Annotated in this window: 54 protein-coding genes, 1 tRNA gene and 1 riboswitch (1 of these 56 running past the window's edge); of the genes, 27 read left to right on the forward strand and 28 right to left on the reverse strand. The window is 61.6% G+C overall.

Going from position 1 to position 56,102, the window contains the following annotated elements:
- Window positions 1-158: 158 nt before the first annotated feature.
- Window positions 159-1,106, reverse strand: a complete 948-nt coding sequence (locus PXK07_RS15505) for a helix-turn-helix transcriptional regulator (RefSeq protein WP_274849255.1) — start codon at window positions 1,104-1,106, stop codon at window positions 159-161.
- Between the two features lie 162 nt (window positions 1,107-1,268).
- Between PXK07_RS15505 and PXK07_RS15510 the strand changes: the two genes are divergently transcribed.
- Window positions 1,269-3,233 (forward strand): TonB-dependent receptor domain-containing protein, encoded by a 1,965-nt coding sequence (locus tag PXK07_RS15510; RefSeq protein ID WP_274849256.1) that lies wholly within the window; start codon window positions 1,269-1,271, stop codon window positions 3,231-3,233.
- 94 nt (window positions 3,234-3,327) lie between these two features.
- Window positions 3,328-3,633, forward strand: a complete 306-nt coding sequence (locus tag PXK07_RS15515; protein ID WP_274849258.1) for a DUF2218 domain-containing protein — start codon at window positions 3,328-3,330, stop codon at window positions 3,631-3,633.
- Window positions 3,634-3,734: 101 nt separating this feature from the next.
- Here PXK07_RS15515 and PXK07_RS15520 read toward each other — a convergent pair whose 3' ends face one another.
- The 13 genes from PXK07_RS15520 to PXK07_RS15580 form a co-directional block, all read right to left on the reverse strand.
- On the reverse strand, window positions 3,735-4,487 hold the full coding sequence (locus PXK07_RS15520; RefSeq protein ID WP_274849259.1) for an iron ABC transporter ATP-binding protein: 753 nt from the start codon (window positions 4,485-4,487) through the stop codon (window positions 3,735-3,737).
- A complete protein-coding gene (locus PXK07_RS15525; RefSeq protein WP_446728553.1) occupies window positions 4,484-5,446 on the reverse strand; it encodes an iron chelate uptake ABC transporter family permease subunit in 963 nt (320 codons plus the stop codon). The genes PXK07_RS15520 and PXK07_RS15525 overlap by 4 nt, the downstream gene beginning before the upstream one ends.
- Window positions 5,418-6,371, reverse strand: a complete 954-nt coding sequence (locus tag PXK07_RS15530) for an ABC transporter permease (protein WP_274849260.1) — start codon at window positions 6,369-6,371, stop codon at window positions 5,418-5,420. Before PXK07_RS15530 ends, PXK07_RS15525 begins: the two co-directional genes overlap by 29 nt.
- A 6-nt stretch (window positions 6,372-6,377) precedes the next feature.
- On the reverse strand, window positions 6,378-7,274 hold the full coding sequence (locus tag PXK07_RS15535; RefSeq protein ID WP_274849261.1) for a siderophore ABC transporter substrate-binding protein: 897 nt from the start codon (window positions 7,272-7,274) through the stop codon (window positions 6,378-6,380).
- A gap of 385 nt (window positions 7,275-7,659) precedes the next feature.
- Window positions 7,660-8,631 carry a class 1b ribonucleoside-diphosphate reductase subunit beta gene (nrdF, locus tag PXK07_RS15540; RefSeq protein ID WP_274849262.1) on the reverse strand — a complete coding sequence of 324 codons (972 nt, stop codon included), beginning with the start codon at window positions 8,629-8,631 and terminating at the stop codon, window positions 7,660-7,662.
- Window positions 8,632-8,647: 16 nt separating this feature from the next.
- Window positions 8,648-10,771, reverse strand: a complete 2,124-nt coding sequence (nrdE, locus tag PXK07_RS15545) for a class 1b ribonucleoside-diphosphate reductase subunit alpha (protein WP_274849263.1) — start codon at window positions 10,769-10,771, stop codon at window positions 8,648-8,650.
- Entirely contained in the window at window positions 10,753-11,178 is a 426-nt protein-coding gene (nrdI, locus tag PXK07_RS15550) for a class Ib ribonucleoside-diphosphate reductase assembly flavoprotein NrdI (protein ID WP_274849264.1), read from the reverse strand. Before nrdI ends, nrdE begins: the two co-directional genes overlap by 19 nt.
- Window positions 11,179-11,181: 3 nt before the next feature.
- A complete protein-coding gene (nrdH, locus tag PXK07_RS15555; protein WP_274849266.1) occupies window positions 11,182-11,403 on the reverse strand; it encodes a glutaredoxin-like protein NrdH in 222 nt (73 codons plus the stop codon).
- Between the two features lie 83 nt (window positions 11,404-11,486).
- A riboswitch (cobalamin riboswitch) is annotated at window positions 11,487-11,677 on the reverse strand.
- A 316-nt stretch (window positions 11,678-11,993) separates the two neighbouring features.
- On the reverse strand, window positions 11,994-13,280 hold the full coding sequence (locus tag PXK07_RS15560; protein ID WP_274849267.1) for a TRAP transporter large permease: 1,287 nt from the start codon (window positions 13,278-13,280) through the stop codon (window positions 11,994-11,996).
- Entirely contained in the window at window positions 13,277-13,804 is a 528-nt protein-coding gene (locus PXK07_RS15565) for a TRAP transporter small permease (RefSeq protein WP_274849268.1), read from the reverse strand. Before PXK07_RS15565 ends, PXK07_RS15560 begins: the two co-directional genes overlap by 4 nt.
- Window positions 13,805-13,809: 5 nt before the next feature.
- Window positions 13,810-14,808 (reverse strand): TRAP transporter substrate-binding protein DctP, encoded by a 999-nt coding sequence (gene dctP / locus PXK07_RS15570; protein ID WP_274849269.1) that lies wholly within the window; start codon window positions 14,806-14,808, stop codon window positions 13,810-13,812.
- 38 nt (window positions 14,809-14,846) lie between these two features.
- A complete protein-coding gene (locus PXK07_RS15575) occupies window positions 14,847-15,788 on the reverse strand; it encodes a hydroxymethylglutaryl-CoA lyase (RefSeq protein WP_274849271.1) in 942 nt (313 codons plus the stop codon).
- Window positions 15,785-16,978, reverse strand: coding sequence for a CaiB/BaiF CoA transferase family protein (locus PXK07_RS15580; RefSeq protein WP_274849272.1), 1,194 nt, complete (start codon window positions 16,976-16,978; stop codon window positions 15,785-15,787). The genes PXK07_RS15575 and PXK07_RS15580 overlap by 4 nt, the downstream gene beginning before the upstream one ends.
- Window positions 16,979-17,069: 91 nt before the next feature.
- On the opposite strand from PXK07_RS15580, the gene PXK07_RS15585 reads away from it, so the two are divergent.
- From PXK07_RS15585 to PXK07_RS15600, 4 genes are all read left to right on the forward strand, one after another.
- A complete protein-coding gene (locus PXK07_RS15585) occupies window positions 17,070-17,996 on the forward strand; it encodes a LysR family transcriptional regulator (protein WP_274849273.1) in 927 nt (308 codons plus the stop codon).
- A gap of 173 nt (window positions 17,997-18,169) precedes the next feature.
- Window positions 18,170-18,886, forward strand: coding sequence for a hypothetical protein (locus PXK07_RS15590; protein WP_274849274.1), 717 nt, complete (start codon window positions 18,170-18,172; stop codon window positions 18,884-18,886).
- Window positions 18,887-19,217: 331 nt separating this feature from the next.
- The gene (locus PXK07_RS15595; RefSeq protein WP_274849275.1) at window positions 19,218-19,646 is read left to right on the forward strand and encodes a hypothetical protein; all 429 of its coding nucleotides are present in this window, start codon (window positions 19,218-19,220) and stop codon (window positions 19,644-19,646) included.
- Between the two features lie 141 nt (window positions 19,647-19,787).
- Window positions 19,788-20,981, forward strand: a complete 1,194-nt coding sequence (locus PXK07_RS15600) for a glycosyl hydrolase family 18 protein (RefSeq protein ID WP_274849276.1) — start codon at window positions 19,788-19,790, stop codon at window positions 20,979-20,981.
- Window positions 20,982-21,226: 245 nt separating this feature from the next.
- Here the strand turns inward: PXK07_RS15600 and PXK07_RS15605 are convergent, their stop codons facing one another.
- Window positions 21,227-21,655 carry a response regulator gene (locus PXK07_RS15605; RefSeq protein ID WP_274849278.1) on the reverse strand — a complete coding sequence of 143 codons (429 nt, stop codon included), beginning with the start codon at window positions 21,653-21,655 and terminating at the stop codon, window positions 21,227-21,229.
- Between the two features lie 221 nt (window positions 21,656-21,876).
- On the opposite strand from PXK07_RS15605, the gene PXK07_RS15610 reads away from it, so the two are divergent.
- The gene (locus PXK07_RS15610) at window positions 21,877-23,967 is read left to right on the forward strand and encodes an ATP-binding protein (protein WP_274849280.1); all 2,091 of its coding nucleotides are present in this window, start codon (window positions 21,877-21,879) and stop codon (window positions 23,965-23,967) included.
- Between the two features lie 89 nt (window positions 23,968-24,056).
- Here PXK07_RS15610 and PXK07_RS15615 read toward each other — a convergent pair whose 3' ends face one another.
- Window positions 24,057-26,858 (reverse strand): PAS domain S-box protein, encoded by a 2,802-nt coding sequence (locus PXK07_RS15615; protein WP_274849282.1) that lies wholly within the window; start codon window positions 26,856-26,858, stop codon window positions 24,057-24,059.
- 548 nt (window positions 26,859-27,406) lie between these two features.
- A tRNA-Pro gene (locus PXK07_RS15620) sits at window positions 27,407-27,483 on the reverse strand.
- Window positions 27,484-27,618: 135 nt separating this feature from the next.
- On the opposite strand from PXK07_RS15620, the gene PXK07_RS15625 reads away from it, so the two are divergent.
- Window positions 27,619-29,232, forward strand: a complete 1,614-nt coding sequence (locus PXK07_RS15625) for a Na/Pi cotransporter family protein (RefSeq protein ID WP_274849284.1) — start codon at window positions 27,619-27,621, stop codon at window positions 29,230-29,232.
- Here PXK07_RS15625 and leuB read toward each other — a convergent pair.
- Entirely contained in the window at window positions 29,229-30,332 is a 1,104-nt protein-coding gene (gene leuB, locus PXK07_RS15630; protein ID WP_274849285.1) for a 3-isopropylmalate dehydrogenase, read from the reverse strand. The two genes, PXK07_RS15625 and leuB, sit on opposite strands and share 4 nt — an antisense overlap.
- Before the next feature lie 73 nt (window positions 30,333-30,405).
- A complete protein-coding gene (locus PXK07_RS15635; protein ID WP_274849286.1) occupies window positions 30,406-31,314 on the reverse strand; it encodes a LysR family transcriptional regulator in 909 nt (302 codons plus the stop codon).
- A gap of 93 nt (window positions 31,315-31,407) precedes the next feature.
- On the opposite strand from PXK07_RS15635, the gene PXK07_RS15640 reads away from it, so the two are divergent.
- Window positions 31,408-32,277 (forward strand): epimerase, encoded by an 870-nt coding sequence (locus PXK07_RS15640; protein ID WP_274849287.1) that lies wholly within the window; start codon window positions 31,408-31,410, stop codon window positions 32,275-32,277.
- A 161-nt stretch (window positions 32,278-32,438) separates the two neighbouring features.
- Here the strand turns inward: PXK07_RS15640 and PXK07_RS15645 are convergent, their stop codons facing one another.
- From PXK07_RS15645 to PXK07_RS15665, 5 genes are all read right to left on the reverse strand, one after another.
- Window positions 32,439-33,527: an endonuclease/exonuclease/phosphatase family protein gene (locus PXK07_RS15645; protein ID WP_274849288.1), complete on the reverse strand. Its 1,089-nt coding sequence runs from the start codon at window positions 33,525-33,527 to the stop codon at window positions 32,439-32,441.
- Window positions 33,524-34,357, reverse strand: coding sequence for a hypothetical protein (locus PXK07_RS15650; protein ID WP_274849289.1), 834 nt, complete (start codon window positions 34,355-34,357; stop codon window positions 33,524-33,526). Before PXK07_RS15650 ends, PXK07_RS15645 begins: the two co-directional genes overlap by 4 nt.
- A gap of 428 nt (window positions 34,358-34,785) precedes the next feature.
- The gene (gene leuD, locus PXK07_RS15655; RefSeq protein ID WP_274849290.1) at window positions 34,786-35,391 is read right to left on the reverse strand and encodes a 3-isopropylmalate dehydratase small subunit; all 606 of its coding nucleotides are present in this window, start codon (window positions 35,389-35,391) and stop codon (window positions 34,786-34,788) included.
- A gap of 12 nt (window positions 35,392-35,403) precedes the next feature.
- A complete protein-coding gene (gene leuC / locus PXK07_RS15660) occupies window positions 35,404-36,810 on the reverse strand; it encodes a 3-isopropylmalate dehydratase large subunit (protein ID WP_274849292.1) in 1,407 nt (468 codons plus the stop codon).
- Window positions 36,811-36,864: 54 nt separating this feature from the next.
- A complete protein-coding gene (locus PXK07_RS15665) occupies window positions 36,865-36,963 on the reverse strand; it encodes an isopropylmalate isomerase (protein ID WP_226892586.1) in 99 nt (32 codons plus the stop codon).
- A gap of 102 nt (window positions 36,964-37,065) precedes the next feature.
- Here PXK07_RS15665 and PXK07_RS15670 point away from each other — a divergent pair, with 102 nt between their 5' ends.
- The 3 genes from PXK07_RS15670 to rlmH all read left to right on the forward strand — a co-directional run bounded on the left by PXK07_RS15670 (window position 37,066) and on the right by rlmH (window position 39,587).
- Window positions 37,066-38,496, forward strand: a complete 1,431-nt coding sequence (locus tag PXK07_RS15670; RefSeq protein ID WP_446728386.1) for a mechanosensitive ion channel family protein — start codon at window positions 37,066-37,068, stop codon at window positions 38,494-38,496.
- A gap of 188 nt (window positions 38,497-38,684) precedes the next feature.
- A complete protein-coding gene (rsfS, locus tag PXK07_RS15675; RefSeq protein ID WP_274849293.1) occupies window positions 38,685-39,041 on the forward strand; it encodes a ribosome silencing factor in 357 nt (118 codons plus the stop codon).
- Window positions 39,042-39,116: 75 nt separating this feature from the next.
- Window positions 39,117-39,587: a 23S rRNA (pseudouridine(1915)-N(3))-methyltransferase RlmH gene (gene rlmH, locus PXK07_RS15680; protein WP_274849294.1), complete on the forward strand. Its 471-nt coding sequence runs from the start codon at window positions 39,117-39,119 to the stop codon at window positions 39,585-39,587.
- Between the two features lie 10 nt (window positions 39,588-39,597).
- Here rlmH and PXK07_RS15685 read toward each other — a convergent pair whose 3' ends face one another.
- Window positions 39,598-39,957 carry a hypothetical protein gene (locus PXK07_RS15685; RefSeq protein ID WP_274849295.1) on the reverse strand — a complete coding sequence of 120 codons (360 nt, stop codon included), beginning with the start codon at window positions 39,955-39,957 and terminating at the stop codon, window positions 39,598-39,600.
- A 36-nt stretch (window positions 39,958-39,993) separates the two neighbouring features.
- Entirely contained in the window at window positions 39,994-40,728 is a 735-nt protein-coding gene (locus tag PXK07_RS15690; RefSeq protein ID WP_274849296.1) for a DUF599 domain-containing protein, read from the reverse strand.
- Window positions 40,729-40,810: 82 nt separating this feature from the next.
- On the opposite strand from PXK07_RS15690, the gene PXK07_RS15695 reads away from it, so the two are divergent.
- From PXK07_RS15695 to PXK07_RS15720, 6 genes are all read left to right on the forward strand, one after another.
- Complete coding sequence (locus tag PXK07_RS15695) at window positions 40,811-42,259, forward strand: FAD-linked oxidase C-terminal domain-containing protein (protein ID WP_274849297.1); 1,449 nt, start codon at window positions 40,811-40,813, stop codon at window positions 42,257-42,259.
- Window positions 42,260-42,305: 46 nt separating this feature from the next.
- Window positions 42,306-43,427 carry an FAD-binding protein gene (locus PXK07_RS15700; protein WP_274849320.1) on the forward strand — a complete coding sequence of 374 codons (1,122 nt, stop codon included), beginning with the start codon at window positions 42,306-42,308 and terminating at the stop codon, window positions 43,425-43,427.
- Between the two features lie 3 nt (window positions 43,428-43,430).
- Window positions 43,431-44,765, forward strand: coding sequence for a glycolate oxidase subunit GlcF (gene glcF, locus PXK07_RS15705; protein ID WP_274849299.1), 1,335 nt, complete (start codon window positions 43,431-43,433; stop codon window positions 44,763-44,765).
- Between the two features lie 102 nt (window positions 44,766-44,867).
- Complete coding sequence (locus PXK07_RS15710; RefSeq protein WP_274849301.1) at window positions 44,868-45,683, forward strand: trypsin-like serine peptidase; 816 nt, start codon at window positions 44,868-44,870, stop codon at window positions 45,681-45,683.
- A 158-nt stretch (window positions 45,684-45,841) separates the two neighbouring features.
- Window positions 45,842-46,306: an Hsp20 family protein gene (locus tag PXK07_RS15715; protein WP_274849302.1), complete on the forward strand. Its 465-nt coding sequence runs from the start codon at window positions 45,842-45,844 to the stop codon at window positions 46,304-46,306.
- Window positions 46,307-46,475: 169 nt separating this feature from the next.
- Window positions 46,476-47,087, forward strand: coding sequence for a TetR/AcrR family transcriptional regulator (locus PXK07_RS15720; RefSeq protein WP_274849303.1), 612 nt, complete (start codon window positions 46,476-46,478; stop codon window positions 47,085-47,087).
- 15 nt (window positions 47,088-47,102) lie between these two features.
- Here the strand turns inward: PXK07_RS15720 and PXK07_RS15725 are convergent, their stop codons facing one another.
- A complete protein-coding gene (locus PXK07_RS15725) occupies window positions 47,103-48,578 on the reverse strand; it encodes an NAD-dependent succinate-semialdehyde dehydrogenase (protein ID WP_274849304.1) in 1,476 nt (491 codons plus the stop codon).
- 192 nt (window positions 48,579-48,770) lie between these two features.
- Here PXK07_RS15725 and PXK07_RS15730 point away from each other — a divergent pair, with 192 nt between their 5' ends.
- From PXK07_RS15730 to PXK07_RS15770, 9 genes are all read left to right on the forward strand, one after another.
- Window positions 48,771-49,556 carry an alpha/beta hydrolase gene (locus PXK07_RS15730; RefSeq protein WP_274849305.1) on the forward strand — a complete coding sequence of 262 codons (786 nt, stop codon included), beginning with the start codon at window positions 48,771-48,773 and terminating at the stop codon, window positions 49,554-49,556.
- Between the two features lie 196 nt (window positions 49,557-49,752).
- On the forward strand, window positions 49,753-50,961 hold the full coding sequence (locus tag PXK07_RS15735) for an aminopeptidase P family protein (protein ID WP_274849307.1): 1,209 nt from the start codon (window positions 49,753-49,755) through the stop codon (window positions 50,959-50,961).
- 309 nt (window positions 50,962-51,270) lie between these two features.
- On the forward strand, window positions 51,271-51,762 hold the full coding sequence (locus tag PXK07_RS15740) for a hypothetical protein (protein WP_274849308.1): 492 nt from the start codon (window positions 51,271-51,273) through the stop codon (window positions 51,760-51,762).
- Complete coding sequence (locus tag PXK07_RS15745) at window positions 51,740-52,120, forward strand: helix-turn-helix domain-containing protein (RefSeq protein WP_274849310.1); 381 nt, start codon at window positions 51,740-51,742, stop codon at window positions 52,118-52,120. Before PXK07_RS15740 ends, PXK07_RS15745 begins: the two co-directional genes overlap by 23 nt.
- A complete protein-coding gene (locus PXK07_RS15750) occupies window positions 52,117-52,587 on the forward strand; it encodes a hypothetical protein (protein WP_274849311.1) in 471 nt (156 codons plus the stop codon). The genes PXK07_RS15745 and PXK07_RS15750 overlap by 4 nt, the downstream gene beginning before the upstream one ends.
- Before the next feature lie 190 nt (window positions 52,588-52,777).
- Window positions 52,778-53,551, forward strand: a complete 774-nt coding sequence (gene pssA, locus PXK07_RS15755; protein ID WP_446728387.1) for a CDP-diacylglycerol--serine O-phosphatidyltransferase — start codon at window positions 52,778-52,780, stop codon at window positions 53,549-53,551.
- A 28-nt stretch (window positions 53,552-53,579) separates the two neighbouring features.
- Window positions 53,580-54,248, forward strand: a complete 669-nt coding sequence (locus tag PXK07_RS15760; RefSeq protein WP_274849313.1) for a class I SAM-dependent methyltransferase — start codon at window positions 53,580-53,582, stop codon at window positions 54,246-54,248.
- Between the two features lie 55 nt (window positions 54,249-54,303).
- Window positions 54,304-54,573 (forward strand): hypothetical protein, encoded by a 270-nt coding sequence (locus tag PXK07_RS15765; RefSeq protein ID WP_446728388.1) that lies wholly within the window; start codon window positions 54,304-54,306, stop codon window positions 54,571-54,573.
- Between the two features lie 9 nt (window positions 54,574-54,582).
- Complete coding sequence (locus PXK07_RS15770; protein WP_274849314.1) at window positions 54,583-55,224, forward strand: DUF1523 family protein; 642 nt, start codon at window positions 54,583-54,585, stop codon at window positions 55,222-55,224.
- Window positions 55,225-55,226: 2 nt separating this feature from the next.
- On the opposite strand, the gene PXK07_RS15775 is transcribed toward PXK07_RS15770, so the two are convergent.
- On the reverse strand, window positions 55,227-56,102 hold the 3' portion of the coding sequence (locus PXK07_RS15775; protein WP_274849315.1) for a DUF5928 domain-containing protein. The gene runs 702 nt beyond the window's last position; the window shows 876 of its 1,578 coding nt (coding positions 703-1,578); the start codon falls outside the window, past its right edge; its stop codon occupies window positions 55,227-55,229.

A 56,102-nucleotide genomic window follows, 5' to 3' on the forward strand; every position in this document is an offset into this window, starting at 1 on the left:
GGGATGGAGCAGCCAGGTAGCTCGTCAGGCTCATAACCTGAAGGTCGCAGGTTCAAATCCTGCTCCCGCAACCAATAAATCCAACAAGAAAATCAAAACACCAAGTGGCCGAACAGGCCTCCTTCGAATACCTTACCGTTACATGATCGACAGCAAGGTCAATGCGACCGCCCCGGTCGCCGGACCTGTGACGGCACCACGCCAAAAGTCCGGCGGAAGGCGGTGGCAAAGTTGGCGGATGACCCGTAACCGGCCAGCTCGGCTGCTTCCTCCACGCTGAGCTGATCCCTTTCCAAAGCGGCGCGGGCCAGGTTCAGGCGAATATGGCGGGCATGCGACAGCGGTGCCCGACCATGGGCTTTTTGGATGAGACGGCGCAGACCGGACAGGCTCACCCCCCCTTCAGTGGCCATGTCCTGCAACGTTGGCAGCGGCCCCGGCTGCCGGGCGAAGTCCTCGATCCGGCGCAATTGCGAAAGCTCCCGCTGAGTCAGATCGGAGCCCACCCGCTGCCCCGGTAGATCGTCAAAACAGCCCGCCACAAGCTGCAGCGACATCGCCTCGGCCTGCAGCCGGACGATCGGTGCGGCAAAGCTCGAGGTTTGCGCCAGCTTTTCCAAAATACGGGTTTGCTGCAGATCCGCATCCCATTCGAGACGGAGCAGAGGCTCACCGGCACCTGTGGGCGGCAGCATGAGACCGTTCTGATCCAACCACTCCTGCGACATTTGAATGCTGATCTTCCGCACATATTCATTGGGCTGCGAGCGGCGAATGAAGCGCTGGGTTTCATCAATCGACGTCAGCACCAGCTTGAGCGGAGCCCCGGGTCTGCGTCCCAGGTTCATCGGCTGCCCGGCAAGCGAGGCTTCGGTGCTGCCCTCCAGGAAACAATGCAAAACCGCCCCTGGATGGCGCTGGCTGTTGATTTCGAAACTCTGTCGGGCCGTGGCATTCAATGTGTGCAGGCCAAAGCCATTCTGCAGTTCCTGCGCCGTCAACAGCCCCTCAAAGACATGCGGCTTCGGGCTGTCTGTCTTGCTGAACCAATCCAGCTGCCGCGCGTCGGTGGGGGCCTCGGGGATATGGGTGCCATGTCCGGCCATAGTCGGGTCCAGTCTCTGAAATCAAAACCCGGTGGCGAAGGGACAGCGGTTTTGCGCGTTTTGCAAAGCAATTTGAACAGCGCGCAAAGGTCGTCGGCTGGCGGGACACATCTCGATAACTTACTAATCCAACGGAAATAGTCAACTAATGGGAATGATACCATGCTGCGGATGCCGTTGCGCTTCTTCATGCTGGCCGGGACCGCATTGTCCACGCCTTTTCTTGCCACCACAGCCCTGGCCCAGGAGGGTGAGGCTGTAGACCTGGGAGAAATTCGGATCGAGGCGCCAGAGGCCCAGGCCTTGCTCGGCAATGAAGAGATCACCGAAGAGATGATCGAGGCCCGCAATCCTTCGACCACCAAGGATATCTTCGCCGGGGAAAGCGCGGTGAACGCAGGCGGCGGCGCGGCCATTGCGCAGAAGGTCTTTGTGAACGGGATCGAGGAAAGCCTGCTCTCTGTCACCATCGACGGCGCCCGGCAGAACAAATCGGCCTTTCACCACACCGGCAACGTGCTGCTGGATCCCGAACTGCTGAAATCGGTCGAGATCAGCAAAGGCCTGGCACCGGCCGATGCAGGTGCGGGGGCTCTGGCGGGCTCCATCGCCTATCAAACCAAGGACGCCGCCGATCTGCTGGAAGACGGAGACAATTTTGGCGGTCAGGCCCGGCTTGGAACCAGCGACAACGGGATCGATTTGGAAACTTCGCTGGCGCTGTTCGGCCGCCAGGGTGGCTTTGAATTCCTGTTGAGCGGAACCCGTCGCACGGGCGATGATTATGAGGATGGCGACGGCAATACGGTCCTGGGCACCCAGGCCGATCTGACCGACTATGTCGGCAAGCTAGCCTATGAAAGCCAGTCGGGCCACCGGTTTGAATTTGCGGCCTCGCGGACCGAAGACACCGGGCTGCGCGCAGCACAGGCCGGTCCTGGCGGGATCCTGTTCATCCGACCCGATCTTGCCGGCATCACCTCCGGGCCCAGCGTGCTGGCCGAAGGTCTGTCGCGCCGGACCTCCTACACGTTGACCTATTCCAACACCCAATCGCAGGGGATCTGGGATCCGGTCGTTCAGCTGAGCCACAACGAGCAGGAAATCGATGCCATCGGTGTTTATGGCACCAACAAGAGCCTGAGCGGCACCATCAAGAACCGCTTTGCGATCACTGGCGGCACATTGACCGCCGGTCTGGATTTCTTCAATGAAAGCGCCGAAGGCGCGGGTCGGGGGCCTGGTCCCTTTGGCTCGTCAGGTCGGGAGGAGCTGGATAATATCGGCCTCTTTGCGCAGGCGCGCCAGGATCTGGGGGACCGGTTTTCGGTCAGCTATGGCGCCCGTTATGACAGCCAGGATTTTACCGCTGCCGATGGCTCCCGGTTCTCAGGCGACGGCTTCAGCGCCAATGGTTCGCTTGACGTGATCCTCTCCGACACCTGGACCTTGAACGCCGGTCTGGCGTCTAGCTGGGGTGGCTATGAACTTGGCGAGGCGGGGTTGGTGAACTTTGGCGGCGCCTGGGATTACACCGGCTTTACCACCTCGCGCGCCAATGCCGGCCGGATCGGCCTGCGGTTTGACAATGGCACCTGGAAGGCCAGCGCCGCTCTGTTCCGGACAGATGTGGACGACATTTCCGCAGTCCTTCCCACCGGCGGTGCCCGTGGCGCCACGGCGGACCTGAAGAGCCAGGGCATCGATACAACGCTGGAATATGCCTGGGCGAGCGGGTTTGCGCGGGCCAGCTGGACCTATGCGGATGTCGAGCTGAACGGCGCCGCAGTCGGGTCAACAGCCTATTACCTGGGGCGTCCCATGGGGCACCTGATCGCGCTGGAAGCGGGCTGGACGCTGGACGACCAATGGCGTTTCGGCGGCACCGCCGAAATTGCGCTGAAGAACAGCGACACGGCTGTTGAGCTGCCCGGCTATGAAGTGGTGAACGTCTATGCGGCCTATACCCCGCGCAGCCTGAGCAACCTCGAGGTCCGGCTCGACCTGCGCAATCTCCTGAACGAGACCTATGCAAGCCGCAGCGCCGATGGCATCGACTCCACCCGGGTGATCCCCCTGAACGAGCCCGGCCGTACGATCGGACTGACCGCGCGCCTCAAGTTCTGAGGCGGAAGGCACTCAGGACCCTTGTCCAAGACCACACACAGAGGGGTGTCATGCGCCCCTCTGCCCCATCTCCAGCAACGGATGCCAGATCAAGATGCTCAGACAAACCGGCCGGTTCGAAACCCGGCACGCCAGCAAATACCTGCAGCAGCTCTGCAAACATTTTGCCCATAAGGTCGAGGTCAACCACGACAGCAGTGCGGGCCAGGTCGCCTTTCCTTTTGGCCCGGCTCATCTCAGGGCAACCGAGCAGGCGCTTGTGGCGGAAATCTCCGGTGCGGACGACGCCGCCCTGTCCCGTGGCCGCGGGGTGATTGACAGCCACCTGAAGACATTCGCCTTCCGGGAAGACTTCGAAACCATGACCTGGTCGGACCGCGACAACGGTCAGGGGTCCTGAGGCGGGCTTGCCCTGAGTAGGTTTTGAGCAGTTCTTAGGTTGCTCAGCCCTGTCATGCAGGTACAGGCTCAGGGGCCGCACAAGCCAAACGTGATCGGAGGTCAGACCAGCACCACCGGGCGCCCTGCGGCGATTTCCACCCGCGCCTCGGTTTCAAAGACCGAACGAAGCATCGCCTCGGTCACCACCTCCCGCGGGGCGCCATCGGCGACGACCGCGCCACCCTTCATCACCACGATGCGATCCGCATAGGCGGTGGCGTAGTTGATATCGTGCAGCACGATCACCACGGTCCGCCCCTTGCTGTCGGCCAGATCCCGCAGCTGGGCCATCAAGGCCCGCGAGGCGGCCAGGTCCAGATTGTTCAGCGGCTCATCCAGCAGCAGGAAATCGGTGTCCTGCACATAGGCCATCGCGACAAAGGCCCGCTGCCGCTGACCACCCGACAGGGTCTCAAGGTGCCGCTGCGCAAAGGGCATCAGATCGAACAGTTGCAGCGCCTCCTCCACCCGGGCGCGGTCCTGGGCATCGGGTCGGCCGCGATGATGCGGGTAGCGGCCAAAACCCACCAGATCGCGCACGGTCAACCGGCTGGAGGCGTTCACATGCTGCGGCAGGATCGCCAGTTTGCGGGCCAGCGCGCGATCATCGCATGCGCCGATCTCCAGATCGTCCACGGCAATCCTGCCGCTTTGCAGGCTCTGCAACCGTGCCACCAGCGACAAGAGCGTCGATTTACCAGCCCCGTTGGGACCGGCCAGGGCGATCACCCCGCCGCGTCTGAGCTGCAGGCTCACATTGCGCAGGATCTGCGCGCTGCCGATCCGGTAGGAGACGCCCTGAACATCGATCATCGTTTCAACCCTTTCAGAAGCAAAAGCAGGAACACCAGCCCGCCCAGGAATTCGACCACCACGCTCAGCGGCGTATCCAGATGCATGACCCGCTCCATCAGCCATTGCCCACCCACCAGCACGATCCCGGCCATCAACACCCCGCCGGGCAGCAGCACCGCATGGCGATGCGTCGGCAGCACGACATAGGTGAGCGCGGTCACCAGCAGTCCGAAGAAGGCAACCGGCCCCACAAGGGCGGTGGACACGGCCACCAGGACCGAGATCAGCAAAAGGACGAGCCGCTGCCCCGTGAGCGGGTTCTCTCCCAACGACAGCGCGGCGGTCGGCCCCAGCGCCAGCACATCCAGTCGGAACCGCAACCGCCAGGCCATGGCCAGTGCCACAAGGCTGAGCAGGGCCGCCAGCGCCAGCAGATCGGTCTCGGCCCGGGAAAAGCGCGCAAAGGAGGCCGCCTGCACGGCTGCGTATTCGTTCGGGTCGATCATCCGTTGCAGGAAGCTGGTGATCGAGCGCAGCATCACCGCCAGCACCACCCCGGTTAGCACCATCCGCATCAGATCGCTCTGCCCTTGCCGCAGCACTGCACCGAACAGGGCCACCGCCGCAGCGCATAAGAGCACCGCATTGCCCAGCACCACCAGCCAGGGATCAATCTGCTGATAGGCCTGAGCTCCGAAGGCGAAGACAATGCCGCTCAGGATCAGCAGGTAAAGCGCGTCGAAGCCCATGATCGATGGGGTCAGGATCCGGTTGCCGGTAATGGTCTGGAACATAATCGCCGCCACCGCCTGGGCGGCGCCGACCAGGAGAAGCGCCGCCAGCTTCAGGCCACGAAACTCCAGCGCAAAGGCCCAGCTGCCCCGCACACCGGTCAACAGATAGCCAAGGCAGCACAGGATCAGTGCCAGCACCAGCAGAAGCATCCGGTTACGCAGCATGGGCCGAGCCTTTGCCATAGAGCATCCACAGGAAGACCGCCGCGCCAATGATACCGATCACCGTCGAGGCCGGAATTTCGAAGGGGTGGATCACCAGACGGCCAAGCAGATCCGCCGCCAGCACCAGGGCCGCACCTGCCAGCGCCGTCACCGGCAGGCTGCGGCGCAGGTTGTCGCCTGCCAACCGGCTGACCAGATTGGGCACCACCAGCCCGATAAAGGGGATCATCCCAACGGTCACCACCGTCAGCCCGGTGACCAGGGCAATCACCACAAGCCCACTCATTACCACTTGCCGGTAGTTGAGGCCCAGGTTCAGGCTGACCTCCTGTCCCAGTCCCAGGATCGAGAATTGATCCGCCACCAGATAGCTGAACACCACTGCCAGCCCGGCCAGCCACAACAGCTCATAGCGGCCGCGCATGGTGCCGGAGAACTCGCCACTGGTCCAGATTTCCAGGTACTGCAGCATATCGGCCTGAAAGGCGACATAGGCGGTTCCGGCGCCGATGACGCCGCCATAGACCAGCCCCACCAGGGGCACCAGCAAGGGCTGCGCGGGCGGCAGCCGCTGGGTGATGGCAAAGAACCCCAAGCTGCCCGCCAGCGCCACCGAGGAGGCCAAGGCCATCTTCAGCGCCACCGAAGCCCCGGGCAGCAGCATTGAAACCAGCAGGATCCCGAGGATCGCGCTTTGCCCGGTTCCGGCGGTCATCGGCTCGACAAAGCGGTTGCGGGCAATCAGCTGCATGATCTGCCCGGCAATCGCCAGCGACGCGCCGGTCAGCAGCGCAGCCAGCAGCCGCGGCAGGCGGCTGTCACGGATCAGCGCCCAGGCCTCGCCATTGGTCAGGCTCCGGGCATCAAGTCCCGTTGCCCCCACCAGTAACGACAGGGTGCTCAGCAGGATCAGCGCCAACAGGGCCAGCAGAGCAGCGCGCATGGCGGATCAGTGGCCTTCGAAACGCGCGATCAGCTGATCCAGCGTGCGGGTCATCGACTGGATGCCACCACCTGCAACATAGATGTCGGCCGAATTCAGATAGATCACCTGCCCCGAGGACCAGGCCTTGGTGCCCTGCACCAGCACATTGTCGAGCGTCGCCGCAGCCCCTTCGCCGGGGCGACCGATAGCTGAGAGCCGGTCCAGCACGATCAGCCAATCGGGGTTCTTGTCGCGGATGAACTCGAAGGAGATGCTCTCACCATGGACCGAGGCGCCGATCTCGGGCGCGGCTTCCGGCAGCTCCAGATCCGTGTGCAGCCAGCCAAAGCGGCCACCGGTTCCATAGGCCGAGATCTTGGGGCCGTTGGTCATGATGACCAGCGCGGTGCCCTTGCCTGCGGCGGCCGCCCTGGCCCGTTGCAGCCGGTCTTCGAACGCCGCCTTCAGGTCGGCGGCCCTGTCCTGGCGGGAGAAGATCTCGCCATAGGTCTGCAACCGCGCCAGCCCTTCGGCCACAGTGTCATGCCCCACCGTCATATCGATGGCAGGGGCGATCCGCGACAGGGGTTTCACCTGATCGGAACTGCGGCTGCCGACAACGATCAGATCCGGCGCCAGCGCGTGCAGCGCCTCCATATCGGGTTCCCAGAAGGTTCCGAGATCCGCCGCCTTGGCTGCCGTTTCCTCCAGGTACTCCACATAAAGCCCGTTCAGCGTCCCCGCGATCGGCACGCCGAGGGCGACCAGCGTATCCACCGCCGCCACATCAAAAACCGCCACCGTTCCGGGGCTGTCCGGCACCTCGGCAGGGCCGCGCGCGGTGTCGACGGTCAGGGGGGCGGCCAGGGCCGCGCCGGTCAGGAAAAGGGTGGCAGCACAAGCAAGCGTTCTGAGGATCATGGCAAGCCTTTCGGTATCTCATCGGTCTGAAAAGAGGTCCGGCTTGCGACAGGCGGCTGCATGACGCTGGCTTCCCTTCCCTTGCCACATGCGGCAATGAAAGGCCATGCGATTCAGGTGCCTGTTTCCCTATGGGCGTTGCGGGAAACGAACATGCGGCAGGGCGCGGGCGGTTCAGGCTGTCCGGGGGATGCTCCGGTGCGCCTGACCGGCAAGGCTGCGTAGCACAGCCGGTTCCGCATCATCGCGCCCACGGAAACGGTGACAGGCGGCGGTTTGCATCCGGGATTTGCCCCGATGCTTCCGCCGCCTGTCCTGTCTGCCTGTCCTGTCTGACTGACAGAGCCTTATCTTGACGGTTGCCTCATCTCAGTGAGGCCAGGGATCAGAAATCCCAGTCTTCGTCCTCTGTCGCCACGGCCTTGCCGATGACATAGGAGGATCCCGACCCCGAGAAGAAGTCGTGGTTTTCGCTGTCGGGGCTGAGCGCCGCAAGGATGGCCGGATTGACCTCGGAGACTTCCGGCGGGAACAGCGCTTCAAACCCGAGGTTCTGCAGCGCCTTGTTCGCATTGTAGTGCAGGAAGACCTTGACGTCCTCGGTCAGGTCGATCTCGTCATAGAGCTCTTCGGTGTACTGGTTCTCGATGTCGTAAAGCTCGAACATCAGGCCAAAGGCATAGTCTTTCAGCTCTTGCTGACGGGCCTCATCCAGCTGTTCATAGCCGCGCTGGAACTTGTAGCCGATGTAATAGCCATGCACCGCTTCGTCGCGGATGATCAGGCGGATCAGATCGGCGGTGTTGGTCAGCTTTGCGCGGCTGGACCAGTACATCGGCAGATAGAAGCCGGAGTAGAACAGGAAGCTTTCCAGGAACACGCTGGCGATCTTGCGTTTCAGCGGATCATTGCCCGGCGCATAGGTGTTCAGGATCGCGCGGGCCTTTGCCTGCAGATGCGGGTTTTCCTCGGACCAGCGGAAGGCCTCGTCGATCTCCTTGGTGGAACACAGTGTCGAGAAGATCGAGGAGTAGCTGCGCGCATGCACCGCCTCCATGAAGGCGATATTGGTCAGCACCGCCTCTTCATGGGGGGTGATCGCATCGGGCATCAGCGCCGGGGCACCAACCGAGTTCTGGATGGTGTCCAGCAGCGTCAGGCCGGTAAACACGCGGATGGTCAGCTGTTTTTCCTGATCCGTCAGAGTCGCCCAGCTTTGGATATCGTTGGACAGCGGCACCTTTTCAGGCAGCCAGAAGTTCACGGTCAGGCGGTTCCAGACCTCCAGATCCTTGTCGTCTTCCAGCCGGTTCCAGTTGATGGCGCGGGGGATGCGGGTTTCGCTCATGTCTTTCATGTCTCTCGGGTCCGCCTCAAAGGGTACAGGATACGCAGCCCTGCACCTCGGTGCCTTCAAGGGCCTCCTGGCGCAGACGAATGTAGTAGATGGTCTTGATGCCCTTTTTCCAGGCGTAGATCTGGGCGCGGTTGATGTCGCGGGTGGTCGCCTCGGCCGGGAAGAACAGCGTCAGGGACAGGCCCTGGTCCACATGTTCGGTGGCCGCCGCATAGGTGTCGATCAGCGCCTCGGGGCCGATCTCATAGGCATCGCGATAGTATTCGAGGTTCTCGTTGTTCATGAAGGCGGCGGGGTAGTAGACCCGGCCGATCTTGCCTTCCTTGCGGATCTCGATCTTCGAGACGATCGGGTGGATCGAAGAGGTCGAGTTGTTGATATAGGAGATCGACCCGGTCGGCGGCACGGCCTGCAGGTTGCGATTGAACAGCCCGTGCTCCATCACATCCGCCTTGAGTGCGGCCCAGTCTTCGCGGGTGGGCAGGGCGATGTCCTGGAACAGCGCTTTGACCCTGTCGTTTTCAGGCAGCCAGTCGCGGTCGGTGTATTTGTCGAAGAACACGCCAGAGGCATAGTCGGAGCGTTCAAAGCCCTTGAAGCTGGCCTTGCGTTCCCGCGCCAGATCGCAGGAGGTGCGGATCGCGTGATAGGCAACGGCGGCAAAGTAGACCGAGGTGAACTCGATCCCCTCGGGGCTGCCATAGTGGATATGCTCCCGCGCCAGGAAACCATGCAGGTTCATCTGGCCCAGACCGATGGCGTGGCTGTCATCGTTGCCCTTGCGCACCGAGGGCACGCTGTCGATGGCGGACATTTCCGACACGGCGGTCAAGGCGCGGATCGCGGCGCCGACGGTGCGGCCCAGATCCTTGCCATCCATGGTCTTGGCAATGTTCAACGAACCGAGGTTGCAGGAGATGTCAGAGCCCAGATGATCGTAGCTGAGATCCTCGTTGAAGGTGGAGGCCTCGTTCACCTGCAGGATTTCCGAGCACAGGTTGGACATGTTGATGCGCCCGTCGATGGGGTTCATCCGGTTCACCGTGTCCTCGAACATCACGTAGGGGTAGCCCGATTCAAACTGGATCTCGGCGATGGTCTGGAAGAACTCGCGGGCGTTGACCTTGGACTTCTTGATGCGCTTGTCGTCCACCATCTCTGCGTATTTCTCGGTGATCGAGATTTCAGAGAAGGGCACGCCATAGACCTTTTCCACGTCATGCGGCGAGAACAGGTACATGTCGGCGTTCTTCTTGGCGAGTTCGAAGGTGATATCGGGAATCACCACGCCCAGCGACAGCGTCTTGATGCGGATCTTCTCGTCGGCGTTCTCGCGCTTGGTGTCGAGGAAGCGCATGATGTCCGGATGGTGGGCATTGAGATAGACCGCCCCTGCACCCTGACGCGCACCCAGCTGGTTGGCATAGGAGAAACTGTCTTCCAGCAGCTTCATCACCGGGATGACGCCGGATGACTGGTTTTCGATCCCTTTGATCGGGGCACCGTGTTCGCGGATATTGGTCAGCAGAAGCGCAACGCCACCGCCCCGCTTGCTGAGTTGCAGCGCGGAGTTGATGCCGCGGCCGATGCTTTCCATGTTGTCTTCCAGCCGCAACAGGAAGCAGGAGATCAGCTCGCCCCGGGACTTCTTGCCGGCATTAAGGAAGGTCGGCGTGGCGGGCTGGAAACGACCAGCCAGGATCTCTTCCATGAAGGATGTCGCCAGGGCTTCATCGCCACGGGCCAGCGCCAGAGCGGTCATGACGACACGGTCCTCGTAGCGTTCCAGATAGCGCTGCCCGTCACGGGTCTTCAGCGTGTAGGAGGTGTAGTATTTGAACGCACCGAGGAAGGTCGGGAAGCGGAACTTCTTGGCATAGGCCGCATCCCAGATCGCGCGCTGGAAGTTCTTGGAATACTGATCCAGGACCTCTTCCTCGTAGTAGCCCTCGGAAACCAGATACCCCAGCTTTTCGTCAAGCGAGTGGAAGAAGACGGTGTTCTGGTTCACATGCTGGAGGAAATACTGCCGCGCGGCCAGGCGATCGGCATCAAAGCGGATTTTGCCCTCCGCATCGTAGAGGTTCAGCATCGCGTTCAGCGCGTGGTAGTCCTGTTCGTTTATGCTGCTGTCGAGCATAAATCTCTCCCTAGTCGTTCTAGCCCCGTCTTGACGTGGGCAATGTCGGTTTCGGTTCCCGCCAGCTCGAAAGAGTAGAGCAGCGGGACATTGCATTTCTGCGCAATAATGCGACCGGCCAGGGCGTATGTCTCGCCAAAGTTCCGGTTGCCTGCGCCAATCACACCCTTGATCCAGGCGCGCTTGCCCGGGTCGTTCAGAAAGCGGATCACCTGCTTTGGCACCGCTCCACGGCCCTCGCCATCCGCATAGGTCGGACAGATCAGGACAAAGGGGCGACAGAGATCCGGCAAGGGGCCTTCACCAATCGGAATGCGCAAAAATGGAAGACCCAAGCGCTGAACAAAGCGATGGGTGTTCCCGGATTCCGATGAAAAGTAGACCAGCGCCGGAACTGGCGCGCACATCGCCTAGGCGAGACGTGCGATCATGTCGGGACGGAAGCCCGACCAGTGATCGCCACCGGCAACAACAACAGGCGCCTGACGGTAACCCAGCTCGGTCACATGGGTCATGGCGTGGTCATCCTGGGTCAGGTCAATCACGTCATATGTGATCCCCTTGGCGTCCAGCGCACGCGTGGTCGCGGTACATTGCACACAGGCCGGCTTGGAATAGACGATAATGCTCATGGGTCCCTCAGTCCTTTTATTGGCAGCCGGGGACGTCCTGAGCCGCAGCAGCTCAAGTGCGTTCCCGAACCCACCGTTCGTGGTTGTCATCTTGTGGCTCGGCAGGTCTCCTGACTTGCGGATCAAGGCCTGGGCCGACCTTCCCGAAAGCATGCTCTCAGTGGCACATTCAGCCTAGCTCACCGCTTACAGTTGCGGGGGCAGTGCCGGACTCTCACCGGCTTCCCTCTTAGCTTCCGATGGAATCGAAAGAACCGAAGCTACACGATATTGATGTTTTTGTTATCTCATTGTCAACATATGGATGGTGGCGAAGTTGGATTTCCCTCGCGACATGAGATCGCCGCCTCTTTGAACGCGCGCAAAGCGCAAGGAATTGCCAGTCATAGCGGCCCCTGCAGCCCTGGCCGACTGGGATGCGCTCACCGCTTGGTCACCCATCCCGTCCTCGCGGTGCCAGGCTTCGACAGATGCGCCGCATGGCGTGGCAGCCAGCCTCCCACAGCCCGCGCCCCTGTCTGTGCCTGGCGCCGGGAGGGCTGTCACTACCTTAGCCCTGGGGGGCGGGTCAACTGGCAAGACGGCGGTTCTTAGCGTCCGAACCCTGACGCATAGGGCAACCAGGTGGCAAGTCCCGGAACCAGCATCATCAGGACCAATCCCCCCAGCATCAGAACCACATAGGGCGCAGCGCCGCGCACCACTTCGGACAGGGGGGCATCTGTGATGCCCTTGATCACGAAGAGGTTCATGCCAACCGGCGGGGTGATCATGGCCAGCTCAAGATTGATCATCAGCAGGACGCCATACCAGATCAGGTCGATATCAAGCGCATGCATGGTGGGCAGCAGAATCGGCGTGGTGATCAGGATGATGGCGATGGATTCAAAGAACATCCCCATCATGAAGATCATCGCCATGACGATCAGCATAAAACCCATCGGCCCCAGCCCCATGCCCGCGACGGCCTCGGTCACGCCCATGGGCAGGCGGATGATGGTGATGGCGTGGCCGAACATGGCAGCTCCGGCAATGATCATGAACACCATCATCGAGGTCAGCATGGACTGGCGCGCGCAGTCCCAGATCTCTTTCAGGCCAATGCTGCGATAGACGGTCAGCGCGACGACAAGCGCATAGAGACAGCCAAAGGCGGCGGCTTCTCCGGCGGTGAAGATGCCGAAATAGATGCCGCCCATGACGATCGGCGGGGCGAGCACGGCCCAGATGGAGCGGCGCAGCGCAGAGAAGACGCGGCCCCAGCCGACCCAGTCGGGAGACACCTGAGACGGATCGCGGCTGGCGCGGAGGATGCAATAGGCCGAGAAGATCAGGGCAAGGAGCAAGCCCGGGATGATTCCGGCGAGAAACAGCGCCCCAATCGATACTTCGGAGACAATCGCATAGAGGATCATCGGCCCCGACGGTGGGATCAGGATGCCCAATGTGCCCCCGGCGGCAATCACGCCAAGTGCATCGCGTTCGGGGTAGCCGAAGCGTTTCATCTGGGGAATGGCGCTTGACCCGATCGAGAGCGCGGTGGCCACGGAAGATCCTGAAATCGCCGCGAAGATAGTGCAGGACAGCACGGTTGCAACACCCAGACCACCCCGAACATGCCCGACAACCGCATGCGCCATGTCGTAAAGATCGTCGATCACCTTGGCGCGGATCATGAGCTGCGCCATAAAGACGAAAAGCGGGATCGTCATCAGGATCGGTTTGTCGAAATGGGCATAGACCGTGTCGGCAATACTGCCGATATGGCCTTCAAAAACCAGAAGGATGGTGGCGGCAGTCAAACCCAATGCCACGAAGATCGGCATCCCGGTGAGAAGCAGCAGGATCAGCCCACCAAAGACGAGCGCCATGGTCATTGCGGATCTCCGTTCAATAGGCGGCTGAGGATACGGGATAGGGCGACAAGGCCCAGCAGCGCGGCCCCGACAACAAGGGGAAGCTGCACGATCCATTGAGGCACTTCGACCGTGCCCGAGGTATAGGCGCCAAAGGACTGTGCGAACCGGACGGCTTCCAAGGAGCTGATGCCCAGAACGATGGCAAAGGCGAGAACCGCAATGTCGGCAAAATAGGCCTGTATACGTGAGGCGCGGGGATTGAGCTGCGTGGTCACGAGGTCAATGGCGATATGGGCATTGCGCCGGTAGGCCTCGGCGGCACCCAGCATAATCAGGGAAACGAGCATCCAGCCGGTCACGTCATCGGACCAGGGCAGCGGCCTGTTCACGAGATAGCGCATGAACACGGCATAGACGGTCAGGGCAAAGGCGATCAGGATCAGCGTCGTGCTGAGGGCAGCGCCCAGCCAGACGATCCCGTCGATGGCCCTCAGCACGGCGCCTTTCGGCGCCGCACCTCGGGTCTGGGGAGTGTCGTTCATCGGCCTCAGCCTTGGCCGCGCAACTGGTCGATCAGGTCGAGCAGCTTCTGGCTTTCGGGATCGTCCGAGCTGAACTTGGCATCAAAGGCCGGTTGCATGACCGCTTCGAGCGCCGCGTTTTCCTCGGGCGTGAGCTTGTAGACGTTGACGCCCTTCTCGGCCAGGGCCGCAGGTGCGGCAGCGGCGGCCTTCTCGGCCTCTTCTACGGCCCAGACCGCAGCCTTGGCACCGGCCGCATCCAGCGCCGTTTTGGCGTCATCCGACAGCGAAGCATAGAACTTGGGATTCACGTAGCCGTGGAAATAGACCGAGATCACCGGGACCACGGTGAAATGGTCCTGCACCTCGAAATACTTGCGCGATACCGCGGCATCCGTGCCGGTCAAGGCCGCGTCAATCACACCTGTAGCCAGCGCCTGGTAGACTTCACCGCCAGACATCGAGACGGGCGATGCCCCAAGCGCTTCGATCGCCGAATTGAATGCTGGAACCAGGCCACGCATCTTGATGCCGCTGAAATCGTCAGGAGACTTGAGGTATTTGCCATTCGACGTGAAAACCGAGTCGCTGGTCTGGAACAGCCAGACGACGTTCTCGACGCCCTTGTTGCGCAGCTTGTCCTCCAGGAAGTTCGCCGCCTCCGAGCCGTCCCAGTTGCGCCATATGTTCATATCGGCAAAGGCGAAGGGACGGGTGGTGACGGTCATGATCGGCAGTGTCCGGCCCCATTGAAACTGCACCGAAAAGGCGCATTCGATGTCACCCTTTGCCGTGGCGGTGATGTTCTCCTTGGCGCCGACCAGGCTGTTGGCGCCAAAGATCTGGACATCGATTTCACCCTTTGACTGGCTTTCGACCTCGTCGGCCCAGCGGTCAATGACCTTGGCCACCGCATGGGCTGGCGGCAGTTGGTGGCTGCAGCGCATGGCCTTGGCTTCGGCAAACGCGGCCGATCCGGACAGGGCGAGTGTTGCGGCGGCAAGCGCCGGGAACAGATGTTTCATGGTTTCCTCCCTATTGCAGTTTAAGTCGGGCTGCCTCCTCAAGCAGCCCATTTCACGTGCGGCGGCGGCCCGGATCGGGCCAGCGCGCCGTGAAGTTCTTCTTCCGGCATCTCCTTGGCCAGAATGTCTCGGACCTCAATCAGCGCCATGAGGTCGATGCCGGTGCGAATGCCCATGGTCTCACAGAGGAACACGAGGTCTTCGAACACGGCATTGCCGGTGGCGCCCGGGGCAAAGGGGCAACCGCCCAGCCCGGCGAGCGACCCATCTAGCGCGCGCGCACCGGCGTCGATCGCAGCGGCGGCATTGGCGATGGACATGCCGCGCGTGTCATGCAGGTGCACTAGGACCGGAACCTCGCCGCAGATCTCGACCAGCGCCTGGGTCAATGCCCCAACCTGACGCGGGCCGGCGAACCCAACCGTGTCAGCAATGCCAATCGCATCTGCACCGGCCTCCAGGCAGGCCTCGGCAAGGCGGAGAACCTCGGTCGGGTCGACCTCCCCGGCTATGGAGCAGCCGAAGGCCATCGCGATCCCGGCGTTGACCAGCGGCCTATGGGTGCTCCCTTGCGAAAGCGCCTTGGAACGGCGCACCAGCTCCACCGCGTCGGCGCGTGACCTGCGCATATTGGCCTGGCTGTGCTCTTCGGTTGCCGAGATGACATTGATGATTTCACTGACCCTGGTGTCACAGGCATCCTTGGCGCCGCGTTCGTTCAGGGCCAGCGCCGAGGAGAAGGCGCCAAGGCGGGTCGCCTCGTCAATCAGCTCTCGCACATCGGCAAACTGCGGCATCCGCGATGCGGGCAGGAATGACCCGACTTCGAAGTGGCACACGCCGGCGCCATATTCCTTTTGAAGCCAGGCTTTCTTGGCCTGGGTTGTGGGGAAGCGTTTGACCAGTTGCAAACCGTCACGCAGACCGACCTCGCGCAGGGTCACCGTGTCGGCGGGATAGAGATCGGCGATGCTCGTCATGCGACCTGCCTCCGGTTCCGACCTGCGGCCACGGAAACCTCCTCTTCTGCCAGTCCGAGAGCACCCAGAATATCGGCGGTATCCTGGCCGACCTCGGGGAGGTCGGTCGAACCCGGGGTCGCCGGATCACCATCCACTTCGAAAGGCAGGCCGGGGGCGCGATAGTTGCCGCCTTCGGGCAATGCGGAGGTCAACAGCCCCCCCGGTCGGTTGACATGCGGATCGTCATACATCTCCACCGGGCGCGAGATCGGAGAGAAGGGAATCCCGTTCCGTTCAAGGGCGGCGATCAGAGGGGCGAAATCCTGCCCGGCAATCGCCGTCTCGATGATCGGCAGGGTCCAGTCCCTGGCCTCGATCTGGTCCGGGCGGGTCTGCAGGCGGGGATCGGTTTTCAGGTCTTCAAGCCCGAGCACGTCACAGAGTTTCGCCCATTGGCCCTCGGTCACGGCACCAACGAAGACCGGGCGCGCGTCGCGGGTTGTGAAGATATCGTAGACCGGCCAGGAGAACACACGTTCCGGCATTGGCGGCGCCTCGGTGCCCTCGATGTCGAACTGGACCATGTGCTGGGCGACCAGGAGCAGGCAGTTCTCGAAAAGACCGACGCGGATCGCGTGCCCCTTGCCGTCGCGGTCGCGCTGCATCAGAGCACCCAGAACCGAGAAGGCGCCGAACAGCCCGCCCATGATGTCGTTCGCCGAGGAGCCAATCCTCAGCGGCCGTCCTGTTGGGCCGGTCATATAGGCCATGCCGGTCATCATCTGGACGACCTCGTCCATTGCAGTGCGATTCTCATAGGGGCCGTGCAGGAACCCCTTGCAGGAGGCAACGATCAGCCGGGGGTGGCGTTCGCGCAGTGTATCCGGGGCAAATCCCATCGCGGCCAAGGAACTGTCGCGGAAGTTTTCGACAAACACGTCGGCCCCTTCCAGCAACCTGTCCAATGCCGCACGCCCGGCGTCGGATTTGAGGTCCAGGGTGATCGACTTCTTGCCGCGATTGAATGTCGGGAAGAACCCGCGTCCCATGCCGGTGAGGTCGCGCGTCTTGTCGCCCTGCGGCGGCTCCACCTTGATGACCTCGGCCCCGAGAAACGCCAGGAACATCCCGCAGGACGGCCCCATGATCATGTGGCTCATCTCGATGACACGCACCCCCTCCAATGGGGCAAATCCTGTGTCGCTCATGCTCGTCCTCCCTTTCGAGGAGATGTTACGATTGAACCAGAATTTAAAAACTAATAATGTTTAGATCATATCGTTCGAAATTCTAGAAACCATGGACTCTCGCCAGCTTCGATACTTCGCGGCCATTCACGACCACGGCTCTTTGTCCGGGGCTGCCGATCATCTGCATGTCGCCACATCCGCGCTGAGCCATCACCTGGCCAATCTCGAAGCGGACCTGGGCACCAAGCTGTTCATCCGGCGGCCCAGGGGGGTGACTCCAACCGCAGCCGGGGAGCGCCTTTACGATCACGCGCGCGCAATTCTGCGGTCGATGGAGGCCGCCGAACAAGACGTGCGCGGCGAAGCGCGCGACGTGGCGGGCGAGGTGTCGATCGGGATGGCGCATTCTGCGGTCAAGGCGATCGGGCTTGAGTTGATCGAGACGGTGCTCAGGGACTATCCACGCCTCAAACTGTCGCTGTCAGAGAGCCTGTCCGGCTCGACGCTGGTGCATCTGATGTCCTCTGAGGTGGATCTGGCTGTCGTCTACAACCCGCCTCAGGATGCCACGCTGCGCACCCAGGCCGTTCTTGAGGAGCGGATGGTCTGTGTCGGGCGCCCGGAACTGATCGGCCAGGCGGATGTGCCGATCACCTTCGATGATCTGCTTGAACTGCCGATCATCCTGTTGAAGCAGGGGCTGTCCGCGCGGGCGCTGATGGATGACGTCAACCTGCTCAAGAAACTGGAGACACGGGCGCGGCTGCATCTGAACTCTGTCAGTGCTATAGCCGGTGCCTTGGGGGCAGGGTTGGGATGCGCGATTGGAACATCGCTTTTCATGCAGGATCAACTGCGATCAGGGGATCTTGTTGCGCGGCCGATTGTCGATCCCGAGCTGAGCCGGACGCTCTATATCTGCGAGTTGTCTGATCGCCCGGCGACATTTGCTCATGAACGTGTCCGCAGCCTGATCCTGCAGCTGATTTTCGATGCGATTGGCACAGGTCGGTGGGAGGCCGTGCCGACAAAGTAGCGCCAGCAATGGCGAGGCCGTTACGACTGGTCAGTCACGCGCCAACAGGTCTATTCTGCTGGTACAGGTGGCGGATGACACGGCAAGACAGTATTCGGGCACTTCGGTAGATCAAGCCCGGGCACGCTGTCCTGCAAACCCGGACCTGTCCTGATTTTGAAAGGAAGCCGGCCATGACCCTGCGCAGCGATGCTATGATGGTGCTGTTCTATGACATCGAAGGCGATACGGCCGATCATGATGATTGGCACAGCTATGAGCATTTCCACGAGCGTCTCTCCGTGCCCGGTTTCCTCCGCGCCACCCGCTGGATCGCGACTGAGGCCAGCCCCCGTTACCTGGTGACCTACGAGGTCAGCGATGTCGATGTGGCCACCTCGCAGGCCTACCTCGACCGGCTCAACAACCCGAGCGAATGGACCCGTGCCATGATGCCACGGTTCCGCGGTATGATCCGCGGCTTTTGCTCTGTGTCGGCCAGCACGGGCTTCGGTCTTGGTGCCGCTGCTGTTGGCATACGGTTCCTACCGGAGGCCGGGAAAGAGGCAGAGCTGGTGACGTGGTTGAGCACAGAGGTGCTGCCTTCGATGATGGAGGCGCGTGGCGTTGTTGGCGCGCATCTGCTGCAACCCGCCCCACCGCCACCGATGACACAGGAACAGGCGCTGCGCGGCGCCGACTTGCCCATGCCCTGGCTGATCTTGGTGACCGGCTACGATAGGGACGCACTTGATGCAGCGGTGGCTGAACACTTGACCGACGCGGATCTGCAAAAGATGGGGGGCACGGACCTGGAAATGGGCCGCTATGCGTTCCATTACACCGCGGACAGTGACGAGGTTGCACGCACCGCCACATTGCCGGTGCTGACGGCGCCCGGAAGAAAGTAGGACGTGCCGAATTCATAGTCATCTCAACGTTCTGTGGTTTGGCGATGAACATGTGATGGAAACAAGTAAGCAAGTCACTTTAGCCCATCATGCGATACCAGCCCACAAGCGGTCGGCGCGGTAGAGGGTGAATGGATCCTAAGCCGAAATTGTAGTGGCGGCGTGAGAAAAGCCCATTAAAACTTCTTTTGGGGGATTTGTTGATATATGGGAATCTCAAAGGTTGTGTTAATTTGGTGTATTGCCGAAGGTCGGCATTTTCATGAATTGAAATGAGGGGCGGTCTCTCCCTTTTGGGGGCCAATTTGAACATGGGAAAAGGATAAATCAAATGCGAATCTCAAGAAAAATAATTGCGGTGACATTTGCACTGATCGCGGGTTTTTGTGGAACCTCTGCGATGGCAGACTCGTGCTTTTGGATGTCGACGGACTCCGGCAATCCTTGGGTTCCTGCCCCCCAGGGGAATATCGACAAAGACCAGTGTTTCGCCCTCGACAGCTGTGACGGCGGGAAAGGAGAATCCGGCGGCGGATGCTACAAGTGGGCAGCCAGCGCGGACGCGCCGCGCGATCCCTGGTATGCTTGTTTCTGGCTTTCCAACGCAACCGATGAATGGGTTCCCGCTCCGCAGGGCGCGGTCAGTGAGGGGCAGTGTCAGGCTCTGGACAGCTGTCAGTCCGGTGGCGGCGGCCAGTCCGGTGGCGGCTGTTACAAATGGACCATCAGCGCATCTGATCCACAGAACCAGTGGGACTGAGTGGGCCTTGGATGGGGGGAGACCCCCGTCCAACCAGTGGGCTCTGGCCCCATTAATCGAGCACCACTGCGATGACAGAAGTGCTGGCTGGCACCGGGCTATGCCGCAGCAAGAGTGTTTTCAAATCAAGAGGGACGCCATATGCAACGCCTGTTCAGACTTGGCCTGGCTGCAACGTTTCTGTCCATTGGATCGTTCGCAACTGCTGACCCGGTAAACCTCACCTATGTCGAAGACGCCCCTGCGCCCATTGGCGGCCTGACGCAATCCGATTTCGACGATATGGCGGGGTCGGATTTCTCCCACTTTGTCTTTGCCTTCATCAACTTCTGCACACCGAAGGCTGGCGGTGGCTTTACCTGTCCTGGAACCAACCCGCAGGTGGTCTGGAACATTGGCGCAATCGACGATCCCGATGGCACAGCGAAGGCGATGATGCGGGAGTTGAGCGAGGCCGGGAAAACCATCTACATCTCGATTGGCGGGGCAGAGAATGATGAAACCTGGTCGTATTTCGCCAATGCGACCGAAGCCGAACAGGCCGCCGCGATGGCCGCCCTGTCCACTTTCATGGGCGACTACTCCGTCACTGGAATCGACCTCGACTTCGAGACCACAAGCGCCAGCGGCTACCGAAATTTTGCCGTGGCCGTTGCGGACACTCTATCGCCGGTGCCTCCGGTTTCGATCGCACCTTACAACTGCCCCGGAAATCCCTATAGCGAACTGGTCTGGCAGTATTGCAATCTGACCGGTCCCAGCCAGATCACGCCCACCCTGATCAACCGGCAGTACTATGCAGGAGGGGCACAGTGCCAAGGCTGGACCGGTCCGTCAGCGCAAATGCCGAGCCAGGTCGTTGGTGCCATTGCCAAGGATCTGGGTACCTTCGCCTGCAAGGACGCCGCCGATATCACCGTCGCAGCGGCGCAGCTAAACCCCGGGCTTGCCACGGTCAGTACCGTCGGTGGGCAAGCCAGCCAAGCCAATTGCGAAGCGTCAGGTACAGGTGAGACGATGTACGCGGGATGCTCCGATATCGTGTCGGCCTATGTGGCAGCCTATCCAGACATTGCGGGCGCGGCATTCTGGCAGTGGACCTCTCTGAAAGATCAGACCGCCTACGCCAGCGAGATCAACATGGTGCTGATGCCAGACTCTTGTTTCTGGCTTTCCAACACAACCGATGAATGGGGTCCTGCCCCGCAGGGCGCGGTCAGCGAGGCGCAGTGTCAGGCACTCGATAGCTGTCAGCCCGGTGGCGGCGGCCAGTCCGGTGGCGGATGCTACAAATGGACCGCCAGCGCAACTGACCCACCGAACCAGTGGAACTGAGTGGGCCTTGGGGAGGGGGCCACACCCAAAAGTGGGCTCCTGCACCTTTGTTGGCTCAGTCCCCGTAAATCCTATGCCACTGGCGCCAAATCCGCGAAATATCGGGGGCGTGCCGTGCGCAGGGCATGGTGGCTCTATGCACACGTGCGCCACGACGCTGCCGCCTTCAAGCCCCCCAGTTGCTGATACCTGCCCAAATCGGAAATGCCGCCCAGGTGCAGCGCAGAGCTGCAGCCCCGGTTCCGCTACGAGCCCTCCCAGACACGTTCTTCAGCCAGAATGCTGCGCAGTTTCTTCACCGAGAGCGGCTTGGTCAGAAAGCGGCCGACATCATAGCCTCTGGCGTCCGCAATCATGCGCGCCGCCAAGGCCGAACTCTGAGGCCCTCCCGTGATAAAGCGCAGTCTCAGATCCCGGTTGATCGCTTGCAGACAGTCGATGACCTCGATCCCATCTATATTGGGCATCTGGATGTCGATGATGACCAGGGCAGGCGTGTCTTCGAGCTTCAGAATATCCACGAGTTCCGTGCCGTCGGCGCAGATCGACACCTGCCAGCCCTCCTGGTTGGCGACTTTGGCGCAAAACTCGGCGAACTCGATGTTATCGTCAGCGATGTACAGGCGCATTATGTCCTTTAAAACCTCCGGCCCCAGATGTTCAAATAAAGCCAAGAAACGGCTCCGGCCCTCAAGAGTTAAATTATTGCAAATTCATTTCTGGAGGCTGATCCCGAACCAGATCAAAGGATCCGTCGTGCCTGTTTCAAGACTTGCAATTGAAAAACCCAAAGGGCTACGTTTCCAGGCAAGAGAAATTCTCTTCTTATTTTGGCTGTCGGCACCACATGGCAATAAGAGATTTTTACAGGACCGTCGCCACATATGGCGAGGGCATGCGTAAAACCCAGCATCACGTGCTGGATATCCTCGCGCTTATTTCGATGGTCGGCGTCATTCTGTCCCTGGTGCGCATTTCCCAAGTCGGAGTGTCCTACATGATCGTGGGCGCCTTGCTGTTTGGGCTGTGCGTGCTGCCGTCCATTATCTGGCGCTCGGACAAATACCTGATGCTGCGCGGGTTCCTCCTGGTTGCAGGGTATCTGAGCGCGATTTCTCTGGGCATGGCGAACCTGGGGCTGGCGTCCACTGGCGTCGGGGCCTTGCCGTTCATCCTGGCGATCTGGGCCTTTATCTTCAGCCGGAAATCCGCGCTCATATTTTTTGCCGCGATTGTCGTGGGCATGGCCTGTTTTGGTTTCTTGTTCACGAATGGAGTGCTGAGTTCGCCGCAGATCACGATTTCCCAGTGGAACCAGGATCCGCGCAGCTGGGTTGTCGCCACATGGGCGCTGATCGTGTGCAGCCTGATCGTCCTTACCTTGATTTTCAACCTCAGGGCGTTTTGGGTCGATACCGATGCGGAGGCCGAGCAGAAGAACAGCCAGCTGATCGCGATGGTGGAGTTTTCGCCCGATGCAATTGTGATCTTTGATTTGGACGCCGGGCAGGTCGCCGCGGTGAACAGGCGGGCAGAAGAGCTTTTTGGCATCTCCCGGGACGATCTCGAAAACGCACCGATGCTGGAAAAACAGTGCCCCGAGCGACAACCCTCCGGAGACCTGAGCGCCGATGTCGTCCGGCAACATATGGACAAGGCATTGGATGGCGCGCATCCTGTTTTCAACCTGGAGATCCTGAACGCCGAAGGCGAAGCGGTGTTTTGCGAGATTTCCCTGTCGCGGATTCCCCCGACGGACAGGACGTTGATGCGGGCGAATATCTCGGACATCTCGAACCGGCTGGCCGAACAAAAACAACGGGAGGATCTCCAGTCCAGCCTGGCGGCATCGCAAAGACGTGAGGCCATCGGCCAGTTGACCGGCGGCGTGGCGCATGACTTCAACAACATCCTGGCGATCATCATGGGCAACCTCGAATTGCTGCGCGAGCGGGTCGAGGACGAGGAGCTTGAGGTCATCATCAACGGCGCCATTTCAGCCAGTGAACGCGGGGCGGGTCTGACCCGAAGCCTGCTTGCCTTCGCGCATGAGGCCCGCTTGCAGCCCGAGGTGGTGGATCTCAACACGATTGTGCACGAGGCAGAGAAATGGATGCGCCGTACCCTGCCGGCCTCTATCGTCGTGGAGATCTCTCTGCTGGCCGGTCTTTGGCCGGTGAAGCTGGATCGGACCTCCCTGGAAAGCGCGCTGTTGAACCTGATCCTGAATGCCCGCGATGCAATGCAGGGCCATGGCAGGCTGACCATAGAAACCGCAAACATCCGCCTGGATGAAACCTACCTCGATGCCCGGGGCGAAGAGATCAAGCCCGGGCGCTATGTCATGCTGGCGGTCAGCGACACTGGCACCGGGATCGATCCTGAAATCCTGGAGCGCATGTTCGATCCCTTCTTCACCACCAAGCCGCCCGGATCCGGGTCCGGGGTGGGTCTGTCGATGGTGCAGGGCTTTGTGCAGCAGTCGCTGGGCACCGTTCAGGTCTATAGCGAAACAGCCGTTGGAACCACGCTGAAACTGTATTTTCCGGTCAGCGACACGGCTCTGCCCGCCAAGGCGGAAGAGTCGCCGGTGCAGGCGGACCGCAACGCGGGCGCCGGGCGTATCCTGTTGGCCGAGGATCAAGAGCAGGTCCGGGCACTTCTGCTGACCATATTGCAGACCGGCGGCTACGAGGTGACAGCCGCCAGCACCGGCGATGCCGCCTTTGAGATATTCCAGTCCGATCCGACATTCGACCTTGTCGTGACCGACATCGTGATGCCCGGGGACCTGCAGGGGACCGACCTTGCAAAGAGGATCCGCGAGACGCATCCCGATACCCCCTTCATCTTCATGTCCGGCTATGCCGCCGAGGCGACGGTGCATGGCAACGGCCTGCGTCCCGAAGACGTGCGGTTGATGAAACCTGTGCCGAAGGCCGACCTGTTGAAGGCCGTGGCGACCATGCTGCGCAAGACCGGGTGATGTACAGACCCCGGCTGTCGGCATTGACCTAGCCAGGCCCTAGGGCGTCTCGATGATCATGAGCCTCTGCACGTCGCAGCTGGGGCGGCTCAGGGCTGCCCGCCCCGTTTCAAGGCGTGTTTGACGGCTGCGATCAGGTCATTCTTTGGGATCGGCTTGCTCAACCGCAGGTCTTCGGGGCGCAGGCCGTTGCCGTGGACCTGGGCTTCATTGGCGTAGCCTGACATGAAGATGACAGCCAGTTCGGGCCGCAATGCCCGCGCGGCCTTTGCCAGATGTGTCCCCATCAGCGCGCCGGGCATCACGATGTCGGTCACCAGCAAGTCGAAGTCCGGATCCTGCTGCAATATCTCCAATGCGTCGTCGCCGCTGTTTGCCGGGGTCACGATGCACCCGATTCCCTCGAGTGTTTTCTGGATGATCTCCAGAACCTCCGGCTCATCCTCGGCAACAAGAACCTTTGCCCCGACGTTCTGCAGGGCCTCTTCGGCCCGTGCGGGCTGTGCGGTCGAGCTGCCATCGCCCGTCTCCAGCGTCTTGAAGTATATCCTGAAGGTGGTGCCGATCCCGGGCTCCGAATAGACCTGAACCGATCCGCCGGTTTGTTTGACAAAGCCCTGTATCATCGAAAGACCAAGCCCCGAGCCGCGTCCCGCTTCCTTGGTGGTGTAGAAGGGTTCGAATATCTTGCCGATTTCATTCTTCGGGATGCCACAGCCGGTATCGGTGACGGAAAGAACCGCGTATCTGCCCTGTCGAACCAGTTCGCCGCTGGAATCCCTGAAATCCTGGTCTCTCTCGATATTGCAGGTTTCGATGGTCATCTTGCCACCATGCGGCATCGCGTCCCTGGCATTCAGGATGAGATTCAAAAAGGCGCTTTCGGTAGAGCTACGATCCGCGGACACCTCCCACAGGTCACTGCTGAGCGCCATGTGGATCTCGATGTTTTCAGGCAGCGTCCTGCTGATCCAGTTCTGCGTGTCTTCGATGACGGCGTTCAGGTGAAGCGTGGTGGGTTCAAGACGTGCCTGGCGCGCAAAACTGAGCATGTTTTGAGTGAGATCCGCTCCGCGCCTGGTGGCCGCGATGCTCTTGCGAACGAAGGCCAGCTGATCCACGCTGGTCAGCTCTTCCTGAAGCAGTTCAAGGTTCCCGAGGATTACAGCCAGCAGGTTGTTGAAGTCATGAGCCACGCCGCCGGTTAGCTTGCCAATGGCCTCCATTTTCTGCGCCTGGGCCAATGCGGTTTGCGCCTCGTGCTTTTCGGTCACATCGATCAGCACGCCTTCCAGTTCAATCTCGCCGTCTTCGGTGACGATCGGGCGTCCGCGTTCACTCAGCCAGATTTCGCTGCCATCGCTCCTTTTGACGGCATACTCGAACGAGAAATCGCTGCCATCGGCTATTGCCTTGTCGACCGCCTCGTTCATCTTCTTCATGTCGGTTTCGGAAATAACCGAGCCGAAGTTGATCGTGTGACGCTCACCGTCCTGATCATCGCGCAGCTTGGGATCAAAGAACGTGTTAAACCCGGCGCTTTTGTAGATCGGCGTCCAGTTTTCATCGTTCTTCACCCGGTAGATGGCACCGGGAATATTGTCCATCAGGTTTTCCAACTGGGCGCGTTTCAACTCGAGCTCGGATTTCCTGTTCTCCTGCTCGGTCACATCCAGCAGCACACCCGTCGTTTCGATCAATTTGCCGGTGATGTCGAAAACCGGTTCGCCAATCTCGTGAAGAACGCGCACGTCACCGTCGTCGCGGATGATCCTGGTGACGATATTGTAGCCGGTCCGGTTCCTGGAGGCCCCTTCAACCACCGCACGGTAGCGGTCCCTGTCATCGGGGTGGATCCAGCTGAGATCTTTATCGTACTGCAGCCCGTTGCTGTCGTCCTGCGCCGCATCGACGTGTTTGTTGGCGACAGTCCTGCTCATCAACTCTTCCGGCGAAATGCCATAGATATTCGCCAGCTCGGGAGAGCAGTAGGAAATGCGCGCCTCGACTTCGTCCCAGATCCAAGAGGCCACATTCGCCAGCCGTGCCGCATTCAGGTATTTCTGCTCGCTGGACTTCAGATCCTGTTCCCGCATCACACGGTTTGTGATGTCGCGTATGATCCCGCAATAGCCAAGAAACGCCCCATCGTCCGAATAGGATGGCTTGGCGGAGAGCTCCAGAAACACCCGTTGGCCCGTGCTGTCGACAGATGCAAAGGTGCAGTCGTCAATATCGCCCCGTTCCGCAACCACCCCTTGCAACTCGCCCCAGGATCCCCGTGCCGGGTCAACCTGCGGCATCTCCCACAGTTTCAGACCGATGAGAGGCTCCAGATCGCGCGAGGTCTTCGCCCCGCCGAGATGGTACTTCTGCAACCTGAAGTCCGTATCCATTTCCCAGTATTGGTCGACGACGTGCTGATCGAAATACGAGGATCTTCTTTGGGCAACATCGGCCTTGGGGTGAGAGACCTGGTCGCGGGGCGTATCGAAACAGGCTGAAACAAGGCTGGCGATGCATTCCGCAACGGTCTGTTCCTCGGCGCTCCATAGGTGCTGCCTGCCGATACGTTCCAGAACAAGGATCCCGGGGCTCTGGCCGACGGAGGCCAGGCGGCAGGCCAGGATCGAGCGGGCCGCACCCCCCGCAGGTGAAATCTGTTCCGGCGCTTCGCTGACATCGTCAATGGCAATGACAGCCTGATCCTCCAGCGCCTTCAGCAAGGGGGGGAGGGCCGACGCGTCGATCGTTCGGCCTTGGGCGCGCCCTGCACCCCATTCGAACAGGGGCAGCAGATGCTGGGCCTGCGTCTTGCATGGCCAAACCGTTATCCGATCAACGTGAATGGCGTCAGCCAGGGTCGAGCAATAGAATGCCAGCGCTTCCATTGGATCGAGCCTGGAAAACTCCCTGCCAACTATCAGCTTCCTGAGCAGGGACTCTGTGGTGCGTTCCGTCAATGTCCACCTGTCCCCAACTGTGGTTTCCCTTCTGACCATCACCCTGGTGTCGGTTGCGGTCGATCATGTCGGACTCTTGTGGATACGGTCTTCTTTCGAGCGCATCGGGCGCTGCAAAGGGTATCGCGGCTGTTTCAGCTGCCGAGCTTAGATGTTTTTTACTCAAAGTCCACATTCTGAAGGTGTGCCAGCCTGCGCCAGCAGGGACCTGTCCCGGTTTGATGCCGCTCCTTGGATGGCATTGCTGGCAGAAAGGAAGACGAACCTCGGGAGTGACAAAAAGGGGAGCAGTGCGGACAGAGACGCAGCAGGTGGCGCAGAGAAGTGACCTGACCGGGAAGCCGCGGGTCTCAGATCCGGATCCTGAGCCTAGCCAAATGGCTGATATCGCAGGGGGGACAGCTTCGCTCAGGTTCAACGAACCTGCGATCCCTGTCTTGAAAACAACAAAGGCGCCCTGGGGCGCCTTGTTTTATTGGTCGGAGTGAGAGGATTCGAACCTCCGGCCCCTGCCTCCCGAAGACAGTGCTCTACCAGGCTGAGCTACACTCCGACCGTGGCGCGGGATTATACCCGGAGCGTGGGTTTTGCAAGCGCAATTGTCGTGGTATTTTTCCGCCATGCCGAATTATCCAAAACCTGCCCCCGCCCGCCGACACTGCCCGCATAACCGGATGCAGGCGGTTCTATGACGGCTGACTACCTTTCCATTCTGGGCGGCATCGGCATGTTTCTGGTGGGCATGAAGATCATGACCGCAGCCCTGAGGGACGCGGCCGGATCGAACCTGCGCGCCGTTCTCACGCGTTTCACCACCACGCCCCTGCGTGGGGTGATGACCGGAACCGTGTCGACGGCCATCATCCAATCCTCCAGTGCCACGACCGTGATGACCGTGGGCTTTGTTGGCGCCGGGCTGTTGACGATGCCGCAGGCGCTGGGGGTGATCTACGGGGCCAATATCGGCACCACGGCCACGGGCTGGCTGGTGTCGATCCTCGGCTTCAAGCTGAAGCTGGGCAGCCTTGCGATGGCGGGTTTGCTGCTGGCGGGGCTGGCGGATCTTCTGGGGCGCGGCCGGGTGGCGCGCATTGGCCGGATGGTGTCGGGGCTGTGCCTGCTGCTGATCGGACTGGATCTGATGCAGGCGGGCATGGGTGATGTCTCGGGGCTGATCACGCCAAAGATGCTGCCCACCGATACCCTGTGGGGGCTCATAGTGCTGGTGGGGCTGGGGGTGGGGATCACCATCGTGATGCAGTCCTCCTCGGCGGCGGTGGCTCTGGCCTTGGTGATGGTACAGGGCGGAGCGCTGACCCTGACGCAGGCCCTGGCAATCGTGATCGGCATGAACGTGGGAACCACCTTCACCGCCATTCTGGCCTCCCTCGGGGGATCGCGCCCCATGCGCCAGACGGCCCTGGCGAACCTGCTGTTCAACGTGGTGACCTCGGTGGTGGCGCTGGTGATCTTGATCACAGGAGAGGCCGGGCTTGCCGCCCTGTTGGCTGCGGTCGGGCCGGTGACGGCGGTGCTGATTTTCCATATGGGGTTCAATATCCTGGGAACGGTGATGTTCCTGCCGCTGACCGGGCGCTTTGCCGCCGTTGTGGCGCGGCTGGTGCCCGAGCATCCGGCGGCGCCGCTCATCCATCTGGACCGGGCGCTGTTGCAGGATCCTGACCTTGCCCTGGTGGCGGCAGAGGCGGCGACGGCGACCCTGTCGCGGCGGATCCATACGGCCCTGGTGGCGGCCTTGCAGGAGCCGCCGGACTATCGGCCCGTGGCCGCGCTGCATGCCGTCGAGACGGGGGTGCAGGAGTTGTCCGCGTTTCTCGCCGATATCCGCCTGCCAGAGGGGCGCGCGGATCAGCAGCGCACCTATGGTGCCCTCATGCATCAGATCGACCACCTGCTGCGGCTGATGGAGCGCTGCAAGCAGACCGCACGTATCGCGGACCTTCTGGAGGATCCGCTGCTGCGCCGCCCGGCGCGGGCCTTTGCCATGGCATTGCAGGAATGTGCCGACGATTCGGCCGATCTGCATCGAGCAGCGACCCGGCTTGAGCGTCTGGCGCGGCTGGTTGAACAGCGCACCAACCGCCACCGAAGGGCGTTGATGCTAGGGGAGCATGCCGGGATGTACCAATTGTCCGAGGTTTTTGCCCATACGGACGCAATGCGGTGGTTGCAGCGCAGCCTGCATCATGCCGAGCGCATTGCATTCTATGGTCATGTCGCGCGTGAAGCGCTGGCTGCGGCAAGACCTGCCGCCGCAGCCGATCCTGTGAAAGAGCCTTAGAGGCTCGCGTCGAGCGCGGCGACGATGGCATCGCCCATTTCGCTGGTGGAGACCGGATCGACGCCTTCTTCACCCAGAAGGTCCGCCGTGCGCACGCCGTCGGCCAGAACCTTTTCGACAGCGGCTTCGAGGCGGTCCGCCTCTGCGCCCATGTCGAAGGAATAGCGCAGCGCCATGGCAAAGCTGAGGATACAGGCGATCGGGTTGGCCTTGCCCTGACCGGCAATGTCGGGTGCCGAGCCATGCACGGGCTCATAGAGCGCCTTGGGGCGACCATTGGCCATCGGCTTGCCGAGGCTGGCCGAGGGCAGCATGCCAAGCGAGCCGGTCAGCATCGCGGCGGCATCGGACAGGAGGTCGCCAAACAGGTTGTCGGTAACGATCACGTCGAACTGCTTGGGCCAGCGGCACAGCTGCATGGCGCCGGCGTCGGCGTACATGTGGCTGAGTTCGACCTCGGGGTAGTCCTTGCCGACCTCGGTGACGACTTCGCGCCACAGGATGCCCGACTCCATCACGTTGGCCTTTTCCATCGAACAGAGCTTCTTGTCGCGTTTCATCGCCAGCTCGAACGCCGAGCGCGCAACGCGGTCGATCTCGCTCTCGGTATAGCGCTGGGTGTTGATGCCGACGCGCTCGTTGCCTTCCTCGATGATGCCGCGCGGCTCACCGAAGTAGATGCCCGAGGTCAGTTCGCGCACGATCATGATGTCGAGACCTGCGACCACGTCTTTCTTCAGCGACGAGAAATCCGCCAGCGCGTCAAAGCACTGTGCTGGGCGCAGGTTGGCGTAAAGGTCCATTTCCTTGCGCAGGCGCAGCAACCCGCGCTCGGGTTTTACCGAGAAGTCCAGCACGTCATACTTGGGGCCACCCACGGCACCCAGAAGCACGGCGTCGACCTCTTGTGCCTTGGCCATGGTGTCGTCATGCAGGGGCGTTCCATGGGCGTCATAGGCGGCGCCGCCGACCAGATCCTCGCTCACATCGAACTGAATGTCGCGCTTGTCACCGTACCAGCCGATGACCTTGCGGACCTCTGCCATGACTTCGGGGCCGATCCCGTCACCGGGCAGAATCAGAATCGATGGGTTGGACATGCGCTTCCTCCTTGAAATAGCTGGGAACGGGGTACTCTTCGCGCGGGCCAGCGTCAATAACGCGGCCTTGATTTTAAGGGGCGATGGCCTGTTTTGCCGCGCGCTCCAACCCTGTTGCCAGCATATCCCAGACGGCCCGGATCCGCGGGGTCTGCCGCATCACGCCATGGGCGGCCAGCCAGACCGGCAGCGGCGGCAGCGACAGGCCCAGATCCACTTCCTCGACCTCCGTGTCCAGGAGGGCGGGGCCACGCTGCGAAAACCCGATCCCGCAGCCTGCGCGCAACAGCTCCCAATAGGCGGACTGGTTGTCGCAGCGCAGCGCGAAGTCATGCCTGTCGACGTCAAACCCCATGGCCTGCATGGTGCGCAGGATCAGATCGTCTGCATCATAGCCGATCAGGTCGTGTTGCCAGAGATCGGCAAGGGTGTCGGGGCGCCCGCGCCGGTCCAGATAGCTTGTGGCGGCAAAGATCCCGAGCGGCAGATCCGCCACATGGCGGGCGACGATATCAAGCTGCGTCGGGCGATACATGCGGACCGCGATATCGGCGGCGCGGAACACCAGGCTTTCGGAGGCATCGCTGGGCACCAGTTCCAGTTCGATCCCGGGCTCAGCCGCGCGGATCTCGGCCAGGATGGCAGGCAAGACATAGTGCGAGGCAAAGACGCTGGCGGTGATCCGCACCGTTCCCGTCAAGTCCTGCGACTGGCCGGCGGCCTGCAGGCTGATGGCATTCATGCGGTCGTTGATCTCTCGCGCCAGGGGCAGCAGTCTTTCCCCCTGTGGCGCCAGGGTCAGGCCACGCGGGTGGCGGTGGAACAGGCGCTGGTCCAGCTCGCGTTCCAGCGTCTGGATATGGCGCCCCAGGGTGGGCTGACTGCGCCGCAGCCGTTTTGCCGCCGCCGAAAGCGAGCCGGTTTCGGCAACGGCGAGAAAGCTCTGGATCAGGGTCCAGTCGGTCAATGCAGGGTTATCCATTCACAAATGAATGGCAGATCTGCGGATCCATGCAATATGAATGATGCAATCCTCTGCCTATTCTGGGGCTGTTCAGGATGAAAGGAACAGATCATGCCCCGCAATGTGCTTGTCCTTGGTGCAACCGGCCGGTTTGGCCGCGCTGCCTTTCGTGCCTTTGAGGCGGCAGGAGATACCGTGCTGCCCTTTGACCGCGGGCGGGATGATCTGATGCGTGCCGCCATGGGCAAGGATATCATCGTGGTGGGGTGGAACCCGGCCTATCCCGACTGGGCCGCTCAGGTGCCGGGTCTTCACGCCCGGGTGATCGCCGCCTCCAAGGCAAGCGGTGCCACCGTGATCGTGCCGGGCAATGTCTATGTCTTCGGGCCTCAGACCCCCGGCCCCTGGTCCGCGCGCTCGCCTCATCGGGCCGAAAACCCGCTGGGCCGTATCCGGATCGCGATGGAGGAGGCCTATCGCACCTCCGGTGTGCGGACCATCCTGCTGCGGGCCGGGGATTTTCTGGATACCGAGGCCTCGGGGAACTGGTTCGATGCGGTGATGACGGCGAAGTTGACCAAGGGGCGGTTCGTCTATCCCGGCAATCCGGACATTCCACATGCCTGGGCCTATCTGCCCGATATGGCACGGGCAGCGGTGGGGTTGGCGGATCTCGGGGATCGCCTGCCGGTCTTTGCGGACATTCCCTTTCCTGGATACACGCTGAGTGGGCGCGACTTGCTGGCGTCGGTGAATGGCTGCTTGGAACAGCCGGTTGTCATGAAGCAGATGGCCTGGTGGCCGGTGCAACTGGCGCGCCCGTTCTGGCCGATGGGGCGCTGCCTTCTCGAGATGCGCTACCTTTGGAATACCGCGCACAGTTTGGATGGCAGCTTGTTTGAGGGCCTGTTGCCCGGCTTCGAACACACACAGCTTTCAGAAGCACTGCACCAGGCGCTGCCCAAGGATCTGCTGAGATAGCGGCACGGCAGGCAGGATCTCCCGCCCCCGCAGGTGCCCTGGCTGGCGCCAGAACACCTTGGCGGCGTTGGGCGTGGCACCGCGCCATGCGCGGTGCCACGCCCAACGGGAAGCGCCTCTGACAGGAGGCAATGACGGGCGGGAGAGCGCCTTTTCTGGTGTCAGTCGGTTTCTGGTGTGGAGAGCGGGGGCAGGTCGATCTCCACCCAGACCAACCTGTGCCGACTGGCACGTTGTGCCGTGTCTTCACCGGGCAGCGACCACAAAACCCCTGCATCCAGAGCCTGAATGTTTGCCGACGGGAGCACATAGTCCACCCGCATCCTGCCGGGGGTCTGCCAATCCACCGTGCTCAAGTCGGCCTCTTGGCTGCCAGGGCGCGGATCCTTCAGCCGGGGATCTGCCAGCAACCCCTGGATGGCGCTGCGCAATCCGTCACCCTTTTCGGGGTCGAGATTGGCGCCGCCGACAATCACGAAGGGGCGGTTCTGGGCACGATGAAATGGAGCGGGGAGACGCGCGTCCAGCAGAAGCTGCCAGAGGCGGATCTCATCGTGGTTGCGGCGGCCATTGCGGTCTTCGGGACCATCGAACACCGGAGGCCCCGCCTGAAAGACCATCAGATCAAGGTGCTGGCCGTCCGGCAATCGGATCGGCACAACCCAATGGGCCGTCGAAGACAGGCGCTGGGCCGCTTGCGCTTGGGCCGTGGGGAAGGGACTGCCATCGGGGTGTTGAGGCAGCAATGCGGCAGGCAGGTCCCGCCACAGAAGCGGCGACAGGTCCAGGACCTCATCGTCCAGGATCGGATGGCGTGACAGCAGGGCGATCCCGCCCTTGCCGGTGAAATCGCCATAACCCTGGGAATCTCCGGGCCCGCCAAGGCGTCCGTCACCGTCCAGGTCCAGCCCGGAAGGAAAGCCTGCGTTGGGTCGCCTGGCAAAGAGATAGGGATAGGTCGCCCCGGCAAGGTCCAGGCGCCGCTGTAGGGCCTTCAGCGCCAGGTTCTCATAGTCCCAATCAATCCCCTGCAGGGCAATCACATCAGCCTTCGAAGCTTGGATCACCCGGATCACAGCGGCGATTTGCGCATCCTTTCCCTGTTCAATGTCGCGCAGCAGCAGGCCCGGCCCCTTGCGGGAGAGTTCGGTGTTGAAAGTGGCAATGCGATAGCTGTCGGCCCAGGCAGGCAGACATACTGACAGGAGGATGGAAAACGCGGCCGCCAGGGGAACGGCCCGTCCCGTCATGCGGTTTGCAGGATCTCGGGATCCGCGTAGGCGGCCCGGCGTCTTTGGGCAATCAGCTCGGCCACCCGCAACAGTGCCAGCCCGCGCATGATCATCGAGGCAGGGACAAAGGCCCAGAGACCGATGGTCCAGACCAGGGTCTGCGGCGCGGCCAGCACGGCGGGATCGACCAGCCCGGAGCCGAGTTTCACCAGGGCCGGAATGGCAAAGGGCAACAGCACGCCGATTACCATGTTGATGCGCCCGTCCCGTTGCAGGCGCAGCACCACGTCTCCGCCGGTGGTCGGGTCGAACAGCGGTAGGTTCACCCAGACATTGAAGGCGCCATTGCCAAGCGGCCAATTCCCGATTCGGATCGCCAGGGCGAAGGCGATGATCGCCAGCGCGGCCAGAAGATAGCTCAGCCCCGCGGCCGAGCGCACCGCCAGCACCAGCGCATCGGGCACCTCTGCAGGCATCATCAAAGTGGTGAGCTGAACGGGGGAATAGGCAAAATCCATCATCGCGCCCAGGCGCAGGGCAACCTCATGCACAAGCGCGGTCAGGCTGGTGGGATCCAGAGGATGGCGCGCCAGCAGGCTCAACAGGCCCACCGCCGCAAAGAAGGAGAAAAAGCGCATCCGGTTGAGCGGCGGCGCCTGGCGGAATTCCACAAAGCTTGGATAGTTCGAGAAATACTCGGCAAAGGTCAGCACCGCGCCCAGCAGCGCCATGAAGACGACGATCTCCGGAGATTCGGTGGCTGATACCGGTAGCAGCAAGGAGGGCATTGCAATCAACAATGCCACCAATACGCCACGGATTGCCGCGCCTGTGATGCGTGCGAACACTGCCTCTGTTTCCTTCAACCTGGACTGGCCGGTACTTTTGCCGGACCTTTGTTCCAACTTGTGTTCTCCGGTCTGCACCGAAGAGTCTGCCTCAATTGTGCCTCATTTCAGCATGGCAGGGGGGCTGCACTCAAGTGGCTTGATCCGGAAACTCCGCGAAAATGCGCTCATCGCGGGGGGACTGGTGCGGGAATACATCAGCGGATGCCTTGGATTTCAGCGCCTTGCGGGGGCTTCCACAAGATGTTGGGGGTGGCGGCATCCCGACCGCAAGCGGCTTGGGCGCGATTTCCAGGGCCGGTGGGTTTCGGGATAATTTTAGTAAATATGTCTCAATTGTGGCGCGGGGGCGGTCGGCGCGGGTCGGCCCGCCACGAAAAAAGCCGCCCGCAGGGGCGGCTTTCGCAGTCATTTTGCGGCAGATCCGGTCACACCCAGGGGCGCTCCTGGGACATCTTGCTCTCGTAGTTTTCGATGGCGCCCGCCTTTTCCATGGTCAGGCCGATGTCATCCAGCCCGTTCAGCAGGCAGTGCTTCTTGAACGCGTCCACATTGAAGGGAATCACCTCACCATCCGACGTGGTGATTTCCTGCGCTTCCAGATCCACGGTCATGCGCGCGTTTGCGCCTTTTTCCGCGTCCTTCATCAAGAGGTCGACCTGTTCCTGCGGCAGCACGATGGGCAGGATACCGTTCTTGAAGCAGTTGTTGAAGAAGATGTCGGCAAAGGAGGTGGAGATCACGCATTTGATGCCAAAATCCGCAATCGCCCAGGGGGCGTGTTCGCGCGAGGAACCGCAGCCGAAGTTGTCGCCCGCCACCAGGATTTCAGCCTCGCGGTATTGCGGCTTGTTCAGCACGAAATCCTCGATCTCGTTGCCCTCGCGGTCATAGCGCATCTCGTCAAAGAGGTTCACGCCAAGGCCCGAGCGCTTGATCGTCTTCAGGAAGATCTTGGGGATGATCATATCGGTGTCGATATTGACCAGCGGCATGGGCGCCGCGATACCGTGCAGTTTTTCGAACTTTTCCATATCGCTGGCTCCTTACATCAGCTCGCGGACATCGGTCAGGTGACCGGTGATGGCGGCAGCGGCGGCCATGGCCGGGCTGACCAGGTGGGTGCGGCCCTTATAGCCCTGACGCCCCTCGAAGTTGCGGTTCGAGGTGGCGGCGCAGCGCTCACCCTCGGACAGCTGGTCGGGGTTCATCGCCAGGCACATGGAGCAACCCGCAAGGCGCCATTCGAAACCGGCCTCCTTGAAGATGTCGGCCAGGCCTTCTTCCTCGGCCTGGGCGCGGACCAGACCCGAGCCGGGCACGATCATGGCCCGCATGCCGTCCTTGATCTTCTTGCCCTTGACCACCTCGGCCACGGCGCGCAGATCCTCGATCCGGCCATTGGTGCAGGAGCCGATGAAGACGGTATCGATCTGGATGTCGGTCAGCTTCTGACCGGGGGTGAGCCCCATGTAATCCAGCGCGCGACGGGCCGCTTCGACCTTGCCGCCGGTGAAATCCTCAGGGGAGGGAACGGTGGCGGTGATCGGCAGAACGTCCTCGGGCGAGGTGCCCCAGGTGACGACGGGCTGGATATCTTCGCCCTTCAGGGTCACCACCTTGTCGAAATGGGCGCCTTCATCGGTGTAAAGCGTCTTCCACCAGTTCAGCGCGGCTTCCCACTGGGCACCCTTGGGGGCGTGCGGGCGGCCTTTGACATACTCAAAGGTGGTTTCATCCGGCGCGATCAGCCCCGCGCGGGCGCCGCCTTCGATCGCCATGTTGCAGACGGTCATGCGCCCTTCCATGGAGAGATCGCGGATCGCCTCACCGCAGTATTCGATCACATAGCCGGTGCCGCCGGCGGTGCCGGTCTCGCCGATCACCGCCAGGGTGATGTCCTTGGCGGTCACGCCCGGCTTCAGCTTGCCGGTGATCTCCACCTTCATGTTCTTCGATTTCTTCTGGATCAGCGTCTGGGTGGCCAACACGTGCTCCACCTCGGAGGTGCCGATGCCATGCGCCAGCGCGCCGAATGCGCCGTGGGTGGCGGTATGGCTGTCGCCGCAGACCACGGTCATGCCGGGCAGGGTCCAGCCCTGTTCGGGGCCGACGATATGCACGATGCCCTGGCGGATGTCGCTGACCGGGTAGTAGTGCACCCCGAATTCCTTGGCGTTCTTATCGAGCGCCTCAACCTGGATGCGGCTTTCCTCGGTCATCTGCGCCGGGTCTTCACGGCCCGCCGTGGTGGGAACGTTGTGGTCCGGTACGGCGATGGTCTTCTCTGGCGAATGCACCTTGCGGCCGGCCATGCGCAGCCCTTCAAAGGCCTGCGGGCTGGTCACTTCGTGGACCAGGTGGCGGTCGATATAAAGCAGGCAGGTGCCATCCTCTGATTCATGCGCAACATGCGCATCCCAGATCTTGTCATAGAGTGTCTTGGGGGACATGGGTCCTCTCCCGTTCTGTATTGGAAAAGCTGGCTTGTGGCTCGGGCGGCAGCCTTATAGGCGCGCCAGAACCGTGCGGGCGGCGCCATAGAACCGTTCGCGCAGACGAGCGCGGTCTTGCAGTTCGATATTCTGGGCCAATACGAAAGTCATGCCAGTGAGATACAACTGCGCCGCTGGACAATCAAGGTTCCACGCAGGGGGGCGGCGGCATTGTTCTTGCATATCTCCCCGCGCCACCGGCATGCTCACCTCATGGAGCAAGATACCGTTCAAACCGCCCCCACCGCGCCGACCGCCCCGACCGAGACCTTGACCGAGGCGTTGCCGGAGAATCTGCCTGAGAGCCTGTTCCAGGTTCTGAGCTGGCTGCTGGCCGAAGGGCAGTCGATGGTGACGCTGTTCGTGACGCCGGGCTGGCGGCAGTATCAGCTGTTCCTGATCCTTGGTCTGGCGCTGCTGGCCTATGTGATGAAGCTGGCAACGCGCGGAGGCTGGGACCGCTGGGCGCATCGGCGCGAGGGCTGGCCGAAATGGCGGCTCAGAGCCTTGCTGCAAATCCTGCGCCGGTTGACGCTGATCTACTTCGTCACCTTTTCGTGGACGCTCTATTGGGTGATGCAAGAGGTCACCTGGCCCTCGCGCAGCTACCTGATCGGGATCGCCGCGACCCTGGCGACCGCCTGGCTGGTGATCGGATTTCTGGCGCGGCTGGTGCGCAATCATACGCTGAGGCGGATCTTCACCTGGAGCCTTTGGATCTACGCGACCCTGGTGGCGCTGAACCTCGTGGATGATGTGGCGGGGTTTCTTGACAGTGTCGCGATTACCTTTGGCGCGATGCACCTGTCGGTGCTGGCGGTTCTGAAGGCGCTGATGCTGGGGGCGGTGCTGCTGACCCTGGCGCGGATCGGGTCCAACGCGGCAACGAAGGGATTGAAAAGCAACAGCGACATTTCGCCCTCGATGCAGGTGCTGATCGGCAAGGGGATCCAGCTGGCGCTTTACGGGCTGGCCGTCGTCGTCAGCATCCGCGCCATCGGGTTTGACCTGACGGGGCTTGCGGTCCTCTCCGGTGCCGTCGGTGTCGGCATCGGTTTTGGTCTGCAAAAAGTTGTGTCCAATCTGGTGTCGGGGATCATCATCCTGATGGATCGATCGATCAAGCCGGGGGATGTGATCTCGCTTGGAGAGACCTTCGGCTGGATCAATGCGCTGGGCGCGCGCTATGTCTCGGTGGTGACGCGGGACGGGCGGGAATACCTGATCCCGAACGAGGATCTGATCACCTCGCAGGTTGTGAACTGGTCCCATTCGGACCGCTATGTGCGGCTCGATATCCATTTCGGCACCGCCTATGGCGATGATCCGCACAAGGTGCGCAGGGTCGCCATCGATGCCGCGCGATCGGTCGGCAGGGTGCTTGCCACCCCCGGCAAGGCGCCGGTCTGCCATATCGTCGGTTTTGGCGACAGCAGCGTGGACTACGTGTTGCGCTTCTGGATCGGGGATCCGACCTCGGGCCTCACCAATATCCGCGGCAATGTCTACCTGGCCCTTTGGGATGCGTTTCAAGCGGAAGGCATATCGATTCCCTTCCCGCAGCGCGAAGTACGTGTGCTGAACGAGCCTCTGTCGGTGGCCGATTTCCCTGCCGCGCAGCAGCGGATGCCGCCAGAGGACTGAACCAATGGGCCTCTTGATCCCTCTTATGCGCCTGCGGCAGTGCAGCGAAGCTTGATTGAAAAGCCCCGACCGACTTGCTACATTAACACTACCCCAGCGCCGTGGGATCGTCGGCGCGCAGCAAGGAGGACATTGTCCTGTCACCCGAACCTCATGCGGCAGCCGCCGCTGAAACCGAGGCAGCCGTGATGGCCGCCAAGACACGCCCCACCAGCGAGGTGCTGCTGGAGCGGATCCTCTCCTCTCTCGATGACGACAAGGCCGAAGAGGTCGTGCAGATCGACCTGCGCGGCAAGACGGCGATTGGCGATTTCATGGTCATCGCCTCGGGGCGCTCCACCCGCCAGGTTGCCGCCATGGCAGAAAAGCTGACCGACCGGCTCAAGCAGGAGTACGGCATCATCAGCAAGATCGAGGGCAAGGACACCGGCGACTGGGTGCTGATCGATACGGGCGATGTGATCGTTCATATCTTCCGCCCCGAAGTGCGCGAGTTCTACCAGTTGGAAAAGATGTGGGTGCCCGGCGCGGCAACCGGCAACTGACCCAAGTGTAGGGGCGGCCTGAACAGGCCTGCCCCAAGTCCCGCCTTGCTTGGCATGGCGGGGGAGAGTCCTCTGATGCGTCTACATATCTGCGCGGTCGGGCGGCTTCGCGCTGGCCCGGAAAAATCCCTGATCGACGATTATCTGACGCGGTTCGACCGCACCGGCCGGGCGCTGGGCCTTGGTCCTGCGCGGGTGATCGAGGTCGAGGACAAGAAGAACCTCGGCATGGGCGCCGAGGCGGATCTTCTGCGCAAGGCGCTGCCCAAGGGCGCGGTGATCTGCACCCTGGATGAGCGCGGCAAGCTGCTGTCCTCGCCTGATTTTGCCGACAAGATGGCAGGCTGGCGCGACAGCGGGCGGCAGGATCTGGCGCTGATCATCGGCGGGGCGGATGGCATTGACCCAAGCCTGCGGGCAGAGGCGGACTTCTCCATCTCCTTTGGCAAGATGGTCTGGCCGCATATGCTGGTCCGGGTGATGCTGGCCGAGCAGGTCTACCGCGCTGCCACCATCCTGTCCGGCAGCCCCTATCACCGCAGTTGACTGGCGTAGCCTAGGGTAGAGTCAGGCGAAACAGCTCATCTCCCCAGCCATCCAGATTGCAGCGCGCCTGGATCGTGACCTTTGTGATGCCGTCGGGGATCGCTATGCCGCTCAGGCTGCGGGTGAAGGGCTGCTCAGTCACATGCGGATGGGCCAGCACGCGCAGCCCCAGTTCGGCCCCGTTGTCATCCAGCACCCGCCAGCCGTCGGCATAGTGGTCCCAGCCCGTGTCCGGGTGGGATAGCGTCACGCTGATCGTCCAGCTGTCACCATTCTGCCGGGCCGTCGCCCCTTCGATGCGGGGGCTGTCGGCAAGGGCGGGCAGGGCAGTGCCCAGGGTACAGACAAGGGATATCAGGGCGGCTTTCATGTGCTCCACCATAGGCTACGCCCGGCCGGGGCGGGATCACGATGCCGTGTCTGCCTTGGTGGTTTTCTGGGCCTGGGGCGGGATGCGCAGCAACACGTTGCGCGATTGCGAGGCGAACTCGCGTCGGTACAGCACGGCGATGGTCACCAGCGAGGCCAGGATCAGCGGGATGGCCCCCGCCAGCCAGGCGGCCGAGGCCAGCGCGAAATAGGTGCACCGCATGCCCCGGTTGAAGCTGCGCGCGGCGGTGATTGACAGGTCCGCGGCCTGGGCGGCGCGGGGCAGGGCCAGCGGTTCTGCCGGATCGTTGGGTACCGCCGCCATCAGAACCGAGCAATAGCCGAACAGCCGATGCGCCCAGACGTATTTCAAAAACGCATTGGCGAGAAACAGCAGCACCGTCAGGATCTTCACCTCCCAGACAAAGGCGGGGGCGCTGTCCTGGATCAGGTCCGCAGCCACCCCGGCCAGCTGTTCCGTATTGCCGATCAGGGCCAGGCCGCCGCCCATCGCGATCATCGAGGCAGAGGCGAAGAAGGCGGTACCCTGGCGCAGGTTGCTGATCAGCTGCGCATCGAACATCCGCGGCTGGCGGGTCACCATCTGCACCATCCAGTCGCGGCGGAAATCGGCCATCAGGTAGGACACCGATGGCTTGTCCGGGCGCGGGTTCTCGATCCGCCAGCCGATCCAGATCCAGCCCGCGACAATCAGCGCCAGCGCGGCAAAATCCAAGGTTGAAAACAGGGCGATACGGTCGATCCAGGTCATGGCTGCACCCTAGCGGAGCATGTGCTCCCTTGCCAGATGGTATGAATTGGTAATATAACTTTACCAAAGAGGAGAGCCCGTCATGGAAATGCCCGCCCCGGACCCCGCCATCCTGTCGCGCAAAGCCCATCTGGCCGCGCGCCTGTCCAAGGTTCTGCCCGCAGATGCGCTGATCACCGATGAGGCCGAGACCCGCGCCTATGAATGCGATGCGCTGACCGCCTATCGCTGTCCGCCGCTGTTGGCGGTTTTGCCGCGCAACACGAAAGAAGTGTCCGATGTTCTGCGGATCTGCCACGAGGAAGGCGTGCCCGTGGTGCCGCGTGGGTCGGGAACCTCGCTGGCTGGGGGCGCCCTGCCGACCGCCGACAGCGTGATCCTTGGCGTGGCCCGCATGAATGACGTGCTGGAAACCGATTACGAGAATCGCATCATCCGGGTGCAGACCGGACGCACCAACCTCTCCGTTTCTGGCGCGGTGGAGGAAGAGGAGTTCTTCTACGCCCCCGATCCCTCCAGTCAGCTGGCCTGTGCCATTGCGGGCAATATCGCGATGAATTCGGGCGGTGCGCATTGCCTGAAATACGGCGTCACCACCAACAACCTGATGGGCGTTACCATGGTGATGATGGATGGCACCGTGGTCGAGATCGGCGGCGCGCATCTGGACGCGGGGGGCTTGGACCTCTTGGGGGTGATCTGCGGCAGCGAGGGGCAGCTGGGCGTGGTGACCGAGGCGACCCTGCGCATCCTGCGCAAGCCCGAGGGCGCGCGCCCCGTTCTGATTGGCTATGACAGCAACGAAGTCGCCGGTGCCTGCGTCTCCGACATCATCAAGGCGGGGGTTCTGCCCGTCGCCATCGAGTTCATGGACCGTCCCTGTATCGAGGCCTGCGAGGCCTTCGCCAAGGCGGGCTACCCGATGTGCGAGGCCCTGCTGATCGTCGAGGTCGAAGGAAGCCCCGCCGAGATCGACCACCAGCTTGGTCTGATCAAGGAGATCGCCCAGTCCCACAACCCGGTCGAGCTGCGCGAGGCAACCGACGCCGATGAGGCCGCCCGCATCTGGCTGGGCCGCAAGTCCGCCTTTGGCGCCATGGGGCAGATCAACGATTACATGTGCCTTGATGGCACCATCCCGGTGTCCTCGCTGCCTTACGTGCTGCGCCGCATCGGCGAGTTGAGCCAGCAATTCGGCCTGGCCGTGGCCAACGTCTTCCATGCGGGCGACGGTAACATGCACCCGCTGATCCTGTTCGATGCCAACAAGCCCGGCGATCTGGAACTCTGCGAGGAATTTGGTGCCGAGGTGCTGAAGCTCTGCGTTGAGGTGGGCGGCTGCCTGACCGGCGAACATGGCGTTGGAATCGAGAAACGCGATCTGATGCTGCATCAGTATACGGCAGACGATCTTGAGGCACAGCTGCGCGTGAAGGATGTCTTCGATCCGCAGTGGCTGCTCAATCCGGCTAAGGTCTTCCCGCTGTCGGTGACCGAAAGCCGCCGCGCGCCCGCCCTGGCGGCGGAATGATCCTGCGCCCCGAAACTAGAATTAGACACGTTTGGAACAGACCATGATGCGACCCGAAAGCGAGGCCGATCTGGCCCGTATGATCGCCGAGGCCAAGGGGCCGCTCAATATCGAAGGCGGCGGCACCCGCGGCATGGGTGTCGAAGGCGAGACCCTGTCCCTGTCGGCCCTGAGTGGCGTTGAACTTTATGAACCCGGCGCGCTGACGCTGGTGGCCAAGGCCGGAACCCCGGTGTCAGAGATCGAATCCCTGCTGGCAGGTGAAAACCAGCGGCTTGCCTTTGAACCTGCCGATTATCGCGGGTTGCTGGGCACCGACGGCACGCCCACGATCGGCGGTGTCTTTGCCGCCAATATCTCTGGGCCCCGCCGCATCCAGGTGGGCGCCGCACGGGATTTCCTGCTGGGCGTGCGCTTCGTCGATGGGGCCGGGCAGATCGTCAAGAACGGCGGCCGGGTGATGAAGAACGTCACCGGCTATGATCTGGTGAAGCTGATGTCGGGGGCACAAGGCACGCTTGGCGTGCTGAGCGAGGTCTCCTTCAAAGTGCTGCCAGAGGCCGAGAGCATGGCGACGGTTTCGGTTGCTGAACTGGATCTGCCGGGTGCCGTGCGGGTGATGTCGGCGGCGCTGGGTTCGCCCTTTGACGTGACCGGGGCAGCCTATGATCCGGACAGCATGACCGCCCATATCCGCGTCGAAGGCTTTGCGGCTTCGGTCAGCTACCGCTGCGGAGAGCTGATCAGGATCCTGGGGGCGCATGGCACCGCAGAGCGGCAGGATGACACCGCAGATCTGTGGCAGGGCATCCGCGATGTTGCCGCCTTTCACGGGCGTGATGGCGATGTCTGGCGGATCAGCGTCAAGCCCTCGGATGCGGTCGAACTGGCGCCGCGCCTTGGTGCCACCGCGCTGCAGTTTGACTGGGGCGGCGGTCTCATCTGGGCCTTGATGCCCGAGGGTAGCGATCTGCGCAAAGTGATGTCCGGTGTCGGCACCGGGATGGAGCCGATCCCGGGGCACGCCACCTTGATCCGCGCCAGCGCCGAAACCCGTGCGCGCCTGGGCCGGTTCGAACCGCAACCGGCACCTTTGGAGGCCCTGAACAAGGGGTTGCGAAACCAGTTCGATCCGCGCGGGATCCTGAACCCTGGCCTGATGGGGTAAGACATGCAGACAGTATTCACCGAAGACCAGCTGAAAGATCCCGGCATCCAGCGCTCGAACGAGATCCTGCGCACCTGCGTGCATTGCGGCTTTTGCACCGCCACCTGCCCGACCTATCAGGTGCTGGGGGATGAACTCGACAGTCCGCGCGGGCGGATCTACCTGATCAAGGACATGCTGGAAAACAACCGCGTGCCGGATGAGAAAACGGTCAAGCATATCGACCGCTGCCTGTCCTGCCTGGCATGCATGACCACCTGCCCGTCGGGGGTGCATTACATGCATCTGATCGACCATGCGCGCGCCTATATCGACAGGAACTACAAGCGCCCCTTCACCGACCGTGCCCTGCGCTGGGTGCTGGCGCGGATCCTGCCCTATCCGATGCGCTTTCGCGTGGCCCTGTTCGGTGCGAAACTGGCGCGCCCCTTCAAGGGGCTGATGCCGGATGCCCGGCTGCGGGCGATGCTCGACATGGCGCCGAAGGATATTCCGCCGGTCAGCCGCAACGATGATCCGCAAAGCTTTGCCCCCGTCGAGCCGCGCAAGAAACGTGTGGCGCTGATGACGGGCTGCGCGCAAAAGGCGCTCAACACCGATATCAACGACGCCACCATCCGCCTGCTGACGCGGCTGGGCTGCGAAGTGGTCGTGGCCAAGGGCGCGGGCTGCTGCGGCGCGCTGACCCATCACATGGGGCGCGAGGATGAAAGCCACGCCACCGCGGCCAAGAACATCCGCGCCTGGTGCGCCGAGATCGATGGCGAGGGCCTGGATGCCATCGTGATCAACACCTCGGGCTGCGGCACCACGGTCAAGGATTACGGGCATATGTTCCGCAATGACGCGCTAGCAGCAGATGCGGCGCGGGTGTCCGAGCGGGCGATGGATATCTCGGAACTCTTGATGCAGCTGGACCTGCCCGAAGGTGCAGACAAGGGGCTGACGGTGGCCTATCACGCCGCCTGTTCGCTGCAGCATGGCCAGCAGATCAAGACGCATCCCAAGACGCTGCTGAAACGCGCGGGCTTCAAGGTGGTGGAGCCTGCCGACAGCCACCTCTGCTGTGGGTCCGCCGGGACCTACAACCTGATGCAGCCGGAAATCTCGGGCCAGCTGAAAGAGCGCAAGGTGAAAACGCTGGAGGCCAAGAATCCCGACCTGATCGCAGCAGGCAATATCGGTTGCATGATGCAGATCGGATCGGGCACCAAGCTGCCCATCGTGCATACGGTCGAGCTGCTCGATTGGGCCACGGGCGGTCCCAAGCCCCCCGCGATGATCAAGGGTAACCGACCTGTGGCGACTGCCGAAGATCAGGTGCCGATCCTGCGCTGATCACAGGTCTGATATTTTTGCGGGGCCGGGCTGTATCAGCGCGGCCCTTGCCGTATTTTCGCCCCAAGCGATACGTATCCTGACAGCAGATGGATGAGGGAGATGCGGGTGCGGGGTTGGATTCTTGCGGTATTGGCAGCCTTGCTGCCAGCGGTGACGCTGGCGGGCGACAGCCGTCTTCTGCGTCTTGATACCACGGATGCGGGCCGCGACTGGGAGGCGGTGGGTCGTCTTGATGTCAACGGCGAAGGCTTCTGCACAGGGTCGTTGATCGCACCGGATCTGGTTCTGACGGCAGCGCATTGCCTGTTCGATGGGCGCACCGGGCAAAAGATCGCCCCCGAAACGATTGAGTTTCTGGCCGGCTGGCGCAATGGCCGGGCCTCGGCCTATCGTTCGGTGCGGCGGGCGGTGATCCATCCGGATTATGTCTATGATGGCGAGGTCTCAACCGGCCGGGTGCGCAAGGATATCGCGTTGCTGCAGCTGCAACGCCCCATTCGCAACACCACCGTGATCCCGTTTGAAACCGACAGCCGCCCACGCAAGGGCAGCCGTATCGGGGTTGTCTCTTATGCCCATGACCGCTCCGAGGCGCCTTCGTTGCAGGAGGTCTGCGCGGTCACCGCGCAGCAGCAGGGGGTCTTGGTGATGTCCTGCGATGTGGATTTCGGCTCTTCCGGGGCGCCGGTCTTCTCCTTTGAGGGACGCACCCCGCGGATCGTCTCGGTGGTCTCGGCCAAGGCCGAGGTGAACGGCACGCGGGTCTCGCTTGGGGCATCGCTGGGCGAAGAGCTGGATCTGTTGCAGGCGCAGCTGACCGGCACTCATATCGGCAGCCGCATGCCTGCGGGCGTAGGCCGGGTTCAGGTGGGCGACGGCCGCCGGGCCGGTGGGGCGAAGTTCATCCGCCAATAGGGTTTCCGGCTGTCCTGCAGCAGCCCCTTGAAACCCCGTTTGCAATCCATATGTCGATACTGTCCGGATCGCCGCAGAGCGGGGTCCGGTGACGACCGCCCGGCCCCGGATGTGGGCGGGCACGCTTAAAGAATCGCTCGACTATGAGGATGACAGAGATGCGTACCTTTGATTTTGCACCGTTGCACCGTGCGACCGTGGGCTTTGACCAGATTGCCGACCTGATGGACCGGGTCATGAGCAATGACGTCAGCCAGCCCAGCTACCCCCCATACAACATCGAGAAGATCGACGCCGACAGCTATCGTATCTCGATCGCCGTTGCCGGTTTTTCCGAGGCTGACCTCGCTGTAGAGGTGAAGGAAAACGCCCTTGTCGTTTCCGCCCGCAAGGCCGAAACGGATGAGGAGCGCACCTTCCTGCATCGTGGCATTGCCACCCGCGCCTTTGAACGCCGCTTCACCCTGGCCGATCATATGCGCGTCACTGGCGCCAGCCACGCGGACGGCATGTTGCATATCGATCTGCAGCGCGAAGTGCCCGAAGCCCTGAAACCGCGCCGGATCGAGATCGCCTCTGCCGCGCCCCAGCGTGCCGCACTGGACGCGCAACAGGTCAACTGATCTCCCCACGGGCTCACCTGTTTCCGACACTCCCCGAGGCCGTCACCCCACCACAGGCGGCCGAACTTCCCCCCGTGTCCATCACCCGGATGCGGGGGCTTTTCGCGTGTTGGCCGACCGGATGGTAGGCAGGCGCTCTTTCTGATACTACCGACAGAAAGGAGCCGTCATGCCCCAAGCCCACAGCCCGCAAACCCGCCCCGATGAATTCGTCGCCGCCGCAACGCAGCTTTTTGCCAGGCGCGGCTATCATGGCGCCTCCATTGCCAATATCGCCGATGAGCTGGGCCTGACCAAACAGACCCTGTTGCATCATTTCGGCAGCAAGGACGCCCTTTACGAGCGCGTCCTCGCAGGGGTGGCGGATCGCATGATGATTGTCCTGATGGAGGCGCAGGAGGCCGGTGATACGCCCGAAGCGCGCCTTGAGGCGGCCTTTGCGACCTATCTTGATCAGGCGCTTGCACAGGCGGCGGACAGCCGGTTGATCCTGCGCGAGCTGCTGGATGACCGGCAGGAAGACAGCCCTGCCGAACGCTGGTTCCTGCGTCCCTTCCTGCAGGAACTGGTCGCCATGGTTCGCGATGTCCCCGCCTGTCGTGCCACTCCGCCGGAGCAGGCCTTGGCGGCGGTTTGCGATCTTCTGGGATCCATCGGCTTTTTTGCCATGGCGCAGCCGGTTCTGCCGCGCTTGCCGGGGGCGCGAGGAGTCGCCGATGCCTTTCGTGGCCAGATAGGAAAAAGGGTCCGTGACCTTTGCAGCCACGGACCCCGATCCTGATGGTCTGAAGCCGGATCAGACCGACATGCAGATGTATTTCATCTCCAGGTAATCCTCGATGCCGTGGTGGCTGCCTTCGCGGCCCAGGCCCGACTGCTTGACCCCGCCAAAGGGCGCAACCTCGGTCGAGATGATGCCGGTGTTGACGCCGACGATGCCATATTCCAGCGCCTCGGCCACCTTGTAGACCCGGCTCAGATCCTTCGCGTAGAAGTAGGAGGCAAGGCCAAAGATCGTGTCATTGGCCATGGCGATGACCTCGTCCTCATCCTCGAACTTGAAGAGGGGCGCCAGCGGGCCAAAGGTTTCTTCGGTGGAGAACTGCATATCGGTGGTGGCACCGGTCACGATGGTGGGCTGGAAGAAGGAGCCGCCCAGCTCGGACGGGTTGCCTCCCAGAATGATTTCAGCGCCCTTGGAGGTCGCGTCGGCCAGATGGGACTTCACCTTCTCAACGGCCTTGTCGTTGATCAGCGGGCCGAACTGGACGCCTTCCTCAAGGCCATCACCGACCTTCATCTTGGCGACCGCCTCTTTCAGCTTGGCGGCGAAGGCGTCATAGACACCGGCCTGCACGTAGATCCGGTTGGCGCAGACGCAGGTCTGGCCGTTGTTGCGGAACTTGCACATGATCGCGCCTTCGACGGCGGCATCCAGATCGGCGTCGTCAAAGACGATGAAAGGCGCGTTGCCGCCCAGCTCCATCGAGCATTTCATCACCTGATCGGCGGCCTGGCGCAGCAGCAGTCGACCGACCGGGGTCGAGCCGGTGAAGGTCAGCTTGCGCACCGCCGGGTTTTCGCAGAACTCCAGGCCGGTTTCGGGCGCATCCGAAGTGGTCACCACATTGAAGACGCCTGCCGGGATCCCGGCCCGTTCCGCCAGAACCGCCAGCGCGGTGGCCGACAGGGGCGTCAGTTCGGCAGGGCGGGCGACAAAGGCGCAGCCCGCTGCCAGCGCCGGACCCGCCTTACGGGTGATCATCGCATTGGGGAAGTTCCAGGGCGTGATCGAGGCGGCCACACCGATGGGCTGTTTCAACACGGTGATGCGCTTGTCGCGCTGATGGCCGGGGATGGTCTCGCCGTAGATCCGCTTGGCCTCTTCGCCGAAGAACTCGATGAAGGAGGCGCCATAGGCGATCTCGCCCTTGGCTTCGGCCAGGGGTTTGCCCATTTCGGCGGTCAGGATGGTGGCAAGATCGTCCTGGTTCTCCATCATCAGGTCGAACCACTTGCGCAGCACCTGTGCGCGCTCCTTGCCGGTCCACTTTGCCCAGTCCTTTTGCGCGGCTTCGGCCTGGGCGATGGCACCTGCCACCTGCGCCCGGCTAAGATCGGCCACCTCGGCGACCACGTCGCCGCGCGCCGGGTTCAGGACGTCGAATGTGCCCTTGTCGCCGTCCACGAATTGGCCGCCCACATAGGCGCGGGTCTCCATCAGGGTCGGGTCCTTCAGAAGAGATTTCAGCTCGGTGTTTTTCGTCAGCATTGGTGTCTCCCCAGCAATCATTGCAGCCATGCAAATCAGTTGCCCCTTGATATGTCCAGAACCTTCGATGAGTCCAGAATTTGATCAAAAATTTCCCGAAGATCGCCGACCTGTCTGTTTGCCGATAGCTGTTTGACAAGCCCGCCCGCAGGGAGTCTCTTTGACGCAAACAGACCACCAGGGGAGACAGGGATGGAACTGGACGACGCCTATGCCAATGGCGCCTATATAGAAGGGGCCGATGATTATCCGCCGCGCTGGGATGCATCGGCCGAGGATTTCCGCAACAGCCTGCATGAGCGTGCCCAGCTGGACATTCCCTATGGTCCTGGCGCGCGAAACAAATTCGATCTGTTCCTGCCCGAAGGGACCCCCAAGGGGCTGTTCGTCTTCGTGCACGGTGGCTACTGGCTGCGTTTCGACAAGAGCACCTGGTCGCATCTGGCGGTTGGCCCGCTGGCGCATGGCTGGGCGGTGGCGATGCCCTCCTATGATCTGTGCCCCGATGTCTCGATCGCAGAGATCACCCGGCAGGTGGCCTCGGCCCTGGTCCATATCGCCGAGGAGGTGGATGGGCCCATCGTTCTGGCGGGCCATTCGGCTGGCGGTCACCTGGTCGCCCGCATGCTGGATCGCGCTCTGGTGCCTGATGATATCGGCGCGCGTATCAAGACCGTGATCCCGATCTCGCCACTGTCGGATCTGCTGCCGCTGCTGCGGACCTCGATGAACAAGGAGTTCAAGATGGATGCCGAGGCCGCCCGCGCCGAAAGCCCTGTGGAGATGCGGGACCGCTACGATGTGCCGGTCACGGTCTGGGTCGGGGCCGAGGAACGCCCGGCTTTCCTGGATCAGGCGGTCTGGCTGTCAGATGCCTGGGGTGCCGATCACGTCATCGCCTTTGGCAAACACCATTTCAACGTGATCGATCCCCTGGCAGACCCGGACAGCGACATGGTGGCGCTGATCGTGAATTAGGCATCCCGCCCGGTCTGCGCGACCTCCTGAAAAAGGCCGCGCAGAAAACACTTGCCAGAGCCCCCGTTCCGCAGCATTCCTGTGGTCAGGGCCGGGCGATGGCGTCGCCGCGTGGGTCGATTCCACGGGCCTTGATCATACCAAAAATCTGTCCTGTACGCCGGGACCTTTCTTAAGAAAAAAGGAAGGATCCAGCATGACTGCACGTCCTGACATGTACCGTTTTCACAATGGCGAAAAGGCGCCATTGCAATTCCCCGTGGCCGAGTATGAGGCGCGCATTGCGGGCCTGCGCAAGATCATGGAGGCGTCGGGCGTCACCGCCGCTGTCTTCAGCTCGATGCATAATATCTCGTATTATTCGGGGTTTACCTACTGCGCCTTTGGCCGTCCCTATGGCCTGGTGGTCACTGCCGATGCTGCCGTCACCATCAGCGCCGGCATCGATGCCGGCCAGCCCTGGCGGCGTTCGTTCTGCGACAACATCACCTATACCGACTGGCAGCGCGACAATTTCTGGCGCGCGATCCTGTCTGTGGCTGGCCCCGGCGCGCGGGTCGGCTATGAGAGCGATCACCTGACCCTGCTGCAAAAGGGCAAGCTCGAAGCCTTCCTGCAACCGGCTGAGATGATTGACCTATATGAGCCCACCATGCGCCAGCGCATGCATAAATCCGCAGCCGAGATCGAGCTGATCCGCGCCGGTGCTGCGGTGGCGGACGTGGGCGGCTATGCCATCCGCGATGCGATCCGCGAAGGGGTGCGGGAGATCGATGTGGCGATGGCGGGGCGGGATGCGATGGAGCTGGAGATCGCCAAACGCTTTCCGGACGCCGAATACCGCGACACCTGGGTCTGGTTCCAGTCGGGCATCAACACCGACGGCGCCCACAACCCGGTGACCGCCAGAAAGCTGCAGCGCGGCGATATCCTGTCGCTCAACACCTTCCCGATGATCTCGGGCTACTACACCGCGCTGGAGCGCACCCTGTTCGTGGGAGAGGTCGATCCCGACAGCATGGCGGTTTGGCAGGCCAATGTCGCGGCCCATGAATACGGCATCTCGCTCTTGAAGCCGGGGTCAAGCTGCGCCGAAATCACCCATAAGATCAACGCCTTTTTCGAAGAGCGCGATTTGCTGCAATACCGCACCTTTGGCTATGGGCACTCGTTCGGGGTGCTGTCCCACTACTATGGGCGCGAGGCGGGTCTGGAGCTGCGCGAGGATATCGACACGGTGCTGGAGCCGGGCATGGTCATCTCCATGGAGCCGATGCTGACCATCGCGGAAGGCCAGCCCGGAGCGGGCGGCTACCGCGAACATGACATCCTGGTGATCACCGAGGACGGCAACGAGAACATCACCGGCTACCCCTATGGGCCGGAGTTCAACGTGGTTGGGTGAGGCGCGTCCTGGAAACGCTCTGGGAGAGCGTTTCAGCGCCGAACGGGCGGAGCCCCGGCTGAGGAGACATCCGGGGGGTGACATCCGTACACCCCCCGTACACCGGCTGTGCACCGGCGGTGTGGCGGGGCGAAAGGCGGAGTGGGATGAGACGGCGATATAGGAGCAAGGAAAGATCGTGGTTTGCGCACAACTTCCGGCAGCGTTTTGAGTGAGGGTAGTTTTCACGCTCCGTTTCGTGTATTGGTTGTCGACCGAAATTTGGCACGAAGGCTTCGTTAACCTTGCAAAAAGAAATCGTTGATATATATGGCAACACTGATAGGCTTGTGTGAGCAAGGGCTGCTTGACACGATCGACCCTCTAAGCCCGCATGAGCTTCCTTGGAGATCGCTTTATGGAACACCGGATTTTATCGATTGGCTCGATAGGGCGTTGCCCACGTTAGATCACAACGATTTGTACGATGATCTGACACCGCAAGACCAAGTGTTCGTGGCGTTTCACGAATACGTAGCTGGAGAAGAGTTCCTTGAAGATCGGCGCTTTAAGAAACTCAGCTGGACGCCCGAGAGGTTCGTTTGGGAAATCAAAACCGAAGAGGTCCGAGTGTTCGGGTGGGTGCCTCACAAAAATGCGTTCATTTGCTGTTATGGTGATAGCAAAGACAGAATCGAAACTGAGCGTAGCTACGGGCGGTACATCGCGCAAACAGTATACGTTCGCGACAATATGGATTTAGACGAACCTAAGTTGGTTCGCAGCGGAGCTTTGCACGATGTCGTATCGAATAAAGATTGATGGCAAGAAACGGAAGGCGGCGCTCTTCATTTCTCAAGTCCAGAAAGAAATTCAGAAGGCGCTTATCGAATCCGGTAAAACGCAGCAAGAAGTCGCGACTATATTGGGAGTGGATAGGTCTGTTGTAAATCGAAGGCTGAAAGGGAATTCAAATTTGACAGCTCGCTCAATTGCGGAGTTTGCTTACGCGCTAGATAAAAATATCGAATTTAAGATGGTCGACATTAATCTTGCTGGACGCGGTAATGGCGTGGAAGATGCCCATAATGTTGTTCAATTGAATAGTTTTCGCGACGATCCCGCAACGGGAACTGTGAAGCCCGATGCCACAATAAATGTTGAGAGTGCTGTCCTGTGAATGCTGAAGCGTATGGGGTTACCGTTTTTTGCGATGACATTCGGCATGAAGTCGCCGGAAAAATGACCCTCGTAGGGTGTTATTTGGCTGAAATGAATTTCAGTAATCCCCCGCCGGGAGTGCTGCCCACGTTCGCGGCGTTAGTGAATGTAAGAATTCCGCTGTCAATAGAGTATGATAAGTTGACGCTGCTAGTCGTGAAAGAGACAGGTAGCGAAGTGGAGGAAATTTTTAGGACTGAAGTCGATAATCCTTCAACAAGTCTAAATAGTGATCCACAAGATGACGGTGGTGAGGCGCCGAGTATCGCAATGATTGCGGTTCCTGTGAGGTGGTCGCTGATGGAGTTTTCTAAACCAGGGTTTATTAAAGTCAGAGGATACTTGGATGGAGATGCGGAGATTCGAGCTGGCGCGCTGAGGGTGAATTTCCCTTCGGGTGAAAATCTGGACCCTGAAGGAGGTTGATTGAACTTGGTGAGAGCAAGATGATCGCTATTTGCCCTACAAAACACTGATCCTGTTTCAATTACTGATCCTGATTACAGCCCCCTCCCATTGCACGCCCCCTTTCGATCAGGCATAGCGGGGGCGGCTCTGCTGCGCTATGCAGGGGAGGGCGGGGCTTTGGATGATGCCTCCCCCGCCAGGACCTCATATGACCTCTGACAAGACTGACCTCCGCCCCATGGACGATCTGCCCAAGAAGACGAAAAACGAATACGCTCTGATCCAGCTTTTGCCCAATATCATGACGGTGGGGGCGATCTGCGCGGGGCTGTCGGCGGTGCGCTTCGGGGTGCAGGGCAATTACGTGCTGGCGGTGCAGCTGATCCTGCTGGCGGCCCTTCTGGATGGGCTGGATGGGCGGCTGGCGCGGGCGCTTGGCAGTGACAGCAAGATGGGGGCCGAGCTGGATTCGCTGGCCGATTTCCTGAACTTCGGCGTGGCGGCGCCCCTGGTGATCTATTTCTGGGCCTTGCAGGACATGCGCAGTGCGGGGTGGATCTCGGTCCTGGTGTTCTCGGTCTGCTGCGTGGTGCGGCTGGCGCGGTTCAACGTGGCGGCGAAATCCGAAGAACCGGTGGAGGGAGAGCGCGAGGGTTATTTCACCGGCATCCCGTCCCCCGCCGGGGCGATGCTGGCGATGCTGCCGATGTTCCTGTCTTTCTCATTCGCGGATGGGCTGGTCATTCCGGGCCTGCTGATCTGCTTTCACATGGTTGTCATAGGGTTCCTTATGATCAGCCGCATTCCCACATGGTCGCCCAAGGCGGTGAAGATCAGCCGCGAGAATGTGAAGTACTTCCTTGTAGGGTGTGCCTTTGCCGGGGCGGCGGTTCTGACCTATGCTTGGACAACGCTGGTGGTGTTGTGCCTTGCTTACGTGGTTCTGGTGGTTTGGGGGCTGATCCGTAGGGTGCCGGATTGAACCCGTAATTCGAACGGGGGACAGGCGATTGGAACTGAGGGCGGTTCAATCATCCTATGCGCGCTGGGCGCCGATCTATGACAGGACATTCGGAGCGGTGACCAATGCCGGGCGCCGCCGGGTGGTGGGCTATATCAACCGGCGCGGCGGCACGGTGCTGGAGGTGGGCGTGGGCACCGGATTGTCGCTGCCCCATTACGGCCCGGATGTGAAGGTCACCGGCATCGATTTCAGCCGCGAGATGCTGGCCAAGGCCAAGACCCGCGTTGCCGAAATGGACCTGCGCCACGTGAAGGCCCTGCGCCAGATGGATGCGCGCTGCCTCGATTTTCCGGATGCGTCCTTTGACACGGTGGCGGCGATGCATGTGCTGTCGGTGGTGCCCGAACCGCAAAAGGTGATGGCTGAAATCGCCCGTGTGCTGAAACCGGGCGGCGAGGTGGTGATCAGCAACCATTTCAAAAGCACCGATGGGATGATGGCGGCGGTAGAGAAGATCTCGGCCCGCTTTGCCAATGTCTTGGGCTGGCATGCGGATTTCGAGATCGAGACGATCCTGCAGGAGGGCAGCCTGGCCGTGAAGGAGAAGGAAAGCCTGCCGCCCCTGGGGCTGATGACCTTCCTGGTGCTCAAGAAGGCGCCGCAAGGCCAACCGCACAGGCCCGGCCGCACGGGATTGGCATCGTCCCGAAAGTGATTATGTTCCAAGGTACCAGCTGGGGCTCGCACAGATCCGGCTGGGGCAAGGGGCGGTGGTTTTGGCGTTTATTCGACTGTTTTTCTTCCTGATGATCACGCTGACGGTGGTCTATGGCGGCGTGTCGCTCTATTCGCGGGAAATGCGTCGGGCCAAGCTCAAGCGTCGCTGGAAAGACAAGGGGTTGACCGGGGACCGCGCGGCCTTCATCCAGCGGGGGCTGAGGCAATATGACCGGTCCTTTCGGCGTCGGCTGATCCTTCTGGTCTATGCCGTGCCACTGGCGCTGATCGCCCTGGTGATTTACATGGTCAATTTCAGATAGGAGAGCGTCATGGGCTATATCAAATGGGGATTTCTGATCACCGTCTGGCTGCTGTTCGGCGCCTTTCTGCACTACACCCTGCCGCAGTACGACGTGGTGCGCATCGTCAACACCTACGAGGAACGGCAGGAACTGAACGACTGGACGCGGATCTTCTGGTCGACGCCGGACAGCCAGTCCAGCGAATTGGTGAACCGGGATGTACAGTTCATCCAGGCGGTGCGCCCGAATGGCGATGCGGTGGTCTACCGCAACGAGGACACCGGCTGGAACTGGCCGCCCTATTTCAAGTTCGACACTGCGAACCTCTATACCGAGGCCAATGACGCCATCTCCAACAAGGCCAACCCCGAATGGGTGGCGGTGCTGCACTACGGCTGGCGCAACGAGTTCCTCTCGGCCTTTCCCAATGCGGTTGCGATCAGGCCCGTTACCGGGCCGGAGGACAAGCCGCTCAATTGGGTGAGCATTGTCATCCTGGTGCTGATCGCGGCGCTGTTCTGGGCCATCTATGTGCGCTGGCGCCGGTTCCGCCGCAACCGGCTTGATCCGATGATCGACGAGGTGGAAGACAGCCTCTATGCCGCCGGGGACGCGATCTCCGAAAAGAAAAGCCGCCTGCGTCGCTGGCTTGGTGGCACGGGCGGCTGAGCCTAGTCTTTGAAAAGACCGTTGTCCCGGTAGATCTCTTCGGCCTGCTGCCGGGACAGGCCAAAGACCTCTGCCAGAGCCGTCACGTCCGAGTCTGCCGTGCCGGATTCGCTGATGTAGTGACAGCCCTGGAAATCCGCATCGCGGATCCTGTCGCTTTCATAGAGGATGTCATTGCGGATCGAGGGCAGGATCCGTTCCAGCGTCTGCTGTGGTGTTTGCGTGCCCACCAGCCCCGACCGTTCGGCATGGGCGATCAGATCCGCGTCGGAGAAGCTGCAGTCAAGATGCAGCAGCCGGATGGTGGAGCGGTCAGAGGCGAAATCCTGAATGAGCTCCAGCCCGGACGGGTCGATGCAAACCATCAACCGATCGCTGTCATAGTGGTCGAACAGCATCCGCATCAGCGCGCGGTGATGCCGGTTGCGCTTGTCCAGGGTGGTCTCGATGCCGCCAAGATCGGGCAAGGGGGTATCGGCTTCGTGAAAGAGATAGCCCAAAGCGGGGACAGAGGTGATCTTGTGGATCCGCTCCACCAGGCGCTTGGCCAGGTGCCACTTCTTGCAGACCACCATTACCAGCACCCGTTCCCGCCCCAGCGTGCTTTCGGCTTCCCAGAAACGCGGGGCAAACCGACGCCCGTTTCGCCCGCGCCCGGCCAGGAAGCGATAAAGGTTGCGGCCTTCGTTGGAGATCTGGAATTCCACGTCTTCGGCCATATACAGGCGACCCAGGCGGCGCCGCAGCTCTTTTGCCTCCGGGCTGATCTTGCGGGCAAAGAGGAAGTCCTGCCCCAATAGTAGATCATAGTGGTCATTGTAGAAATTCACCGGCATCCCGTAATCGGTGAACATCAGGAAGGTGAGCGTGCGGCTGTG

Source organism: Phaeobacter sp. QD34_24, from assembly GCF_028890115.1.
In the GTDB taxonomy this organism is placed as follows: Bacteria; Pseudomonadota; Alphaproteobacteria; order Rhodobacterales; family Rhodobacteraceae; genus Phycobacter.

Excerpts from the sequence above, each read along its gene's own strand:
- PXK07_RS15505 (WP_274849255.1), bottom strand. The coding sequence starts at position 1,106 with ATGGCCGGACATGGCACCCATATCCCCGAGGCCCCCACCGACGCGCGG.
- PXK07_RS15510 (WP_274849256.1), top strand. The coding sequence starts at position 1,269 with ATGCTGCGGATGCCGTTGCGCTTCTTCATGCTGGCCGGGACCGCATTG.
- PXK07_RS15515 (WP_274849258.1), top strand. The coding sequence starts at position 3,328 with ATGCTCAGACAAACCGGCCGGTTCGAAACCCGGCACGCCAGCAAATAC.
- PXK07_RS15520 (WP_274849259.1), bottom strand. The coding sequence starts at position 4,487 with ATGATCGATGTTCAGGGCGTCTCCTACCGGATCGGCAGCGCGCAGATC.
- PXK07_RS15525 (WP_446728553.1), bottom strand. The coding sequence starts at position 5,446 with ATGGCAAAGGCTCGGCCCATGCTGCGTAACCGGATGCTTCTGCTGGTG.
- PXK07_RS15530 (WP_274849260.1), bottom strand. The coding sequence starts at position 6,371 with ATGCGCGCTGCTCTGCTGGCCCTGTTGGCGCTGATCCTGCTGAGCACC.
- PXK07_RS15535 (WP_274849261.1), bottom strand. The coding sequence starts at position 7,274 with ATGATCCTCAGAACGCTTGCTTGTGCTGCCACCCTTTTCCTGACCGGC.
- nrdF (WP_274849262.1), bottom strand. The coding sequence starts at position 8,631 with ATGAAAGACATGAGCGAAACCCGCATCCCCCGCGCCATCAACTGGAAC.
- nrdE (WP_274849263.1), bottom strand. The coding sequence starts at position 10,771 with ATGCTCGACAGCAGCATAAACGAACAGGACTACCACGCGCTGAACGCG.
- nrdI (WP_274849264.1), bottom strand. The coding sequence starts at position 11,178 with ATGTGCGCGCCAGTTCCGGCGCTGGTCTACTTTTCATCGGAATCCGGG.
- nrdH (WP_274849266.1), bottom strand. The coding sequence starts at position 11,403 with ATGAGCATTATCGTCTATTCCAAGCCGGCCTGTGTGCAATGTACCGCG.
- PXK07_RS15560 (WP_274849267.1), bottom strand. The coding sequence starts at position 13,280 with ATGACCATGGCGCTCGTCTTTGGTGGGCTGATCCTGCTGCTTCTCACC.
- PXK07_RS15565 (WP_274849268.1), bottom strand. The coding sequence starts at position 13,804 with ATGAACGACACTCCCCAGACCCGAGGTGCGGCGCCGAAAGGCGCCGTG.
- dctP (WP_274849269.1), bottom strand. The coding sequence starts at position 14,808 with ATGAAACATCTGTTCCCGGCGCTTGCCGCCGCAACACTCGCCCTGTCC.
- PXK07_RS15575 (WP_274849271.1), bottom strand. The coding sequence starts at position 15,788 with ATGACGAGCATCGCCGATCTCTATCCCGCCGACACGGTGACCCTGCGC.
- PXK07_RS15580 (WP_274849272.1), bottom strand. The coding sequence starts at position 16,978 with ATGAGCGACACAGGATTTGCCCCATTGGAGGGGGTGCGTGTCATCGAG.
- PXK07_RS15585 (WP_274849273.1), top strand. The coding sequence starts at position 17,070 with ATGGACTCTCGCCAGCTTCGATACTTCGCGGCCATTCACGACCACGGC.
- PXK07_RS15590 (WP_274849274.1), top strand. The coding sequence starts at position 18,170 with ATGACCCTGCGCAGCGATGCTATGATGGTGCTGTTCTATGACATCGAA.
- PXK07_RS15595 (WP_274849275.1), top strand. The coding sequence starts at position 19,218 with ATGCGAATCTCAAGAAAAATAATTGCGGTGACATTTGCACTGATCGCG.
- PXK07_RS15600 (WP_274849276.1), top strand. The coding sequence starts at position 19,788 with ATGCAACGCCTGTTCAGACTTGGCCTGGCTGCAACGTTTCTGTCCATT.
- PXK07_RS15610 (WP_274849280.1), top strand. The coding sequence starts at position 21,877 with ATGCGTAAAACCCAGCATCACGTGCTGGATATCCTCGCGCTTATTTCG.
- PXK07_RS15615 (WP_274849282.1), bottom strand. The coding sequence starts at position 26,858 with ATGGAAGCGCTGGCATTCTATTGCTCGACCCTGGCTGACGCCATTCAC.
- PXK07_RS15625 (WP_274849284.1), top strand. The coding sequence starts at position 27,619 with ATGACGGCTGACTACCTTTCCATTCTGGGCGGCATCGGCATGTTTCTG.
- leuB (WP_274849285.1), bottom strand. The coding sequence starts at position 30,332 with ATGTCCAACCCATCGATTCTGATTCTGCCCGGTGACGGGATCGGCCCC.
- PXK07_RS15635 (WP_274849286.1), bottom strand. The coding sequence starts at position 31,314 with ATGGATAACCCTGCATTGACCGACTGGACCCTGATCCAGAGCTTTCTC.
- PXK07_RS15640 (WP_274849287.1), top strand. The coding sequence starts at position 31,408 with ATGCCCCGCAATGTGCTTGTCCTTGGTGCAACCGGCCGGTTTGGCCGC.
- PXK07_RS15645 (WP_274849288.1), bottom strand. The coding sequence starts at position 33,527 with ATGACGGGACGGGCCGTTCCCCTGGCGGCCGCGTTTTCCATCCTCCTG.
- leuD (WP_274849290.1), bottom strand. The coding sequence starts at position 35,391 with ATGGAAAAGTTCGAAAAACTGCACGGTATCGCGGCGCCCATGCCGCTG.
- leuC (WP_274849292.1), bottom strand. The coding sequence starts at position 36,810 with ATGTCCCCCAAGACACTCTATGACAAGATCTGGGATGCGCATGTTGCG.
- PXK07_RS15665 (WP_226892586.1), bottom strand. The coding sequence starts at position 36,963 with ATGACTTTCGTATTGGCCCAGAATATCGAACTGCAAGACCGCGCTCGT.
- PXK07_RS15670 (WP_446728386.1), top strand. The coding sequence starts at position 37,066 with ATGGAGCAAGATACCGTTCAAACCGCCCCCACCGCGCCGACCGCCCCG.
- rsfS (WP_274849293.1), top strand. The coding sequence starts at position 38,685 with ATGGCCGCCAAGACACGCCCCACCAGCGAGGTGCTGCTGGAGCGGATC.
- rlmH (WP_274849294.1), top strand. The coding sequence starts at position 39,117 with ATGCGTCTACATATCTGCGCGGTCGGGCGGCTTCGCGCTGGCCCGGAA.
- PXK07_RS15685 (WP_274849295.1), bottom strand. The coding sequence starts at position 39,957 with ATGAAAGCCGCCCTGATATCCCTTGTCTGTACCCTGGGCACTGCCCTG.
- PXK07_RS15690 (WP_274849296.1), bottom strand. The coding sequence starts at position 40,728 with ATGACCTGGATCGACCGTATCGCCCTGTTTTCAACCTTGGATTTTGCC.
- PXK07_RS15695 (WP_274849297.1), top strand. The coding sequence starts at position 40,811 with ATGGAAATGCCCGCCCCGGACCCCGCCATCCTGTCGCGCAAAGCCCAT.
- PXK07_RS15700 (WP_274849320.1), top strand. The coding sequence starts at position 42,306 with ATGCGACCCGAAAGCGAGGCCGATCTGGCCCGTATGATCGCCGAGGCC.
- glcF (WP_274849299.1), top strand. The coding sequence starts at position 43,431 with ATGCAGACAGTATTCACCGAAGACCAGCTGAAAGATCCCGGCATCCAG.
- PXK07_RS15710 (WP_274849301.1), top strand. The coding sequence starts at position 44,868 with ATGCGGGTGCGGGGTTGGATTCTTGCGGTATTGGCAGCCTTGCTGCCA.
- PXK07_RS15715 (WP_274849302.1), top strand. The coding sequence starts at position 45,842 with ATGCGTACCTTTGATTTTGCACCGTTGCACCGTGCGACCGTGGGCTTT.
- PXK07_RS15720 (WP_274849303.1), top strand. The coding sequence starts at position 46,476 with ATGCCCCAAGCCCACAGCCCGCAAACCCGCCCCGATGAATTCGTCGCC.
- PXK07_RS15725 (WP_274849304.1), bottom strand. The coding sequence starts at position 48,578 with ATGCTGACGAAAAACACCGAGCTGAAATCTCTTCTGAAGGACCCGACC.
- PXK07_RS15730 (WP_274849305.1), top strand. The coding sequence starts at position 48,771 with ATGGAACTGGACGACGCCTATGCCAATGGCGCCTATATAGAAGGGGCC.
- PXK07_RS15735 (WP_274849307.1), top strand. The coding sequence starts at position 49,753 with ATGACTGCACGTCCTGACATGTACCGTTTTCACAATGGCGAAAAGGCG.
- PXK07_RS15740 (WP_274849308.1), top strand. The coding sequence starts at position 51,271 with ATGGCAACACTGATAGGCTTGTGTGAGCAAGGGCTGCTTGACACGATC.
- PXK07_RS15745 (WP_274849310.1), top strand. The coding sequence starts at position 51,740 with ATGTCGTATCGAATAAAGATTGATGGCAAGAAACGGAAGGCGGCGCTC.
- pssA (WP_446728387.1), top strand. The coding sequence starts at position 52,778 with ATGACCTCTGACAAGACTGACCTCCGCCCCATGGACGATCTGCCCAAG.
- PXK07_RS15770 (WP_274849314.1), top strand. The coding sequence starts at position 54,583 with ATGGGCTATATCAAATGGGGATTTCTGATCACCGTCTGGCTGCTGTTC.